This is a genomic window from Halorubrum aquaticum, from assembly GCF_900113615.1.
In the GTDB taxonomy this organism is placed as follows: Archaea; Halobacteriota; Halobacteria; order Halobacteriales; family Haloferacaceae; genus Halorubrum; species Halorubrum aquaticum.
Genome location: NZ_FOPZ01000005.1, coordinates 55,451 through 109,411, shown reverse-complemented (window position 1 = coordinate 109,411; position 53,961 = coordinate 55,451). Strand labels below are relative to the sequence as shown.

60 protein-coding genes (1 of these 60 running past the window's edge) are annotated in these 53,961 nt (G+C 68.5%); 39 read left to right on the top strand and 21 right to left on the bottom strand.

The window, feature by feature from the left end:
* The first annotated feature begins 123 nt into the window (after nt 1-123).
* A complete protein-coding gene (locus F3H10_RS06385; RefSeq protein ID WP_149783965.1) occupies nt 124-756 on the top strand; it encodes a DUF7344 domain-containing protein in 633 nt (210 codons plus the stop codon).
* A 32-nt stretch (nt 757-788) separates the two neighbouring features.
* Here the strand turns inward: F3H10_RS06385 and F3H10_RS06380 are convergent, their stop codons facing one another.
* The gene (locus tag F3H10_RS06380; RefSeq protein WP_149783964.1) at nt 789-1,310 is read right to left on the bottom strand and encodes a DUF7344 domain-containing protein; all 522 of its coding nucleotides are present in this window, start codon (nt 1,308-1,310) and stop codon (nt 789-791) included.
* Nucleotides 1,311-1,587: 277 nt separating this feature from the next.
* Here F3H10_RS06380 and F3H10_RS06375 point away from each other — a divergent pair, with 277 nt between their 5' ends.
* The 4 genes from F3H10_RS06375 to F3H10_RS06360 all read left to right on the top strand — a co-directional run bounded on the left by F3H10_RS06375 (nt 1,588) and on the right by F3H10_RS06360 (nt 5,684).
* Nucleotides 1,588-1,872: a PadR family transcriptional regulator gene (locus tag F3H10_RS06375; protein ID WP_149783963.1), complete on the top strand. Its 285-nt coding sequence runs from the start codon at nt 1,588-1,590 to the stop codon at nt 1,870-1,872.
* 307 nt (nt 1,873-2,179) lie between these two features.
* Nucleotides 2,180-3,283: a glycosyltransferase family 2 protein gene (locus F3H10_RS06370; RefSeq protein WP_149783962.1), complete on the top strand. Its 1,104-nt coding sequence runs from the start codon at nt 2,180-2,182 to the stop codon at nt 3,281-3,283.
* Nucleotides 3,280-4,380: a non-hydrolyzing UDP-N-acetylglucosamine 2-epimerase gene (wecB, locus tag F3H10_RS06365; protein WP_149783961.1), complete on the top strand. Its 1,101-nt coding sequence runs from the start codon at nt 3,280-3,282 to the stop codon at nt 4,378-4,380. The genes F3H10_RS06370 and wecB overlap by 4 nt, the downstream gene beginning before the upstream one ends.
* Entirely contained in the window at nt 4,377-5,684 is a 1,308-nt protein-coding gene (locus tag F3H10_RS06360; RefSeq protein WP_149783960.1) for a nucleotide sugar dehydrogenase, read from the top strand. The genes wecB and F3H10_RS06360 overlap by 4 nt, the downstream gene beginning before the upstream one ends.
* A gap of 99 nt (nt 5,685-5,783) precedes the next feature.
* On the opposite strand, the gene F3H10_RS06355 is transcribed toward F3H10_RS06360, so the two are convergent.
* Complete coding sequence (locus tag F3H10_RS06355) at nt 5,784-6,728, bottom strand: NAD-dependent epimerase/dehydratase family protein (RefSeq protein WP_149783959.1); 945 nt, start codon at nt 6,726-6,728, stop codon at nt 5,784-5,786.
* 243 nt (nt 6,729-6,971) lie between these two features.
* Between F3H10_RS06355 and F3H10_RS06350 the strand changes: the two genes are divergently transcribed.
* Both F3H10_RS06350 and F3H10_RS06345 read left to right on the top strand, forming a co-directional pair.
* Nucleotides 6,972-7,226, top strand: a complete 255-nt coding sequence (locus F3H10_RS06350; protein WP_149783958.1) for a HalOD1 output domain-containing protein — start codon at nt 6,972-6,974, stop codon at nt 7,224-7,226.
* 225 nt (nt 7,227-7,451) lie between these two features.
* Nucleotides 7,452-8,258 carry a YihY/virulence factor BrkB family protein gene (locus tag F3H10_RS06345; protein ID WP_149783957.1) on the top strand — a complete coding sequence of 269 codons (807 nt, stop codon included), beginning with the start codon at nt 7,452-7,454 and terminating at the stop codon, nt 8,256-8,258.
* 12 nt (nt 8,259-8,270) lie between these two features.
* Here the strand turns inward: F3H10_RS06345 and F3H10_RS06340 are convergent, their stop codons facing one another.
* The 3 genes from F3H10_RS06340 to F3H10_RS06330 form a co-directional block, all read right to left on the bottom strand.
* A complete protein-coding gene (locus tag F3H10_RS06340) occupies nt 8,271-8,450 on the bottom strand; it encodes a DUF7511 domain-containing protein (RefSeq protein WP_149783956.1) in 180 nt (59 codons plus the stop codon).
* A gap of 59 nt (nt 8,451-8,509) precedes the next feature.
* Nucleotides 8,510-9,286, bottom strand: a complete 777-nt coding sequence (aglF, locus tag F3H10_RS06335) for a UTP--glucose-1-phosphate uridylyltransferase AglF (RefSeq protein ID WP_149783955.1) — start codon at nt 9,284-9,286, stop codon at nt 8,510-8,512.
* A 101-nt stretch (nt 9,287-9,387) separates the two neighbouring features.
* Nucleotides 9,388-10,203, bottom strand: coding sequence for a TrmB family transcriptional regulator (locus F3H10_RS06330; RefSeq protein WP_188127882.1), 816 nt, complete (start codon nt 10,201-10,203; stop codon nt 9,388-9,390).
* A gap of 393 nt (nt 10,204-10,596) precedes the next feature.
* Between F3H10_RS06330 and F3H10_RS06325 the strand changes: the two genes are divergently transcribed.
* From F3H10_RS06325 to F3H10_RS06310, 4 genes are all read left to right on the top strand, one after another.
* Nucleotides 10,597-11,388 (top strand): TrmB family transcriptional regulator, encoded by a 792-nt coding sequence (locus F3H10_RS06325; RefSeq protein WP_149783954.1) that lies wholly within the window; start codon nt 10,597-10,599, stop codon nt 11,386-11,388.
* 137 nt (nt 11,389-11,525) lie between these two features.
* Nucleotides 11,526-11,846 (top strand): HalOD1 output domain-containing protein, encoded by a 321-nt coding sequence (locus F3H10_RS06320; protein ID WP_149783953.1) that lies wholly within the window; start codon nt 11,526-11,528, stop codon nt 11,844-11,846.
* A gap of 378 nt (nt 11,847-12,224) precedes the next feature.
* The gene (locus F3H10_RS06315; RefSeq protein ID WP_223174229.1) at nt 12,225-13,142 is read left to right on the top strand and encodes a hypothetical protein; all 918 of its coding nucleotides are present in this window, start codon (nt 12,225-12,227) and stop codon (nt 13,140-13,142) included.
* 114 nt (nt 13,143-13,256) lie between these two features.
* Entirely contained in the window at nt 13,257-13,502 is a 246-nt protein-coding gene (locus F3H10_RS06310) for a PRC-barrel domain containing protein (protein ID WP_149783952.1), read from the top strand.
* A gap of 350 nt (nt 13,503-13,852) precedes the next feature.
* Here F3H10_RS06310 and F3H10_RS06305 read toward each other — a convergent pair whose 3' ends face one another.
* From F3H10_RS06305 to F3H10_RS06285, 5 genes are all read right to left on the bottom strand, one after another.
* Nucleotides 13,853-14,785: an NAD-dependent epimerase/dehydratase family protein gene (locus F3H10_RS06305; protein ID WP_149783951.1), complete on the bottom strand. Its 933-nt coding sequence runs from the start codon at nt 14,783-14,785 to the stop codon at nt 13,853-13,855.
* Between the two features lie 252 nt (nt 14,786-15,037).
* The gene (gene glmS, locus F3H10_RS06300; protein ID WP_149783950.1) at nt 15,038-16,849 is read right to left on the bottom strand and encodes a glutamine--fructose-6-phosphate transaminase (isomerizing); all 1,812 of its coding nucleotides are present in this window, start codon (nt 16,847-16,849) and stop codon (nt 15,038-15,040) included.
* Complete coding sequence (locus tag F3H10_RS06295; RefSeq protein ID WP_149783949.1) at nt 16,849-18,027, bottom strand: sugar phosphate nucleotidyltransferase; 1,179 nt, start codon at nt 18,025-18,027, stop codon at nt 16,849-16,851. The genes glmS and F3H10_RS06295 overlap by 1 nt, the downstream gene beginning before the upstream one ends.
* Before the next feature lie 268 nt (nt 18,028-18,295).
* Nucleotides 18,296-18,523, bottom strand: a complete 228-nt coding sequence (locus F3H10_RS06290) for a HalOD1 output domain-containing protein (RefSeq protein ID WP_149783948.1) — start codon at nt 18,521-18,523, stop codon at nt 18,296-18,298.
* Between the two features lie 534 nt (nt 18,524-19,057).
* Nucleotides 19,058-20,236, bottom strand: coding sequence for an alpha-D-ribose 1-methylphosphonate 5-triphosphate diphosphatase (locus F3H10_RS06285; protein ID WP_149783947.1), 1,179 nt, complete (start codon nt 20,234-20,236; stop codon nt 19,058-19,060).
* Nucleotides 20,237-20,655: 419 nt separating this feature from the next.
* On the opposite strand from F3H10_RS06285, the gene F3H10_RS06280 reads away from it, so the two are divergent.
* Entirely contained in the window at nt 20,656-20,979 is a 324-nt protein-coding gene (locus F3H10_RS06280) for a DUF7344 domain-containing protein (RefSeq protein ID WP_149783946.1), read from the top strand.
* Nucleotides 20,980-21,191: 212 nt separating this feature from the next.
* The gene (locus F3H10_RS06275; RefSeq protein WP_149783945.1) at nt 21,192-21,476 is read left to right on the top strand and encodes an amphi-Trp domain-containing protein; all 285 of its coding nucleotides are present in this window, start codon (nt 21,192-21,194) and stop codon (nt 21,474-21,476) included.
* A 30-nt stretch (nt 21,477-21,506) separates the two neighbouring features.
* Here the strand turns inward: F3H10_RS06275 and F3H10_RS06270 are convergent, their stop codons facing one another.
* Nucleotides 21,507-22,103: a response regulator gene (locus tag F3H10_RS06270; RefSeq protein WP_149783944.1), complete on the bottom strand. Its 597-nt coding sequence runs from the start codon at nt 22,101-22,103 to the stop codon at nt 21,507-21,509.
* A gap of 229 nt (nt 22,104-22,332) precedes the next feature.
* Here F3H10_RS06270 and pan2 point away from each other — a divergent pair, with 229 nt between their 5' ends.
* From pan2 to F3H10_RS06225, 9 genes are all read left to right on the top strand, one after another.
* Nucleotides 22,333-23,556, top strand: coding sequence for a proteasome-activating nucleotidase Pan2 (pan2, locus tag F3H10_RS06265; protein WP_149783943.1), 1,224 nt, complete (start codon nt 22,333-22,335; stop codon nt 23,554-23,556).
* 300 nt (nt 23,557-23,856) lie between these two features.
* Entirely contained in the window at nt 23,857-24,402 is a 546-nt protein-coding gene (locus F3H10_RS06260) for a pyruvoyl-dependent arginine decarboxylase (protein WP_149783942.1), read from the top strand.
* A gap of 53 nt (nt 24,403-24,455) precedes the next feature.
* Nucleotides 24,456-25,799: an FAD-dependent oxidoreductase gene (locus F3H10_RS06255; protein ID WP_149783941.1), complete on the top strand. Its 1,344-nt coding sequence runs from the start codon at nt 24,456-24,458 to the stop codon at nt 25,797-25,799.
* A gap of 60 nt (nt 25,800-25,859) precedes the next feature.
* Entirely contained in the window at nt 25,860-26,237 is a 378-nt protein-coding gene (locus tag F3H10_RS06250; protein ID WP_094534549.1) for a DUF5811 family protein, read from the top strand.
* A gap of 125 nt (nt 26,238-26,362) precedes the next feature.
* Nucleotides 26,363-27,478 carry a CNNM domain-containing protein gene (locus F3H10_RS06245; protein ID WP_149783940.1) on the top strand — a complete coding sequence of 372 codons (1,116 nt, stop codon included), beginning with the start codon at nt 26,363-26,365 and terminating at the stop codon, nt 27,476-27,478.
* A 230-nt stretch (nt 27,479-27,708) separates the two neighbouring features.
* On the top strand, nt 27,709-27,975 hold the full coding sequence (locus F3H10_RS06240; RefSeq protein WP_149783939.1) for an AbrB/MazE/SpoVT family DNA-binding domain-containing protein: 267 nt from the start codon (nt 27,709-27,711) through the stop codon (nt 27,973-27,975).
* Between the two features lie 3 nt (nt 27,976-27,978).
* The gene (locus tag F3H10_RS06235) at nt 27,979-28,332 is read left to right on the top strand and encodes a type II toxin-antitoxin system PemK/MazF family toxin (RefSeq protein ID WP_149783938.1); all 354 of its coding nucleotides are present in this window, start codon (nt 27,979-27,981) and stop codon (nt 28,330-28,332) included.
* A 126-nt stretch (nt 28,333-28,458) separates the two neighbouring features.
* A complete protein-coding gene (locus F3H10_RS06230; RefSeq protein ID WP_149783937.1) occupies nt 28,459-28,695 on the top strand; it encodes a hypothetical protein in 237 nt (78 codons plus the stop codon).
* Entirely contained in the window at nt 28,688-29,041 is a 354-nt protein-coding gene (locus F3H10_RS06225; RefSeq protein ID WP_149783936.1) for a type II toxin-antitoxin system PemK/MazF family toxin, read from the top strand. Before F3H10_RS06230 ends, F3H10_RS06225 begins: the two co-directional genes overlap by 8 nt.
* A gap of 1 nt (nt 29,042) precedes the next feature.
* On the opposite strand, the gene F3H10_RS06220 is transcribed toward F3H10_RS06225, so the two are convergent.
* Entirely contained in the window at nt 29,043-29,339 is a 297-nt protein-coding gene (locus tag F3H10_RS06220; protein WP_149783935.1) for a chorismate mutase, read from the bottom strand.
* Complete coding sequence (locus F3H10_RS06215) at nt 29,336-30,280, bottom strand: shikimate kinase (protein WP_149783934.1); 945 nt, start codon at nt 30,278-30,280, stop codon at nt 29,336-29,338. The genes F3H10_RS06220 and F3H10_RS06215 overlap by 4 nt, the downstream gene beginning before the upstream one ends.
* 119 nt (nt 30,281-30,399) lie before the next feature.
* Here F3H10_RS06215 and F3H10_RS06210 point away from each other — a divergent pair, with 119 nt between their 5' ends.
* Nucleotides 30,400-30,858, top strand: coding sequence for a DUF5796 family protein (locus F3H10_RS06210; RefSeq protein ID WP_149783933.1), 459 nt, complete (start codon nt 30,400-30,402; stop codon nt 30,856-30,858).
* A gap of 6 nt (nt 30,859-30,864) precedes the next feature.
* On the top strand, nt 30,865-31,104 hold the full coding sequence (locus F3H10_RS06205) for a DUF7508 domain-containing protein (RefSeq protein WP_149783932.1): 240 nt from the start codon (nt 30,865-30,867) through the stop codon (nt 31,102-31,104).
* Nucleotides 31,105-31,113: 9 nt separating this feature from the next.
* Here F3H10_RS06205 and F3H10_RS06200 read toward each other — a convergent pair whose 3' ends face one another.
* Nucleotides 31,114-31,983, bottom strand: a complete 870-nt coding sequence (locus F3H10_RS06200) for a DUF7260 family protein (RefSeq protein WP_223174228.1) — start codon at nt 31,981-31,983, stop codon at nt 31,114-31,116.
* A gap of 245 nt (nt 31,984-32,228) precedes the next feature.
* Here F3H10_RS06200 and F3H10_RS06195 point away from each other — a divergent pair, with 245 nt between their 5' ends.
* The 6 genes from F3H10_RS06195 to F3H10_RS06170 are packed head-to-tail and all read left to right on the top strand — an operon-like array spanning nt 32,229 to nt 38,106.
* On the top strand, nt 32,229-33,257 hold the full coding sequence (locus tag F3H10_RS06195) for a PstS family phosphate ABC transporter substrate-binding protein (protein WP_149783931.1): 1,029 nt from the start codon (nt 32,229-32,231) through the stop codon (nt 33,255-33,257).
* Nucleotides 33,258-33,313: 56 nt separating this feature from the next.
* Nucleotides 33,314-34,288, top strand: coding sequence for a phosphate ABC transporter permease subunit PstC (gene pstC / locus F3H10_RS06190; RefSeq protein WP_149783930.1), 975 nt, complete (start codon nt 33,314-33,316; stop codon nt 34,286-34,288).
* Entirely contained in the window at nt 34,288-36,054 is a 1,767-nt protein-coding gene (gene pstA, locus F3H10_RS06185) for a phosphate ABC transporter permease PstA (protein ID WP_149783929.1), read from the top strand. The genes pstC and pstA overlap by 1 nt, the downstream gene beginning before the upstream one ends.
* A 1-nt stretch (nt 36,055) precedes the next feature.
* Entirely contained in the window at nt 36,056-36,898 is an 843-nt protein-coding gene (gene pstB, locus F3H10_RS06180; protein ID WP_149783928.1) for a phosphate ABC transporter ATP-binding protein PstB, read from the top strand.
* Nucleotides 36,899-37,603 carry a phosphate signaling complex protein PhoU gene (phoU, locus tag F3H10_RS06175; protein ID WP_149783927.1) on the top strand — a complete coding sequence of 235 codons (705 nt, stop codon included), beginning with the start codon at nt 36,899-36,901 and terminating at the stop codon, nt 37,601-37,603.
* A 38-nt stretch (nt 37,604-37,641) separates the two neighbouring features.
* Entirely contained in the window at nt 37,642-38,106 is a 465-nt protein-coding gene (locus F3H10_RS06170; protein WP_188127881.1) for an arsenate-mycothiol transferase ArsC, read from the top strand.
* Nucleotides 38,107-38,151: 45 nt separating this feature from the next.
* On the opposite strand, the gene F3H10_RS06165 is transcribed toward F3H10_RS06170, so the two are convergent.
* From F3H10_RS06165 to gatB, 4 genes are all read right to left on the bottom strand, one after another.
* Nucleotides 38,152-38,577: an RDD family protein gene (locus tag F3H10_RS06165; protein ID WP_149783926.1), complete on the bottom strand. Its 426-nt coding sequence runs from the start codon at nt 38,575-38,577 to the stop codon at nt 38,152-38,154.
* A 145-nt stretch (nt 38,578-38,722) separates the two neighbouring features.
* The gene (locus F3H10_RS06160; RefSeq protein WP_223174227.1) at nt 38,723-39,220 is read right to left on the bottom strand and encodes a GNAT family N-acetyltransferase; all 498 of its coding nucleotides are present in this window, start codon (nt 39,218-39,220) and stop codon (nt 38,723-38,725) included.
* 4 nt (nt 39,221-39,224) lie between these two features.
* Nucleotides 39,225-39,452, bottom strand: coding sequence for a ubiquitin-like small modifier protein SAMP2 (samp2, locus tag F3H10_RS06155; RefSeq protein ID WP_149783925.1), 228 nt, complete (start codon nt 39,450-39,452; stop codon nt 39,225-39,227).
* 29 nt (nt 39,453-39,481) lie between these two features.
* Nucleotides 39,482-40,969 carry an Asp-tRNA(Asn)/Glu-tRNA(Gln) amidotransferase subunit GatB gene (gene gatB / locus F3H10_RS06150; protein WP_149783924.1) on the bottom strand — a complete coding sequence of 496 codons (1,488 nt, stop codon included), beginning with the start codon at nt 40,967-40,969 and terminating at the stop codon, nt 39,482-39,484.
* A gap of 224 nt (nt 40,970-41,193) precedes the next feature.
* On the opposite strand from gatB, the gene F3H10_RS06145 reads away from it, so the two are divergent.
* The 6 genes from F3H10_RS06145 to mtnP all read left to right on the top strand — a co-directional run bounded on the left by F3H10_RS06145 (nt 41,194) and on the right by mtnP (nt 46,426).
* Complete coding sequence (locus F3H10_RS06145; RefSeq protein ID WP_149783923.1) at nt 41,194-41,889, top strand: phosphoribosyltransferase; 696 nt, start codon at nt 41,194-41,196, stop codon at nt 41,887-41,889.
* 3 nt (nt 41,890-41,892) lie between these two features.
* Nucleotides 41,893-42,621: an HD domain-containing protein gene (locus F3H10_RS06140; RefSeq protein WP_149783922.1), complete on the top strand. Its 729-nt coding sequence runs from the start codon at nt 41,893-41,895 to the stop codon at nt 42,619-42,621.
* Nucleotides 42,622-42,672: 51 nt separating this feature from the next.
* Complete coding sequence (locus F3H10_RS06135; protein ID WP_149783921.1) at nt 42,673-44,139, top strand: FAD-dependent oxidoreductase; 1,467 nt, start codon at nt 42,673-42,675, stop codon at nt 44,137-44,139.
* A 93-nt stretch (nt 44,140-44,232) separates the two neighbouring features.
* The gene (locus F3H10_RS06130) at nt 44,233-44,421 is read left to right on the top strand and encodes a hypothetical protein (protein ID WP_149783920.1); all 189 of its coding nucleotides are present in this window, start codon (nt 44,233-44,235) and stop codon (nt 44,419-44,421) included.
* The gene (locus F3H10_RS06125; RefSeq protein WP_149783919.1) at nt 44,421-45,416 is read left to right on the top strand and encodes a YeiH family protein; all 996 of its coding nucleotides are present in this window, start codon (nt 44,421-44,423) and stop codon (nt 45,414-45,416) included. The genes F3H10_RS06130 and F3H10_RS06125 overlap by 1 nt, the downstream gene beginning before the upstream one ends.
* A gap of 113 nt (nt 45,417-45,529) precedes the next feature.
* A complete protein-coding gene (gene mtnP / locus F3H10_RS06120) occupies nt 45,530-46,426 on the top strand; it encodes an S-methyl-5'-thioadenosine phosphorylase (protein ID WP_149783918.1) in 897 nt (298 codons plus the stop codon).
* 48 nt (nt 46,427-46,474) lie between these two features.
* Here the strand turns inward: mtnP and F3H10_RS06115 are convergent, their stop codons facing one another.
* The 3 genes from F3H10_RS06115 to F3H10_RS06105 are packed head-to-tail and all read right to left on the bottom strand — an operon-like array spanning nt 46,475 to nt 51,532.
* A complete protein-coding gene (locus F3H10_RS06115; protein ID WP_149783917.1) occupies nt 46,475-47,470 on the bottom strand; it encodes a segregation and condensation protein A in 996 nt (331 codons plus the stop codon).
* The gene (smc, locus tag F3H10_RS06110; RefSeq protein WP_149783916.1) at nt 47,463-51,053 is read right to left on the bottom strand and encodes a chromosome segregation protein SMC; all 3,591 of its coding nucleotides are present in this window, start codon (nt 51,051-51,053) and stop codon (nt 47,463-47,465) included. Before smc ends, F3H10_RS06115 begins: the two co-directional genes overlap by 8 nt.
* A gap of 20 nt (nt 51,054-51,073) precedes the next feature.
* Nucleotides 51,074-51,532, bottom strand: coding sequence for a DUF7518 family protein (locus tag F3H10_RS06105; RefSeq protein WP_149783915.1), 459 nt, complete (start codon nt 51,530-51,532; stop codon nt 51,074-51,076).
* A gap of 243 nt (nt 51,533-51,775) precedes the next feature.
* Here F3H10_RS06105 and F3H10_RS06100 point away from each other — a divergent pair, with 243 nt between their 5' ends.
* The 3 genes from F3H10_RS06100 to ftsZ all read left to right on the top strand — a co-directional run.
* Entirely contained in the window at nt 51,776-52,369 is a 594-nt protein-coding gene (locus F3H10_RS06100; RefSeq protein WP_149783914.1) for a double zinc ribbon domain-containing protein, read from the top strand.
* 220 nt (nt 52,370-52,589) lie between these two features.
* Entirely contained in the window at nt 52,590-52,769 is a 180-nt protein-coding gene (locus F3H10_RS06095) for a ribbon-helix-helix domain-containing protein (protein WP_066411425.1), read from the top strand.
* 4 nt (nt 52,770-52,773) lie between these two features.
* On the top strand, nt 52,774-53,961 hold the 5' portion of the coding sequence (gene ftsZ / locus F3H10_RS06090; RefSeq protein WP_149783913.1) for a cell division protein FtsZ. Its footprint extends 21 nt past the window's final position; only the first 1,188 of its 1,209 coding nucleotides appear in the window; the start codon lies at nt 52,774-52,776; its stop codon lies off the right edge, out of view.

Here is a 53,961-nt window from a genome sequence, read left to right as displayed (position 1 = left end):
TAGGGGTCGATCGAGCCCCCGATCGGCGGTGGGCCGTGCCGTCGGCCGATTCCGCACGTTCCTGAATTGTTAGAACACGTTAACTTCATTATATCTAAGAGAGTGTACCGTGTGGGACGTTCCATGAGCGCGGGAAATTCGGGGTCGCTTAGCGGGGATCAACTCGGGTCGGATCCCGAGACATCGACTGACGACGTATCGAACCTGGAGGAGATCGGGAAGACGTCCCGGTCGAACGGGTCGAACCTAGAGAAGGGCGAGATCTTCGACCTCCTGAAGAACAGCCGTCGGCGCAGCATCATCCAGTACCTCCGCGCGCACGACGGGTACGCGGAGCTCAACGACGTCGCCGAGCACATCGCGGCGGACGAGAACGACATCACGGTCAGGGAGCTCTCCTCCGACCAGCGGAAGCGGGTGTACATCGGCCTCTACCAGTGTCACCTCCCGAAGATGGACACGCTGGGGGTCGTCGAGTACGACAAGAACCGCGGGACGATCGAGCTACAGGAGTCGGTATCCCAGTTGCTGGTCTACATGGACCCCATCGACGAGGACGACGAGGACGTGGACACCGAGCGGAAAGCGGACCTCGAGCGGACCTGGCTCGTGCCCGCGATCGCCGGCGTCGTCGTCGCCGTCGTCGGAGTCGGGACGCTCGGGATCGGTGCCCTCTCGGCCGTGCCGGCGGTCGCCTGGACGGTACTGTGTGTCGCCGGGATCCTCGCCATCGTCGGGGTCCAATACATGGGATGATCGCGGTCGCCGCTCCCGCCCCGTCGAACCGGTTAGTCGATCACCAACCGTTCGAGAAACGAGTACTCCCCGCGTTTGACGGCCGTCTCGTAGTACTGGAACGCCGCCAGCGACATGACGGCCCCGGCGAAGGCCAGACTCGGAAGCGCCGAGAGCGAACTCAGGAGTTGACCGACGCCGATCGCCACGCCGACCACCGCGAGCACGCCGTAGTAGACCGCCCAGCTGCGGTCCGTTCGGACGTCTTCGTTTAACACGCGAGCGACGTCCTCGACCCGATCGGTGAGCGTGACGGTCTTGTCGTCGCCGTCGTACACCACCAGTCCGACCTGCTCCAGTTTCGGCACGTGCGTCTGGTACAGCGAGATGTAGAACCGCTTTACCACGTCGCTATCGACCGGCTCGTCCGTCTCGTCCGCCGCCGTGTCGCGGGCTAACGAACGGAGGTCCGCACGCCCACCCCGCCGATGGAGGTGATACAGGATCTGTCGACGCCGTGAACTGCTCAATACCTCGAACACCTGGTCTTTCGTGAGTTCCTCCGTCGAGTTCATTGGGTGGTCTCGTGGTCGGACGGCGGCTTTCGCCCCCTCTCGGGGGGACGGGCGGATAGCATAGATCTGACGCCTCACTCAATTTGTTATCACGTCCATATCGGGGGGTAACCGGTCGACGGATCGCCGTGAAAGGAGGTCGTCTCCCGTTTCGTCGGTCGTCGTTTCCGTCGTCGTCCCGGGTGCGGCCATCGCGGCCGCGTTCGATCGCTGTGGACCCCCTTGGCGTTCGTTCACGCGTACATAACGAAACTCTTGGGTGGTCCACTGTCACGACATGACCGATCCCCTTTTCGAGCTGACCAGCTTTCAGCGGGACCTCCTCTACGTGGTCGTGGGAGAAACGGACCCGTCGGGCCAGGAGATCAAAACCGAGCTCGAGACGGAGATGGGCGAGTTCACCCACGGACGGCTGTATCCGAACCTCGACACCCTGGTGAAGAAGGGATACGTCGAGAAGGGCGAGATCGACCGCCGGACCAACCTCTATCGGGTAACCGAGAAGGGGTTCGAGGGAGTCCGGGCGCGTCGGGAGTGGGAGAACCGGTACGTGGACCTATGACCTCCAGTTCGACGAGCGGCTGCCCGAGCGTCGGATCGACGAGCGGCCGCCGCGGCGTCCGTCGGATCGGAACCGAACGCGGAGGGGCCGTCGGGTCGGAACGACGACCGCGTGATGCGGTGTATAACGAAGCCCGTTTCGGACGGGTATCCGACCAGCCACTCCGCGTCGCGTCGGGGCTCGCACGCGGGGGCATCACTCAATCCATGACCGCATTCAACGTCAGAGCCGCCTTCGGACGCCGACGACAGTTCCGGACCCGACGGACCGGGCCGGCCACGATCCGCGACGGGGGGAGGACCTGACGATGTACGACGGACGGAGCGTCGGGGTCGTCGTTCCCGCGTACAACGAGGCGGGACACGTCGGCGAGGTGATCGAGACGATGCCCGAATACGTCGACCGGATATACGCGGTCGACGACGCGTCGACCGACGGGACGTGGACGGAGGTCCGCGAAGCCGCCCGGCGAGTCAACGGTCGCGTCGCCGAGTCGTCGTCCGACCACGGTCTCGGCGCGGCGCGCGTCGTCACGATCCAGCACGAGCGGAACCGCGGCGCGGGGGCGGCGGTCAAGACCGGCTACTCCCGCGCGCTCGAGGACGGAGTCGACGTCATCGCCGTGATGGACGGCGACGGACAGATGGACCCGACCCACCTCGAACGGATCGTCGACCCCGTCGCCGCGGGCGACGTGACCTACGCGAAGGGGAACCGGCTCAGCTCCCGACGGGACTACGAACGGATGTCGCGCTGGCGGCTGTTCGGGAACGTCGTCTTGACCCTCCTGACCCGCATCTCCAGCGGGTACTGGGAGGTCTCGGACCCACAGAACGGCTTCACCGCGATCTCGAACGGCGGACTCCAGCGGGTTCGGTTCGACCGGCTCTACGACGAGTACGGCTTCCTCAACCACCTCCTCTTCGCGCTTAACCTCGACCGCGAGGAGATCGCCGACATCGCTCATCCGTCCGTGTACGGGGACGAAACGAGCACCATCCGGTACTCGACGTTCGTGCCGCGGCTCTCGGCACTTCTGGCCCGAAACTTCGTCGAACGCATCGGACGGTCGTACGTCCTCCGGCGGTTCCATCCGTTGGTCGTCTGCTACGTGCTGGGAGCGACGGTCACGCTCACCGGGATCTTCGGGGGAGCCTACACCCTCGCATCGGCGGGGGTCGACGCGTTCCTCGGCGGCATGATGTCGGTTTCCGTCGGGGCCCTCGGCGGGCTGCTGTTGACCCTAGGGATGTGGTTCGACGTCTCGGAGAACGACGGCCTCGTCCGGTCCGTCCCCGAGCCTCCGGAGCCGGAGATGGGAGCCGACCGAGAGATCGGGAACGAGCGGGGGCTCCCCGTGTTTCAGGACGGCGGTGAGGTTACCCGGCCGACGGAGGGGGAGTCCGAATGACCGACGTGGCCTTCGTCCTCGGAACGCGACCCGAGATCATCAAGCTCGCTCCCGTCGTTCAGGCGTGCGAGCGGGCGGACCTCGAGTACGCCATCGTCCACACCGGACAACACTACTCCGACAGCCTCGATTCGGTGTTCTTCGACCAGCTCGACCTGCCGGACCCCGACTACGACCTGGCCGTCGGCTCCGGGTCCCACGGAAAACAGACCGCGGAGATGCTCGTCGGCGTCGAGCGCGCCGTCACCGAGACCGAACCCGCGGTCGTGTTGGTTCAGGGGGACACCAACAGCGTGCTCGCCGGCGCGCTCGCCGCCAGCAAGATGGACACCGAACTGGGCCACGTCGAGGCGGGTCTCCGGAGCTTCGATCGAGGGATGCCCGAGGAGACGAACCGGGTGCTCGCCGACCACGCCGCGGACTACCACTTCGCGCCGACCGACCGCAGCAAGGGCTACCTCCTCCGCGAGGGGATCTCGAAGTTCCGGATCACCGTCACGGGAAACACCGTGGTCGACGCGATAGAACGGAACCTCGACATCGCCCGCGAGAAGAGCACGGTCCTCGCGGACCTCGGCCTCGACGGCTCGCGATTCTTCCTGATGACGGCCCACAGGGCGGAGAACGTCGACGACGAGGAACGGTTCGAGGGCCTTCTCGCAGGCGCCCAGCGGGCCGGCGACGCCCACGACGTCGACGTGATCTATCCCATGCACCCTCGTTCCCGGAACCGTCTCGAGGAGTTCGGCATCGACCTCCCGCCGCGCGTCCGGGGCGTAGAGCCGCTTGAGTACCTCGACTTCCTCCAGGCGACGGCGTCCGCCGACCTGGTCCTGACCGACTCCGGCGGGGTCCAGGAGGAGGCGTGCATCCTCGGCGTCCCCTGCGTGACGATGCGGGACAACACCGAGCGCCCCGAGACGGTCGACGTGGGGGCGAACCGGCTCAGTTCCTGTGACCCGGCGCGGATCGAGCGGAGCGTCGCGGCGATGATCGGAGCCGGCGGCTGGGAGAACCCGTTCGGCGACGGCGACGCCGCCGACCGGATCCTGCGGGCGCTTCCGTTGGACCCCGAACCGGAGGAGGTGCCCCAATGAGCACCGTCTGCGTCCACGGGCTGGGCTACATCGGGCTGCCGACCGCCGCGATGCTCGCCAACTCCGGGCACGACGTCCGGGGGTACGACGTCGACGACGAGCTCGTCGCGTCCCTCCGAGACGGCGACGTCGGCCTCGACGAGCCGGGGCTCGCGGACTTCGTGGCGCGCGCGCTCGACGACGGCAGCCTGACGATCGTCGACGAGGTCCGGCCCGCCGAGTACCACCTCGTCTGCGTCCCGACGCCCTTCGACGCGGCCGAGCGTCGGGCGGACCTCGCGTACGTCCGAGCCGCGTCGAGGGCGATCCGCCCCGTCCTCCGCGAGGGGGACACGGTCGTCCTCGAGTCGACGGTCCCGCCCGGAGCGACCCGGTCGCAGATGCGGCCGATCCTGGAGGAGTCGGGGCTGAGCGCGGACGGGGACTTCGGCCTGGCCCACTGTCCGGAGACGGTCCTGCCCGGCAACATCATCGCGGAGCTCCGGGCGAACGACCGCATCGTGGGCGGGATGACCGACGCGGCCACGGCGTCGTCGGTGGCGCTGTACGAGTCGTTCGTCGACGGAGAGATACGCGTGACCGACGGGCCGACGACCGCCGAGTTCGTCAAGCTCATCCAGAACACGGCCCGGGACGTGAACGTCGGGCTGGCGAACGAGATCGCTCGGATCGCCCACGACTACGGGATCGACTCCCGCGAGGCGATCGAGATGGCGAACGGCCACCCGCGGGTGGACATCCTCCGGCCCGGACCGGGCGTCGGCGGCCATTGCCTCCCGATCGACCCGTGGTTCCTCGGCGAGGGCTCCGACGCCCTCGACCTGATCTCGACCGCGCGCCGGGTGAACGACGGGATGGTCGGGTTCGTCGTCGAACTCCTCCGCGAGCTGGTGTCCGAACTCCACGGGAAACGGATCGCCGTCCTCGGCGCGGCCTACAAGGGGAACGTCGACGACACCAGGATGAGCCCGGGGCTCGCGCTCGCGCGGGAGCTCCAGCACGGTCCGGAGGCGACGGCGCCGGCCACCGACGGCGGCGTCTCCGAGGCGAAGAACGTCTCCCGGGCGACGAGCGTTGCCGTCCACGACCCGCACGTCGCGGACGCGACGCTCGACCTGCGGGACCTCGGCGACGCGACGCGGGACGCCGACGCGATCGCCGTCGTCACCGACCACGACGAGTTCGCCGACCTCGACCCCGTCGAACTGGCGGGACGGATGGCGGAGCCGAACGTCGTGGACGCGACCGGGATCCTCGAGTTGGACCGGTGGCGGGACGCCGGCTTCTCCGTCCGGCGGGTCTGAGTCGGCTCCGGCGTCCGTCCCTCGAAACCCGTCCGCTCTCCGTCCTCTCGCGTCGTTCGACCGGGTCGTACGGCGATCGGCCGGGGGGCTCGGAAAACGCTACGAGGACGGCGACGATCGCTCGGACGACAGGTACGGCTCACACACCCTGTCGATCCCCGACTCGAAGTCGACGGCGGGCTCCCACTCGGTCGCCTCCCGAAGCTTGGAGGCGTCCGCACAGGTGTCCGAGACGTACACGTGCTCCGGGATCGGGTTCTCGACGTACTCCGGGTCGACGTCGGCGTCGAGCGCGCGGTTCAGGAGGTCGACGACCGTGTTGAACGAGTGGGCCTCCCCGGTCCCCACGTTGTAGACGCCGTCCAGTTCGTGTTCGGCCGCGGCGATCATCGCGGCGACGACGTCGTCGACGTGCGTGAAGTCCCGCGTCTGGGCGCCGTCGCCGTACAGCTTCGGAGGGCGTCCGTGGGCCACGTCGTCGGCGAACTGCGCGATCACGTTGGCGTACTCGCCCTTGTGTTCCTCCGCACCGCCGTACCCCTGGTACACCGAGAAGAACCGCATGCCCGCCATCGAGAGCCCGTAGTGGTTCGAGAAGTACTCCGCGTAGCGTTCCCGCGAGAGCTTGGAGGCCTCGTACCCCGTGTTCACCGTGACCGGCATGTCCTCCGGACACGGCTCCGTCCGGCTGCCGTAGATCGAGGACGTCGACGCGTAGACGACGGTGTCACAGCCCTGCTCGCGCGCCTGTTCGACGGTGTTCACGAACCCGTCGACGTTGATCCGCGCGCCCGCAGTCGGGTCCTCCTCGTGCATCGCGTAGGAGGAGCGCGCCGCGAGGTGGAACACCACGTCGACGTCGGTCGGGAGGTCCGCCTCCAGGACGTCGCGCCGGAGACAGCGAACGCCGGGACCGACGTTCTCCTCGGTGCCGAGATACCCGTTGTCGACCACCGTCACCTCGTTGTCCGCCGCGAGCCGATTCGCCAGGTTCGAGCCGATGAACCCGGTCCCGCCCGTCACTAACACGCGTTTGTTCCGCATGGATCGTCGTTCACCGGACGCGCACTATGGTATACGGCGGTTAACTGGGACAGCACGTCTCGGGGTGTGGAGCGTCCGACGGCGGATCACCGACCGGCCGGGCGGAGCGGCATCGACGGACTCCCTCGGAGGACCGAGAGAGATTCGTCACACCTTTTTTTCTCGATACCCTTCCGCTAGTATCGTGGGACGATACGCGAGACGAGTCATCTTCACTTCGAGCCGGATCGAGTGGTCGCCGACATGAGCGAGGACCACGTCGTCAGCAGGCGATACGACTGGGACGAGGTCGCTCCCGTGGTGGGCGTCGTCGAGGCGCTGAGCGACGCCGACGACGTCGAGCCGGCCGCGGTTCCGACGCTGGCCGAGACGGTCGACCCGGAGTCGCTCAACGACCTCTGTACGAGCGCGTCGACGCCGGTCACGGTCTCGTTCGTCCACGCGGGATACGACGTGACCGTTCAAAGCGACGGGTTCGTCGCCGTCGACGCCGCGTGACGGCGGCGATCCTCGAGACGGACGAGTCGAGTTACAGAACTCCCCGTCGGCGCACGAGTGTCCGGGCTATCGGTTCCGGAAGGAACCGACGTGGGTCGACGGGCACGCGTGATCCGCCCCCGACCGGTTTCGTTATGACTCCGATACCCCGCGGTCCGGAGGCCGTCGACGCGTCCGTTCGGCTACGCCCCGCCTAACGATACCCGTCGCACGCCTCCGACGACCGTGCGACGCCACGCGACTCACGTCATCGAGACCGTTCGGTCGATCGTCGCGCTCGGACGGGAGCGCGAGCTGTCGTTTCTGGCCGGGAGCATCGCCTTCTTCGCGTTCTTCTCCGTCGTTCCCGCCCTCGTCCTCGCGGTCGCGGTCGGGTCCGCGGTCGGGGGCGAACGGTTCGCCGCGGGCGTGCTCGCGCTGTTCGAGTCCTACCTCTCCGAGGAGGGGGCGACGGTCGTCAGCTCGGCGCTCACCGACCGGACCGGGATCGCGGGCGCCACGGCGGTCGGGACCCTCGCGTTCGTCTGGAGCGCGCTCAAGGTGTTTCGGGCGATCGACCTCGCGTTCGACCGGATATACGGCTCGGGCGCGGTGACGCCGCTGGGGAGACAGATCCTCAACGCGACGGCGGTGATGGCGACCATCGGGGTCGGGAGCGTCCTGCTCGTGGCCGCACAGCTGGTCCTCGGTCTCCCGGCCGTCGAACCGTTCGTCCCGTCGAGGGCGGTCGGCGTCGCGGTGCTTTTCGGCGGGCTTCTGGTCGCGTTGTTGCCGGTCTACTACGTCTTACCGCCCCGGCGCGTGTCGCTTCGGGAGGTGCTTCCCGGCACCGTCACCGCCGTCGTCGGGCTGGTCGTTCTGGAGTTCCTGTTTCACCTGTACGCGACGGTCGCCGGCCAGTACCGGGCGTACGGCTTCCTCGGGATCGTGTTGCTGTTCCTCCTGTGGCTCTACTTCGGCGCGCTCGCGGTGCTGTTCGGCGCGGTCGTCAACGTCGTCACCGACGGGTCGAGTGCCGATCGCGCCCCGTGAGCCCCCGGGAGGTCAGCGACAGGACGTGAGCGCGAAGTAGTCCCCGGACTCGGCGGAGATCCACTCCGTCAGCCGGCTGTCCTCGTCGAGGTCCGCCGGATGGAGGGTACACTCGTCGGCGTGGTCGTCGTACCGAACGATCGTCGCCCGGATCGGCGGTTCGTGGTGGTCGGGTTCCCCGGTCGTCGTCATCTGTATCCGTGGGTGCGAGTCGGGTGGGCATCGTAATGCCATTCGTAACCGGAGTCGCCTCAGCCGTCGACCGGCTCCTCGGCATCGTCGACCGCGTCGTCCGCGTCGGACCCGTCGACCGTGACCCGCTCGGCGAGCCGCTCGCCGGCCTCCTCGCGGTCCTTCGGGTAGCCCACGTCGATCCGCCAGCCGTCGAGCCGGACGGCGTCGATGGTGCGGCCGGACTGGATGAGCAGATCGATGGCGTCGGGGAGCTCGTACTCGCCGCGGTCGGAGGGCTGGACGAGGTGACACGCGTGGAAGATCGCGGGCGTGAACGTGTAGAAGCCCGTCATCACGAGGTTGCTCGGCGGGTCGTCGGGCTTCTCGACGACCTCGACGACCTCGCCGTACTCGTTGGTGTCCAACACGCCGTACCGGGACGCCTCCTGCCGGGGGACCTCCTCGACGAGGAACGCGGCGTCGGCGCGGTCCTCCCGCTGGCGGTCGACCACGTCCACGAGGTTCCCGCGGAAGACGTTGTCGCCGAGCATCAGCATGAAGTCGCCGTCGACGTGCGGTTCCGCCTGGAGGATGGCGTGTGCGAGTCCGAGCTGCTCGCGCTGGTGTGCGTAGGTGATCGGCACGTCGCGGTACGCGTCGCCGTAGCGGTCGATGACCTGTTCGGCCTTGTAGCCGACGACGACGACGAGTTCGGTGGCGCCGGCGTCGATCAGGTTGTCGAAGACGTCCTCGATCAGCGGCGTGCCGTCGACCTCGACGAGCACCTTCGGCTTGTCGTCCGTGAGCGGTCGGAGTCTGGTCCCCTTGCCTGCCGCCAGCACGACTGCTTGCATGCGTCCCCGATCGGATCGTCGGGGGAAGGGTATACGCCGCCTAACGCGCGCCGGACCGATCGCGATCCCGCGATCGGGAGCCGGCGCTCACGGGTCCGCCGTCACGGGTCCACGTTCGAGAGGAGCCCGGTGGACATCAGCCGGCGGACGATCGCGACGAGCCCGTTGTCGAACCCGCGCCCGAACACCGCCTGTTCGTGGTCGTGGCCGTCCCCCACGGCCTCGTGGAAGGAGCTCACGAGGATCGTGTTGCGGTCGACGAGGAGGAGCCGGCCGATCACCGTCTCGTCGCCGGTCTCGACGGAACTGCTCAGCCACTCCAATCCGGAGACGAACACCTTCGCGTCCGGGAGATCGCGTTCGACGCGCTCCCGTAGCGACTCCTCCGTGATCCCGATCACGACGCTGACTCCGCGGTCCTCGGCGGCACGCAGGCGTTCCCGTAGCTCCGGCGTGTACGCCGACTCGTCGCCGATCACGAGGATGACCTCGCGGTCCGACTCGTCGACCAGCTGTTGGGTCCGGCTGGTTATCCCCGAGGCCCCGGACAGCGCCCACACCTCGTGGGTGACCTCCGTCTCCTCGGTCGGGATCGCGGGCTCGACCTCCCGGAGCGTCGTCCGGAGCGAATCGGCGCGCTCCTCGTACTCGCGTCTGAGCGTCTCGGCCGCCTCGTCGATGGAGACGGCGCGAAACCGCTGGGGGCTCGCGTGCTGGATCTCGACCAATCCCTTCGTTTCCAGAACTCGGACGGCGTCGTAGACGCGCGTGCGGGGGACCTCGGAGATCTCGCTGATCTCCTTCGCGGTCCCCTGCGGGAGCCGAGTGAGCGCGACGAACGCCTTGGCCTCGTACTCCTTGAGCCCGAGCTCCTGAAGCAATTCGATCGCCCGTTCGTGATTCGATAGATCGTTCATGGGTCCCAACCATTCCGCTACTGACAATTCGGTAGCTACTGCGGGTTTGAGCCCCCACGTGAAAATCACTTCCCCTTCTTCCCCCCTCACCCGTCGACATCGAGCCGCGAGCGGGGAGAACCTCAGACCGCCGTTCGCCTCGAATCAGGCTCCGATTCGGGTATTTGGGGGGGGGGGAACGAGGACCGGTTCCCGATCGACATCGAGGATCGGCTCGGCGAGGTCGTGGAGCCGTCGATCCGACAGCCGTTCACTCGGATAATCACAATAAGAATATATCCCGGGAGCACGGAGTGATCGATGGCACGCGGGGACGGACCGGGTCCCAACCACTCTGTACCCGCGTGCCCGACTACCCTCGGGTAGTTCTCGATCGAGACGACGCCTCCTCAAATGACCCGTAACGACTCGGACGATCCGCGGTCGACCGCCGTCGACCAGCTCGAAGCGTTCGGTCTGAGTACCTACGCGGCCAGAACGTTCGTCGCGCTGGCGAGTCTCGGCGAGGGGACGGCCAAGGACGTGAGCGCGCTGGCCGAGGTCCCCCGCACGCGCGTCTACGACGCCACCGCCGAACTCCGGGAGTACGGCCTCGTCGACGTCCAGCAGTCCACGCCGAAGCGGTTCACCGCGGTGTCGGCGGAGACGACCGGTCGGCGGTTCCGCCGGGAGTACACGCGACGGGCGGACCTGCTGACGAACGCGCTCGACGAGATCGAACCCGCGTCGCCGAACGCGGAACAGCGCGGCGTCTGGACGGTCACGGGGCGGGAGATGGTGTCGGACCGGGTCGTCGAGTTCGTCGGCGGCGCGAGCGAGGAGGTCGTGCTCGTGACGCTCGAAACGCTCCTGACCGACGACGTCCTCGCGGCCGTCCGGGCCGCCATCGACCGGGGCGTCACGGTCCGGGTGTCCGGAATGGACTTCTCGGCGACCGAGGGGGACATCGATCGGCTACCTGACGGGTGCGGATTCGAGTCCTCCCGGGCGTGGAGCGGGGTCCCCGCCGGGCGGCTCCTGATGGTCGACCGGCGTCGGACGCTCGCGAGCGTGCTGGTGGACGGCGACGGAGAGCACCCGCCGGACGCGCGCGACGAGACGGCGATCTGGGGTGCCGGCGAGAACAACAGCCTCGTGGTCGTGCTGAAAGCGATGTTCGCGTGGCTCAACGGCGGCCGCGAGTGAGAGCCACAGTCCGTCACCCGGATCCTCACAAACGTTCTTCCCCGTCGACGATGTAGTGTGACTACAGTGACTGATCACGCCACGACCGGCAACGAGCCGAACGGAGCGTCCGACCGGCCTCAGCACTCGGATAGAGCATGACATTCGATGACACGAACCTGACGGAAGACGCGGGGGCCGGAGAGTCGTCGGAGACCGTTGGGGCCGCCTGGGACGGCTCCGATCTCCCGAGTACGGCCGTCGTCGAGGCGGTCGCGAGCGCGAACGGACGGGAGCCGTTGGAGATGCCTCCCCTGTACGACACCCTCGACGCCGAGGCGCTGGACGGGCTCCTGACCGCCGACCGGGACGGGGCACACGGCAACGTCGGGGTCTCGTTCACGTACGACGGGGCGTACGTCTGGGTCGACAGCGGCGGCACGATAGAGGTCGACCCGGACCCGGCGCGTTCCGAATGATATCGTGGTGAGTCGCCGTTCCCGGATGACGGCCGTGATCCGACCGTAGACGACGTATCCGAACGCCACGAGACGGACCACGACGCGGGCTCGAAGCGGGATACACCTCCATTAACGGCGTCCTAACGGCACCACAGGTACGACCGATCCGCCCGCGAAACGACGGCTCGAGGCCGGTATCGTCGTTCTCCCGTTCGGTTGACGATCCGAACAGTCATCGGATGATGAAAATATAAGCAACGATACACTTATGCCGGTTAGCGGGTGATTACCACCCGCGATGGCACACAAGCTGGCACACGACGGCGGTAGCGACCGGTCCACGGCGACGGGGAAGGAAGTCGGACCGAGTACGGCGGCGGCAACGACGGGAGAAACGTGTTCGTGATCAGCGTCGACCCCGGCGACGACGGCCTCGACGGCTTCATGCTGGGGCACCTGACGCACGACGACGGACTCGGAAGCGTCGAGGGCGACCCGAACGACACGGGCGCGGCCCAGGGGCGAAACCCCGACGCCGGCGCCGAGGGGAACGTCGATATCGACTCCGATCCCCGCGTAACCGGCGAGTACGTGCGTCAGGTGTCGAGTGCCGCCGGAACGCTGACGCTCGTCGGCGTCGTCCACGACCATCCGGCGAGTACGTACCGCGTTCGACGGGTGATCACGGGACTCGATCCGGACGTGCTCGCGCTGGAACTGCCGCCGGTGTCGATCCCCCTGTTCGAGCAGTACGCGAACGCCGATCGATCCCCGCCCGTCTTCGGCGGCGAAATGAGTGCGGCGATCCAGGCCGCCGCCACGGCCACTACCGTCGGCATCGACCGACCGACCGTCGGCTTCTTCCGACGACTGGGACGGGTCCTGCTTCGGGAACGACCGCCGCTACGGACGGTTCGGAACGTGGTCTCGGACGCCGTCGAGACGACGAAACACGCGATCACCTGCCGTGCCGCGGCGGCCGTCGGCGCACGCACCTCGGTCCGACTGGAGGTCGACTCGCCGATCGCGTACGACGTCGGGCCGGCCGACGCAGCCGACGACCAAGCACGCGACGAGCGCACGCAGGTTCGTCGGTCCCGCTCGTTCATGAACGCGTTTCGGACCGCGAGTCGCTCGCAGGCCTCCCGGCTCGAAGACGCGGCCAGGGAGGAGGAGATGGCCGCTCGGCTCGTCCGGCTCCGCGAGGAGGGCGACACCGTCGCCGTGGTCGGTATCGACCATCTCGACTCGATAGTCGAACGGCTGAGTCCGGTCGATGACGCGACCTCGCCCGACGGCGTCCGCGACCGTTAGCCCCGTCCGACCGACGGTTGCGGCATGGAACCGGAGCCAGCATTCACATACCCCGGGAGACGGTTAACTATCGTCCGTATAACGATATACACGCGAGGGAGTCATCGAGATGCCATGGAACGAGACCACGTAACCGATGACGACGAAGGCAAGGCGGTAGTCGACTCCCTCGGGCAGAAGATCGGGATGATCTCGGAGGTCAAATCCGGTACCGCGTACGTGAACGCGGACCCGGGGATCACCGATACCATCCGCTCGAAACTCGGGTGGGCCGACGCCGACCAGGACGACTATCCCCTCGAGAAGAACCGCATCCACACGGTGACCGACGACGAGGTTCGACTCAAGGACGACTTCTAGGTGGACGACCGCTAGGTGGACGATCTCTAGGTGCGGTCCACCCACGAGAGCACGGATTATTTCTCATAAATGAGAGGGTCGACCGGCGTTGAACGGTCGTCCGTAGTACGTAGTTCGACCGACCGGTGTGTGGGTCGGTCCGTATCGATTCACCCGGTCGCGTGTCGTTCGGCGGGCCGCCCTCGGCCGATCCGTTGATCGGTCGAGGGCGGCCGGCCGTCGGTGGATCGAGGCGAGGTGTGGATCGAGGGATGGATCGAGGCGAGGTGTGGATTCGTGGTCGGGGCGATCGCCCGCCCCGATCGGACGCGGCGTGTCACCGTTCCGGCGTACCGCTCTCGAGGGGATCGCTACGGACTCGATGAGCCGTCCGGAAACCCGGCCTCCTCGTTCCGGGCGAGCGTGTCGAGTCCCGCCGCGAGGTCGACGGTCGGCTCGTAGCCGAGTCGCTCTCGCGCACGAGAGACGTCCGCCCGGCTGTGCCGGACGTCGCCCTCGCGGGCGTCGGTGTGGACGATCTCCGAGTCGCTCCCGACGGCCTCCCGCACGCGCTCGGCGAGTTCGGTGATCGTCACCGACTCGCCCGTGCCGACGTTGTACCCCGTCCCCACGGCGTCGGTCTCGGCCGCGAGGCGGTTCGCCCGGACGACGTCGTCGACGTGGACGAAGTCGCGGGTCTGTTCGCCGTCCCCGTGGACGGTCAGGGGGTCGCCGCGTCGCGCCTGTTCGAGGAACGCGTCGATGACGCCGGCGTAGTCGCCGCCGGTCTGGCCGGGGCCGTACACGTTGAAGTACCGGAGCGCGACCGTCTCGACGCCGTATAGCTCGTGATACAGCCGGGCGTAGTGGTCGGACGCGAGCTTCTGGAGCCCGTACGGCGAGGTGGGGTCGAGCGTCGCCGTCTCCGGGACGGGGACGCGGTCGGGGTCGCCGTAGATCGCGGCGCTCGACGCCAGAACGACGCGCGCGTCGTGGGCCCGGGCGGCCTCGAGCACGCGCAGCGTGCCGGTCGCGTTGACGGAGTGGCTCTCCAGGGGACGGGCCACCGAGTCGGCGACGCTCACGAGGGCGGCCTGGTGAAACACCACGTCGACCCCGGCGACCGCCTCGTCGAGGACCTCCCGGTCCCGGACGTCGCCCTCGATGGCCCGAACGTCGTCCGGCACGTCGGTCCCCGTGTCCACGTCGAGCACGCCCACCTCGGCGTCGCCGCGGAGCGAGTCGACGAGCGCGCCGCCGATAAATCCGCCGCCTCCCGTAACGAGCACACGCTGTGCGTCCATGACGGCTCCCGGTTGACCCGACGCTCGGTTTAGTAGGCGGTGCCTTTCGGGGGAGATCGGGAGTTCGACGGAGTCCGCGTCGGGCTCGTCGGCCGCGGCGAGCGGCGTGGCGGCCGCTCGGCGTTCGAAAAGGGACACGGACGCTGCAAAACGCAGGTGCTGGCACACAAACTGGTTTGCGGTTTTGCGACCGGTGTCCCGGAACCACCTTCGCCGGCTAGCGGTATTAACCTACTGGAAGCCGGGATCGACTCACTCGACGGTGACGCTCTTCGCGAGGTTCCGGGGCTTGTCGATCGGCCGGGAGAGCTCGTTCGCGGCGAGATACGAGACGAGCTGGAGTTGGACGTTCGCGAGGACGCCCGCCACGTCGGGGTGCGTGTCCGGGATCCCGAGGACGTGGTCGGCGTACTCCTCGATCCGGGCGGTTCCCTCGGTGGCCACCGCGACCACGGGCGCGCCGCGGGCGCGTATCTCCTTGACGTTGTGTAGCGTCTTGGTGTCGTCCCGTCCGGTGAACACGGCGAACACCGGCGTGTTTCCGGTGACGAGCGCCAACGGACCGTGTTTGAGCTCCGCCGCCGAGAACCCCTCGGCGTGGTCGTAGGTGATCTCCTTGAACTTCAGCGCGCCCTCCATCGACACCGGATGCCCGACTCCCCGGCCGATGAAGAAGTACGAGTCGCTGTCGGCGTACTCGGCGGCGACGGCCTCCGCCGTCGACTCGTCGAGGACGCGCTGGACGTCGTCCGGCAGCACCGAGAGCGCCTCGAGGAGCTCCGCGGTCGCCCGCGGGGTCCCGCCGACGACGTCGTGGCTCAGCCGCTCGCTCAACAGGATCAGCGTCGCGACCTGCGAGGAGAACGACTTGGTCGCCGCCACGCCGATCTCCGGGCCGGCACGGATGTACACCGTGTCCTCGCACTCGCGGGTGATCGTCGATCCGACGACGTTCGTCACCGCCAGCGTGCGCGCGCCAGTCCCCTGAATGCTCCGGACCGCCGAGAGCGTGTCGGCGGTCTCCCCGCTCTGAGTGACCGCGATCACGAGCGTTCGGTCGTCCGTCGGCGGCGGGTTCGACCCGTACTCGCCCGACAGGAACGCCTGCGCGGGGATCCCCCGGTCGGCGAGAAGCGCCTGCGTGTACAGCGCCGCGTGGTACGAGGTGCCCATCGCGACGAGGTGGACCGACTCGATCCCCTCGAAGGTCCCGTCCGGGAGCTCCTCCAGGTCGGCGCGCCCCTCGAGCGGGTCGCTCCGTCCCCGGATCGACTGTCGGAGCGCGGTCGGCTGCTCGTAGATCTCCTTGAGCATGTAGTGGTCGTAGCCGCCCTTCCCCGCGTCGTCGGGGTCCCAGTCGACCGTCTCCACCGAGCGCTCGACGGCGACGCCCTCGGTGTCGGTGACCTCGTAGCCGTCCCGGTCCATGACGACGACGTCGCCGTCCTGGAGGTAGACGACCTCGTCCGTGTACTCCAGAAAGGCCGGAACGTCGCTCGCGAGGTAACAGCCGTCGTCGGACCGGCCGAGCACCAGCGGGGAGCCGGATCGGGTCCCGTACACGGCGTCGCTTCCCTCGAAGACCGCGGCGATCGCGTAGCTCCCGGAGAGCCCGTCGACCGCCCGACGGAACGCCTGCTCCGGCGAGTAGCCGGCCGAGAGGAGCTCCTCGATCAGGTGCGGCACGACCTCGGTGTCCGTGTCGCTCGTGAACTCGTGGCTCGAGAGCTCGTCCTTCAACTCGGAGTAGTTGTCGATGATCCCGTTGTGGACGACCGCGACCCGCTCCGAACAGTCGGTGTGCGGGTGGGCGTTCGCGTCCGTCGGCGGTCCGTGGGTCGACCACCGAGTGTGACCGATCCCGGTCGCGCCGCGGATCGAGGTCGCCTCGACCGCCTCACACAGCGCGTCGATCTCGCCGGAGCGCTTGATCACGTCGAGCCCGTCCGGGGTGACGGTGGCGATCCCGGCGGAGTCGTAGCCGCGGTACTCGAGGTTTCGGAGCCCCGAGAGGAGCTCCTCGACCGCGTCGCCCGTCCCGACGCGGGCGGTGATGCCGCACATCAGCCCATCACCTCCGCGCCCTCGGGAACGTCGTGTCTGAGCGCGACGCCGGACCCGACCGTCGCGCGCGGTCCGACCCGACAGCCGGGCGTGATCGTGACGTTCGCACCCACCGTCGCGCGGTCCGCGACGATGCCGCCGAGCCGGCGGTCGGTGTACTCGACGCCGTCCAGAACGAGCGTCGCCGAGCGGCCGGGCGAGACCGTCCCGTCCCCGATCGTCGCACCGCCGCCGACGATCGTGTCCCGCAGGACCGAGCCCGTGCCGATCCGGGCGTCCGGACCGACGATGGACCCCTCCAGAACGGCGTTCTCCCCGACGGTCGTGCTCGCGTGGAGGCACGTCCCGCTCCGGACGACCGCGCCGGCCGAGACCTTACAGTCGGGGCCGACGAGGACGTGGTCGCCGATCACCGCCGACTCGTGGACCCGCGCGGAGTCGTCCACGGGCCGGTCCGCGGCGACGAGGTCCGGATGGGAGTACAGAAGCGTCTCGTTGGTCTCGAGTAGGTCCCACGGGTACGAGGAATCGAACCAGACGCCGTTCGGCGTGGCCGCGACCACGGGGCCCTCCAGCTCGGCGATCGCCCCGGTGAGCGGTCGCTCGCCGTTCTCGAACTCGGTCCGGTCCAGCGCCCCGAATATCGACTCGTCGAACGCGTACACCCCGGTGTTGACCCGGCCGGACTCGCCGTGATCGCCCTCGTCGACTCGGTCCACGAGGCCGTCGCGGACGCCGACGGTGCCGTACTCCGTCGAGTCGCTCGCCGAGGCCACGGCGAGGGCGGCGGTCGCGTTCGACTCCGTGTATCGCGTCGCGGTTCCGCGCACCATCGCCTCGTCGATGACGTTGTCGCCGTTCACGACGAGGAAGTCGTCGCCCACGTGACCCGCGGCGACCTGGAGCGCGTGGCCGCTCCCCAGTTGGCTCTGTTGGGTCAGATACGTGAGGTCGAGGTCGCGGTAGTCGTCGCCGAAGTGGTTCTGGATCCGCGTCTTCGCGTGGCCGACGACCATCGCGACCTCCTCGACGCCGAACGCCGCGAGGGCGTCGAGCGGGTACTCCAGTATCGGCCGTCCCGCGACGCGGAGCATCGGCTTCGGTTGATACCGGGTCAGCGGCCGGATGCGACTCCCCTCGCCCGCCGCGAGGACGACCGCCTGCTCGAACGAGCTCATGGGCGCGATGCGATCCCCCGGATCGTCCGCGAGCGATCGGCGTCCACGGTACGAACGGATACCCGGTTACGGTGACGGGCTCCGGCATAAGGTCGAACCATGCCCTGCCTGTGACGCCGGCGGCCATTGTAATGCGGAACCTTTCGGTCGACGTACCCCGGATCGGGTCCACGCCGGACCCGGACGGATCCGTTAGGACCGCCCTACCGATCGGATGCGGGGCGACGGGAGAAGTGCGGGAAGACGGCCGCTCGAACCGCGTGCGTCGTCACCGGGCGTCCAGCGTGACCGCGTCGTCGGTGACCGTGACGACGTAGCCACAGTAGTCGAACGAGAGGCTGACGCCGGACCGCCCGACGCGGTCGTCGTCGAACAGGTCGTCGAACGCCTCGGGGTCGATCACGTCGCTCAACAGGGGGAGATCGCCCGGGGACGCGTCCTCGGCCTCGGCGACGGCTCGAACGACCGCGACGGTCGCGGAGGTCTCGGTCTCCACCGGAACCCGGGCAACCCGAGACTCGACGTTCCCGGCCGGCGTGTGTCGACGTTCCGCGTCGGAAGAAGTCATGAGATGGATGTCTTGTAGAGGATAGTGGTTCAGTTTTATAAATAGTGTCGATCCGCCCGCGGGTCGGACCGGCCATCCCCGAGGCTCGTTCCTCGAACCGTCGCGTTCCGGACGGAGCGACGCACGGGACCGACGACCGGAGGTCGGATCGGTCGAGAGCGGGTCGGCCGACGAGGCGTCGGAGCGGCCGCTCGCCGTTCGTTACCTGATAAGTACTACTTAGCGGGTTTAGCAGTCATATACTAAAGTCCTCCCCGGTACGATGGGAGGTCGTACCGCAGTCGGACGTGAACGTCCCTGACCCCGGACGACCCGCCTCCGCTGTGGTACCGGTCCTCGCCCTTCGACGGTACGGTTCAGTTCAGTTCCCTCGAGCACCCGCGCCGGAGAAGCCGACCGGTCGTCGCGATACCGGCGGGCGCGAGCTCGGACGGGACCCGCAGGGCCGCGAGCCGGTCGGGCTCACGAACCGGCGGGCGGCGTTCGGCGCTCGGTCGTCGCGGTGTGGCCGGTCCGGACGGCTTCCCTGCCGGCGACGAACACGCGTTCGACGGTCGGCGTCCCGTCCGGGTCGACCACGATCAGGTCCGCGCGCGCGCCGACCTCGATCCGCCCCCTGTCGTCGAGCCCGGCAGCCGCCGCTGGGTTACGGGTGACGCGGTTAACGCGCGTCGAGAGCGGTTCGTCGGTGTCGACGAACGGAGCCGCGAGCAACGACGGCGGGTGGTAGTCGGCACACAGCACGTCGACGAGCCCGTCGTCGACCGCCTCGCGCGCGCTGAGGTTGTCCCAGAGGCTCCCGCCGCGGACCAGGTTCGGGGCTCCCATCACGGTGACGAGGTCGAGGTCGCTCGCGCGCCGTGCGGCCTCGCGGGTGAGCGGGTACTCGCTGATGTCGGTGCCGTGGTTCGCCATCCGCTCCACGTCGCGCGCGGACTCGTCGTCGTGGGACGCCAGCGGCACGCCGGCGCGACGCGCGAGCTCGGCGATCCGGCGGATGCGGTCGTCGCGGTCCGCCCGGTCCAGCGACTGCCGCGTCTTTACGACGGCGTCGACGGTCTCCGCCGGCCAGTTTCGGTCCTCGACGTAGTGGCGCTCGAACTCCTCGTCGTCGTACTGGCCGTCGCCGGGGGCGTGGTGCATCACCGAGAGGAGGTCGATGCCGAATCGCTCGATGACGCCCTCGACGGCGTCGGCGCTCTCGTCCGCCAGCTCGCACCTGGCGTGTAGCCGGTTGTCGCCGAGGGTGTACTCCTCGCGCCCGATCTCGGCGGCGACCGTCTCGGCGGTCCGGAGGGTTCGACCGTCGTCCGGCGACTCCTCGAACGCGACCGCGTGGAACTTGGTCGTGACGCCGTTGAGCAGGTTCGCGCGGTCGGCGGCCGTGAGGGCGGTTCGGGTGTCGACGCCGGCGTTCGACCGCGGGGAGCGGTGATGCTCGATGTCGTCGCCGTGGAGGTCGACGATCCCGGGCATCACGACGCGGCCGTCGGCGTCGACGGTCGTCGACCTCGAGGAGTCGTTCACGCTCACCCGGTCGATCCGGACGATCCGATCGCCGGCGATCACGACGCGTCCGCCGTCGACGACTCCCGAGGGCGTGACGACCCGAGCGTTTCCGATCTCCGCGATGCCGGTCATGGCTCGGTCACCTCCCTCGTCCCGCCCGTCGGGCGCGTCCCGATCGTCGGAACCCCCGTCGCGTTCGCATCGGTTGAAGGGCACTCCATGACGCTACCGTAATCCGAGTCAAACCTTTGTTAAGCGGTGACAACCGGCTCCCCTCGATGCGGAACGGCCGGGTAGGCACGACCTATCGTCGCGATCGATGGGACTCGGCTCCAGCGGCGAGGGACGAGCGATCCGGAGGGCCGGAGTTCCGCCACGGGACGCGTAACTTCCGATAGCGATGTCGCATTCGAAAAAAAAAACGAAACCGCCAGAGGAAGGAGGTGTGTGACGATCGGAGTAAACGACCCACGTTATCCGTCCACGAGCGAATGATCACGTATCCATGTTCCTTCGAGCGAGTGTCCCGTCCGAACATGGTGGGACAACTAATGCAATCAAACACACAGGCCGTCTCGACCGAAACACTTCTCCGAGTCGTCGCGGACCCGAAGCGTCGAGCGATACTCCGCCACCTGAACCGGACCGATAGCCGCGCAGTCGACGTCGACGCTCTCACGGCGGCACTCGAATCGCACGGACGACCGATCGACGCCGAGGACGACCGGACGGCCATCGAACTGCGCCACACGCATCTGCCGATGCTGGCGGACGCGGACGTGATCGAGTACGACCGGGGGCGCGATTACGTCGCCTACCGCGGCGACGACCGGACCGAAGCGCTTCTGACGTTCGTCTCCGAGCGGCTGGAGTGAGTCGGATCCGCCGGCGGCGCGTCGGCGTACAACGGGTAGGCGACGGGGAGTCCGTCGCCGCTCATCGGCGGCTCGACCGTCCGGATGCTCGTCCGCGACGCCCGCGCCGGCGTCCGGACCGTCGCCGAGGACGGACGGTTCGTGTGTGGGCCCCGCCTCGGCGACCTGACACGGCGCATACGTTTATCCGGCAACGTCGCCTATGGGGAGACATGCCCGAGGAAGTCCTCTTCGAGTCGGAGAGCCGACGGAGCCGCGAGGAGATCGCCGCGTATCTCCGGACCGTCGCGGACTCGCTCGACGCCGGCAACGCGATCACGCTCACCCGCGGCGAGCAGTCGGTGACGATGGCGCCGCCCGCGCGGCCGACCTTCGAGGTGAAAGCCGAGCGGGAGGGGCCGGCCGAGGGTCCCGGCGAGTTGAGCGTCGAGTTCGAACTCGAGTGGGACGAAGGGGACGCCGGTGGCGAGGGAGGGAACGAACTCGAGATCGAGTAGCGTCGGAGAAGGTGCGGTTCGGTCGCTCCGTCAGGGGACGTTCGTCGAGATCTCGGCGAAGGCGTCCTTCGCCGAGAGTCGGTCGAGCGTCTCGTCGACCTCCGCGCGGACGGCCTCCATCCGCTCGACGAGTTCGTCGTACTCCTCGGTGTTCGTCGTTCCCGAGGCCTCCAGTGCGGCCTTCTTCGAGGCGAGCGCGAAGAAGCGCTGGCTCCGCTCGTCGAAGGCGGCGCGCTCCAAGAGCACCTCCACGAGCGCGACGAGGTCGTCGCGGGTGACGGGTTTGGTCTTGTAGTCGTCGAACGGCATGTCGACGATGTCGACGTCGGGCTCGACCGCGGTCAGCATCGCGATCCGGGCGTCGTATCCCGCCGCCCGGATCTCGGAGAGCACCTCGTGGCCGGAGAGGTCCGGCATCCGCCGGTCGAGTAACACCACGTCGACGTCGTCGTCCATCTCCGCGAGCGCCTCCTCGCCGCTCGTGGCGAGTCGGACGTCGTAGCGTCCGTCGAGGTACACGCGATACAGCTCGGCGAGGTCGGGCTCGTCGTCGACGGCGAGGACGGTGGGGACGGTGGGGACGCGTTCGTCGGTGGTGGGCCCGTCGTCGGACGCTCCGTCGGTCATGGTCGAACGGGCGCGTCGAGGCGATCCCGCTCCGTCCCCGTCGACGCGGCGCGCTGTGAAACGGTTCGTCCGCTCATGTCCGCCGATACGAACCAGAGAGACATAAAACCCGCCGGGCTGATATCTTTTCTGATAATTGGACTCGTGGTCGGAAAACCCTCTCGGCGCGGCCGTCGAACCGCCGTGACCCAAAGGCACATTTACGCGCGTACCATATCGGGGACAACGAATGTCTCATAGCCCCTCACTGCCGGACCGCCCCCGTCTCGAGCTCGATCCGGAGATGAGCGAGGCGGAACGGCTCGAGGCGATCCGGCAACACTACCGGCGGATCGTCCACGTGAACGACGAACTCGAGGACCGCCTCGAGGACGCGCAGGGACGCCGGGGCGACCTCAAAGCCGACGTCGACGAGCTGAAACGCGAGAACGAGGTGTTGAAGACCTCCTCTCTGTACATCGCGTCCGTCGAGGAGATCACCGACGAGGGCGTCGTCATCAAACAGCACGGCAACAACCAAGAGGTGTTGACGCAGGCGGCGACCCGGCTGGACGCCGACCTCCGTCCCGGCGACCGCGTCGCGATCAACGACTCCTTCGCGATCCAACAGACCCTCGACGACGAGACCGACTCGCGGGCGCAGGCGATGGAGGTCACGGAGTCGCCCGCGGTCGAGTACGCCGACATCGGCGGGATCGACGAACAGATCCGCGAGGTTCGCGAGGCCGTCGAGGACCCCCTGGAGAACCCCGAGCAGTTCGAGGCGGTCGGCGTCGAACCGCCGAGCGGCGTCCTCCTTCACGGCCCGCCGGGGACCGGCAAGACGATGCTGGCGAAGGCGGTCGCCAACGAGTCGGACGCCACGTTCATCAAGATGGCCGGCTCCGAACTGGTGCGGAAGTTCATCGGCGAGGGCTCGCGGCTCGTCCGCGACCTCTTCGAGCTCGCCGCCGAGCGGGAGCCCGCGGTGATCTTCATCGACGAGATCGACGCGGTCGCATCCAAGCGGACGGACTCGAAGACCTCGGGCGACGCCGAGGTCCAGCGGACGATGATGCAGCTGCTCTCGGAGATGGACGGCTTCGACGAGCGCGGGGAGATCCGCATCATCGCCGCCACCAACCGCTTCGACATGCTCGACGAGGCCATCCTCCGGCCCGGCCGCTTCGACCGGCTCATCGAGGTGCCGGAGCCCGATACCGAGGGCCGGGCCCGCATTCTGGAGATCCACACCCAGGAGATGAACGTCGCCGACGACGTCGACGTGAGCGAGGTCGCGGCGGACCTGGAGGGCTACAGCGGTGCGGACATCGCCTCGATCGCGACCGAAGCCGGGATGTTCGCGATCCGCGACGACCGCACCGAGGTGGTCCAGGCCGACTTCGAGCGAGCCCGCGACAAGCTCCACGACGCCGAGGGTACCGACGAGCAGGTCATCAACTACCAGTACTGAGCGGCGGCCGGTTTTCGGGCGGTCGTTTTTGAGGTACCAACCGTTCGTTCGTGTGGAATTGCTGCCGTTGACGCGGAGAACGCCTCCAAAGCCCCAGCCGCCCCGCATCTCACGCCTCCCCAACCTCGTCACCGGCGCTTCGCGCCGGTTGCCAGAGGCGCGGAGCGCCTCGCTGCCGCTCACGCTTTCCAAGCGTTCGCGGCGTCCCTCGCGGGCTCCTCGCGCCCTCCGGGCACTCGGAGGCGCGCCACCGCGGTCGGTTCGTAACACCTTCCATCGAGCGTCGTCGACTCCACGTCGATGAACACCATCCACGTCGCCGGCGGCGTCGGCGTCGCCGACACGGCGATGGCCTCCTACGACGCCGCGCTGGCGGACGCGAACCTCCACAACTACAACCTCGTCGCCGTCTCCTCGGTGGTCCCCGCGGAGGCGACCGTGAAGCGCGTGGAGAGAGCGCCGGACCTCGGCCCGGCGGGGAACGCCCTCACCGTCGTGGAGGCGCGCCGGACGGTCGGACCGGGCGACGAGGTCGACTTTCGTGAAGGCGGACGGGCGGGCGCGGAGGAGGCCGCCGACAAGCGCGCGCCCCGACGCCGACCGGACGTCGCCGCGGGACTCGGCTGGGCGACCGGACCCGGCCCGGGGATCTTCTACGAGGTGACCGGCGAGGACCCCGAGGCGGTCCGCGACCGGATCCACGCGGGGCTGGACGCCGGGTCGTCGCTTCGCGACTGGGACCTGCCCGACCGCGAGACCCGCGTCGAGACCGCGACGGCCGAGCCCGGCCGGTACACCACGGCGGTCACCGTCGCGGCGTACGGCGAGTCCGAGCCGATCCTCTGAGGCCCACCAAGATTGATTGGCGTCGACCCGGTATCCGACTACGACGAGAATCGATGGTGCTCGAGAAGGTGACGCGGTACGACCGGGATCGGGCGTCGACGCTCGGGAGCCGGGCGGTCGTCCTCGGCGGGAGCGTGGCCGGGTTGTGTGCGGCGCGCGTGCTCGCGGACGCCTTCGAGGAGGTGGTCGTGATCGAGCGGGACCGGATCCCGGAGACCCCGAGTCCCCGCGACGGCGCGCCACAGACGCGTCACCCGCACGCCATGCTGGAGGCCGGCCGGGCGACGATCGAGGACCTGTTTCCCGGCTTCGGCGAGCGCCTCCTCGAGGCGGGCGGGCTGCTTCTCGACGCCTCCCGCGAGATGCGCTACTACGACGGCGGCGACTTCCTCGCGGACCCGCCCGAGCGACTCCCGATGTACTGTGCGAGCCGGGCGCTCTTCGAGCACGCGATCCGTGAGGGGATCGAGCGGCTACCGTCGGTCACGCAGCGCGGGGACCGTGTGTTCACGAGCTACGAGACCGACGACGACGGGAGCGTCGCGGGCGTCGAGTTCCGCGACGATCGAGGAGGGGTGACGACCCTCCCGGCGGACCTCGTCGTCGACGCGACCGGCCGCGCAAGCCGAACCTCCTCGTGGCTCGAGGCGAACGGGTACGAGCCGCCTCCGACCGAGTCGGTCGAGGTCGACGTGACCTACAGCACGATCCGGGTCGAACGCCCCGGATCGGCGCGACACACGCTCGTCGTCCCGCCGGACCCGCCGCGGACGCGCGGGGCCGCCGCGATCCCGATCGAGGGCGGCCGCTGGGAGGTGATCCTCCAGGGCGTCCACGGCGACGACGCGCCGACGGATCCCGAAGCACTCGTCGCCTTCGCCGAGAGCTTCCCCGTCCCGGAGGTCGCCGAACTCGTCCGCGATCGCGAGTGGACCGAGGAGGGGGTCCACCACTACCCGTTCCCCTCGAGCGTGCGCCGCCGGTACGACCGGCTCGATCGGTTCCCCGACGGGCTGGTCGTCACCGGCGACGCGATCGCGAGCTTCAACCCGATCTACGGGCAGGGGATGTCCGTGGCGGCGCTGGACGCGTTGGCGCTTCACCACGCGCTCGCGACCGGCGGGCTCGACGACCTGGCTCCGCGGTTCTTCGACCGCACGGCGGGGATCGTCGAGGCCGTCTGGCGGGTCGCCGTCGGGGCCGACTTCGCGTTCGAGGCGACCGCGGGGCCGAAGCCGACCGGGACCGACGCGTTCAACCGGTACGTCGATCGACTCGTCTCGACGGCACACGACGACGGACGGGTGACGGACGCCTACTACCGCGTGTTCCGGCTCGAACGGGAGCCGACCTCGCTGCTGCGGCCGGGCGTGCTGTGGCGCGTGTTGGCCCCATGAGGGGGGATCGCCGTCGCCGACGCCTTTTTGACTCGGGTCCGCGTACACCGGGTGTCTTCGATGAACGGCAATAACCCGTACGCCGGACCGCCGGGCGTGACCGACGCGGGCGAACCCGCACCGGTCGACCTCTCCCCGGAACAGGAACGGCGACTCAGGCGGACGGTGGCGGGGATCGTCTCCCGCACCGAATCGTATCTCCCGGACGGCTACGCGGTCGGATCGGAGCTCTCGGTCGGAACCGACGGGCCCCAGGCGACCGTCGCCGTCAATCCGCCGGCCGGCCACCCCGTCACCGCGGGGTTCACCCCGGACCTCGACGAGCTCGAGGCCGGGATCGCCGACTCCGACGCCGACGAGGTCGCTCGCGGACTGGCCGCGAGCGCCGCGATCCAGGTCATGGACGCCGTCGGCGACGTGACGCCGACCGCGAAGTGACGCCGTCGGCGACGTGACTCGGTCGACGATGACTCCGACGTAGTCGCGACGCTGCCACGGGACGGGACGGAGCCGGACGAGATCGACGGAAAAGGTCTTGGGACCGCTCGAGAGATCCTCGACGCGTGAACGGACTCGAGATCGGCCTCCGACTGCTCGCCGGGATCCTGCTCATCCTGGCCAACGGCTTCTTCGTCGCGATCGAGTTCGCGCTGACCCGCGTCCGGCAGTACCCCGAGTCGGCGTTCGACACGCCGGGACTGCGACGGGCCTGGGAGATGACCGAGGACCTCGAGATCTACCTCACGAGCTGTCAGGTCGGGATCTCCGCGACGAGCATCGCCGTCGGGATCGTCGCGGAGCCGGCGCTGGCGACGCTGATCGAACCGGTCTTCGAGAACACGCTTCTGGCGTCGATAGGGGCCGGCGGGATCGTCGGCTTCCTCATCATCAACCTGCTCCATTTGACGCACGGCGAGCAGACGCCGACGTACCTCGGCGTGGAGCGGACGAAGTTCGTCGCCCGCTACGGCGCGACGCCGCTGTACTGGTTCGCGAAACTCATCTCCCCGATGATCGCGATCGGCGACGGCGTCGCCAAGTGGACGCTCGGCCTCTTCGGGGTCGAGATGACCGGCGCGTGGCTCGAGGCCGAGTCCGACCGGATCGAGTCGCGGGCGGAGCTCAGACATCGGCTCGGCTCCGTCCTCGATCGAGGTGGCCTCCCGGAGGAGCGAAAGACCGAGATACTCAACGCGCTCACCGTCGGCGAGCGTCCCGTGAGCGAGGTGATGACCCCCCGCGACGAGGTCGTGTTCCTCTCGACGACCGCGTCCGTCGAGGAGAACCTCGACCGGATCGGCGGGAGCCCGCACACGCGGTTCCCGCTGATCGGCGACGACCCGACCGACTTCCGCGGGATCGTCTACGTGCCCGCGGTCGTCGACCGGATCGACGCCCTGCGGGAGGCCACGGCGAGCCTCGAGGACGTCGCCGCGGAACCGATGACGATCCGCGAGGACACGCCGATAAGCGAGGTCGTGGACCGGTTCCAGGAGGAACACCAGGAGCTCGCGCTCGTGTGTGGCGGCGAGGGTAGCGACGAGGGTGACGGCGAGGGCGAGAACGTCGTGGGACTGGTGACCGCGACCGACGCCCTCGAGGCGGTGATGGGCGAGATCGAGGACCCGCTCGACGTCGCGTTGGGTGGGCGACCGAACCGGGAGGGGTCGACTGCGTGACTCTCAGAAGTCGATGCCACTCGGCGCGTGAGCACGCCGAGCGCGACCACACGAGCGTCGGTTACGGAGACCATACGGGTGGATACGGCCGTTCCACTCAAAAGAGTCAGTGGCCGTGAGGGAGTTACATCGCACCCTGAACGAAAGTTACGCATGTCGCCGGAGGCCCGTCCCCTCTCAGCTCATCTCCGAACGAAACGCATATGGATATGAATATGATATGAATAGGTATGGTCCGGAGCGAGGAACGTAAGGTCGGTGAACGGGGGCAAGTCACCCTCCCGAAAGAACTGAGAGAGAAACTGGGTATCCACGGCGGGGACGAGGTACTGGTTCACGAAGAGGACGGGAAGATCACCATCGAAAAACCACTGTCGCGTGAGGAACTCGCTGAGGGGTACCGACGACGCGCAGCAGAATCCGAAACCCTCGCGGAGGAGATGGACGGTGTGTCTCGCGAGGCCGACGAGTACCTCGGTGACGTTCCCGAGTGGTAGTCGATGGACGTTCGCCGCGGAGACATCGTCATCGTCGAGCTTGACCCGACAGAGGGGTCAGAGCAACGAGGAACACGACCGTGTCTAGTCGTGCAAAACGACATCGGGAACGAGAACGCACCGACGACCATCGTCGTCCCGTTCACGACCTCGCGAGGAGACGAACTGTACCCGTTCGAGGTACTCGTCTCGGCTGCCGAGTCTCCGCTCCGAGAGGACTCGGTCGCTCTCTGTAGTCAGGTCCGTACGGTGTCCATCGAGCACCGTATTAACACCAGTCTCGGCTCCGTGCCGGCGTCCCGTATGGAGGAAGTCGACGAGGCACTCGAATACAGCCTCGGTCTGCGAGAACTCTAGCGACTCTCTCTTTGCTCCGCCTTGTTCAGGCAGCTGAAATCCTTAATAAATCCCGTACCCGCTACGGGGAAATCTGTGGGTAATAGTGGGTAACACATATCCGCGGTGGGTCCGTACCGTTCGTCGATGAAAGTCGACGCGACAGACCTCAAAACGAACGAGACGGACGACCGAGGTCGAGTCTACCTCGGCACCGAGTACGCGAACAAGCGCGTGACCGTCGCAGTCGTCGAGGTGGAGTCCGACCGGCCGGACGACGACGAGCTGGCAGCCGCCTATCGAGAGGCCTCCGAGAGCGCGGAGGCACTCGCCGAGGAGTGGAGCGAAGCCTCCGACGAAGCGTGGGAACGCCTCGATGAGTGACGGCACGGACGTGCGACGGGGCGACGTGGTTATCGTTCGATTCGACCCCGCCGAAGGACACGAGATGAAGAAGACGCGCCCGGCCGTGGTCGTTCAAAACGATATCGGAAACCGGAACTCCAGTACGACCATCGTCGCGCCCGTCACGGGGACCTACCGCGAGTATCCGTTCGAGGTGTTCGTCGAGGCGGACGGGTCACCGCTCGAAAAGGATTCGTCGATCCGGCTCGACCAGATTCGAACCGTCTCGGTTCCGGAACGGATCCACTCGGTCGTCGGTTCACTCGACGGACCTACGATGGCTGAAGTCGACGAGGCGTTACAGCTGAGTCTCGGCCTCGACTGAGCTACCGGCTCTCCCGCTGTTCGGCCTTGTTCAACTCGATCAGCAGCCTGAAGATCGCCTTCACGAGGTTCACGTCGACGTCGAACTGCTCGGCGTTCTCGCCGGCGCGGTCCATCACGCGGGCCTCCTGTGACTCGTCGGTGGTCGGGAGGTCCCGCTTCTCTTTCACCTGCGCGACCGTGTCGGCGACGTACGTCCGGCGGGCGATCAGTTCGACGATCTCTTGGTCGATGTCCTCGATCTCCCGGCGGAGTTCGTCGAGGCTCATCTCTTCGGGGTCGGATGTGTCAGTGCTCATGGTGAATCACCGGTGTACGCGCCGTCGTTTCGCGTCGTCGTCCGTCGAAGGGTTCCCGGTCGGTCGCCCCACGGCTCCGCGAGGGCGTCGAGGTCGGCGTCGGGGTCGGCCGCGTCCGCGACGGCGACGACGCTCGGGCCGGTCCCCGAAAGCGACACCCCCGACGCGCGGGGCATCGCCTCGACGGCGGGGTCCGTGTCGAAGCCGAGCGCGGCCGAGAAGGCGAGCCCGTTGACGGTCATCGCCTCCGTGTACCGCCCGTCCGCGGCCAGGTCGTCGACGAGGTCGGCCATCGGCGCGACGGCCGCACAGCGCTCGACGTCGGCGTCGGCGCTGTAGGCCCGCTCGGGAGGCGTCCAGACGAGGACGTCCCAGTCGACCGGGTCGCGGGCGCGGAGGCGGTCCTCGCCGTTGTCGGTGAGACAGACGCCGCCCAGCATCGAGGCGGCCGCGTCGTCGAACGCGCCGGTGACGGTGACGCCGGCCTCGCGGGCCGCGCGCACGCCGAGTCGACAGGCGTCGAGCCGGGTCACGTCGACGGCCGTCCCGCCGGTCTCCGGGTCGGAGGCCGCCGAGTCGGGAGCCGCCGGATCGCCGGCGTCGCCGACCGTCAACCCGAGCGCGTCGCAGGTCGCGAGGACGGTCGCGTTGGCGGCCGCGCTGGAGCTCTTGAGACCCGCCGCCAGCGGCACGTCGCTGTCGGTTCGGACGGTCCCGCCCTCGCCGTCGCCCCATCGCTCGGTCGCGAGCGCGACGCAGCGCTCGATGAGCGCCGTGTCGCCGTCGGGGTCCTCCGCGATGGTTCCCTCGACGGCGTCGGTTCCGGGGTCGAGATCGACGGTCGCGCGCGTCTCGACGTCGAGCCCGAAGGCCGCACCCGTCCCCGTCGCCAGGGCGTTCAACACGGTTCCCGCGCCGAGCGCGGCCGCCCGTCCCTCCATACACGCACTCGCGACGAGGGTCCTCAAAGGGTTAGCGGTCGCGGCGAGCCTGCGAGGGTACCGTCCCGTCGTCCCCCGCGAGCGCGGTCCTTTTCACGTCGGCGGCCGGAGCGACCGACATGTCCGCATCCGCACCCGGCGACGTCCCGCCGACCTCGATCGGCGTCGACCTCCGCGAGGAGGGCGTCGTCGTCGAGTACCTCGACGGTCGAACCACGCTGTACCGCGGCGTCCCCGAGTCCATGGAGGGGACGGTCACCGCCGGACCGGGCAAGGAGACGCACGTGCTCGTCACCGACCCGACCGAGACCGAGGGCGTGATGACGTACGTGAACGACTACAACACCGGCGAGGACATCCTCCGCGACTCCGGCGTCGGCCGCGTCGTGGTCGACTCCGACGAGACTGACGAGGTGTTCCCCGGCGTGATCGTCGGCCGCGAGGGCCAGCGCAACCGGGTGACCGCCGACCCGGAGGTCGCCGGCGGTCGGGTGTTCGTCTTCGTCGAGGACGGCTGGACCGAGGAGAGCTACGAGATCGTCGCGGGCCCCGAGGAGGGCCTCGACGCCCACCGCTGACCGACCGTGAGCCTCGCGAAACCCTGGCGCGACCTCGACCGTTCGACCGTCGGGAGCGCGCCGAACCGATACGGCCTCTACGAGCTCGGCGACGACGGGAAGGAGACCGTCGGGTTCGGGACGGGCGTCCTCCGCGACGAGCTGAAGGAGGCGCTCGCCTACGGCGACGCGACCCGCGTCCGATGGGAGACGGCCGACTCGGAGGCGCACGCCGAGCGGCTCCTCGCCGAACACGTCGAGGAGTGAGCGGCCTCCCTACGACGACTCGGCGTGGATCATCGCTCGCTCGACGTCGAGCCGAACCGACTCGATCCGGCCGCCGACCGCGGCGACGGCCGCGAGGACGGGATACGTGACCGGCAGTTCCCGGTAGAGGTACGCCTGTACGTCCGAGACGATCCCGGCGACGTTCGCCGACCGCTCCCCGTCGATCCGCTCCTCCTGCCGACGGGCCGCGATCTCGTCGCACGTCCCGGCGAGGACGTTCAACCGAGCGCGATACGCGTCGAGCGCGCCGAACCGCTCGGCCTCGAACTCCCGCCGTGAGACGGTCTCGACCTCCTCGACGATCGGGGAGAGGTCCTCGCGGGCGCGGGAGACCGACGACGACTCGGACTCGACGATCCCGACGAGTTCGTCCCGCCGCCGTATCGCCTCCGTCGTCTTCGCCAGAAGCGACGACCGGTACCGCTCGTGTAGCGTCGGCTCTCGGGTGAGCGCGAGCGCGAGCTCCGGGCCGAACTCCTCCGCGAGGCTGCGTTCGTACGTGTCGTTGTACTCCTCGTCGTAGTGGGGTACGGACATCACCGTCTCCTCGTAGGCGTTCCGGATCGCGACGAGTCCCGGACCGGTGGTTCCCGTCGTGCCCCGGAGCCGCGACGGATCCGGGGCCGCGGCGGTCACCGTCCCGGCTTCCGCGGCGGGTCCCGCTCCCGTCGTCGCCGTCGCCTCCGCGGAGATCCCTCGAACGCGCGACCGAAACGCCTCGAAGGCCTCCCGTTCGTCGACGGTCCGCCGGCGCTCGACGCGGAGGGCGTCGCGGGCGGCACACAGAAGGGACTCGGCGCTACGTAGTCGCTCCGCGCCGTCGGGATCGGAGCCGTTCCCGGGATCGATCGTCGCCATGTCTCCCGAGATACGTTGATCGGGCATAATCGATTATATGTGGCGTATATCGTCCGGTATAGAGGGCCATACGGCTATATATGGATCGTCGACTGGACGTCCCGTAGCCGGATCGTCGGCGTTCGGCGCGCCCTGAGTTCGAGATATATAGGTATCATAGTCATATATAGCACTATCGTTCACTACACCCCGTCGTATATTCCTCATAGCATCGTATTTACGTGGTCTTCGTCCACGATCCGGTGATGGCACCCAGCCAGAACCTGGAGGCGGAGGGAATCACGCGACGGAGATCGCTCGCGGCGCTCGCCGGTGCCGGTGCGTTGGCGCTCGCGGGTTGTACACAGAGCTCGGGGGACGGTGGCTCCGGCGGTGACGGTTCCGGCGACGGTTCTGGAGACGGCGGAGATTCGCTCTCCGGTTCGATCAACATCGCCGGATCGAGTACCGTGTTCCCGCTGATGAGCGCGGTCATGGAAGACTTCGCCGAGGAACACCCAGGCATCGACCCCACCATCAGCTCGACCGGCTCCGGCGGGGGCTTCTCCAACTACTTCTGTGTCGGCGAGACGGACTTCAACAACGCGAGTCGACCCATCCAGCCGGAGGAAGAACAGCTCTGTGCGGACAACGGCGTCGAGTACATCGAACTGATCGCGGCGACGGACGCGCTCACGGTCGTCGTCAACCCCGAGGCCGACTGGATCGACTCGCTCACGGTCGAGGAGCTCGCGACGATCTGGGAGTCCGACGCCGTCGAGACGTGGGACGAGGTCCGCAACGAGTTCCCGAACGAGGAGATCGAGCGGTACGGCGCCGCCGACACCTCCGGGACGTACGACTACTTCATCGAGTCCGTCCTCGGCGAGCGCGGTCACACCAGCGACTACCAGGCGACCGAACAGGACAACAACATCGCCACCGGCGTCGCGGGCAGCGAGTACGCGATCGGGTACTTCGGCTTCGCGTACTACTTCCAGAACCCCGACCAGCTCAAGGCGCTCGGGATCGACTCCGGCGACGGGCCCGTCGAGCCGAGCCTCGAAACGGCGTCCAACGGCGAGTACACACCCCTCTCCCGCCCGCTCTTCACCTACCCCTCGATGGAGTCGCTCGGGAACGAACACGTCGCCGAGTTCGCCCGCTACTTCGTCGAGCAGACGACGAACGAGGACCTCGTCGCCGGCGACGTGGGGTACGTCCCGGCGACCGAGGAGACCCAGGAGGAGCAGAGTCAAAAGCTCGAGGACGCGATCGAGCAGGCACAGGGGTAACTCCCCGTGATGAATCGGTGTATTGATTTACGACAGCGTGCGATACCCGACCGGTTGTGACAGATAGTACCGAAAGCCCCGATCTCCAGCGTCGGAGCGGGCTCAGACGGCTGAAGGAAGGAACCTACGGCGGCTTCTTCGCCGCGTGCGCGGCGGTCACCCTGCTCACGACGGTCGCGATCTTCGTGACCCTCCTGTCGGACGCGGTGGTGTTCTTCTCGGAGGTACCGATCGCCGAGTTCCTGACCAGCACCAACTGGAGCCCGAATCCGGCGGGCGGCGGGCAGTCGTTCGGCATCGTCCCCCTCCTGATCGGGACGATCGTGGTTACGGTCACGGCGGCGTTCATCGCGCTGCCGACCGGGACGTTGACCGCGATCTACCTCAGCGAGTACGCGACCCCGAACGCGCGCTCGATCCTCAAGCCGCTTTTGGAGATCCTCGCCGGCATCCCGACGGTCGTGTACGGCTACTTCGCGCTGGTGTACGTCACGCCGGCGCTGAAGGCGACCCTGTTTCCGGAGATAAGCACCTTCAACGCGTTGTCGGCGTCGATCATGGTCGGGATCATGACGATCCCGATGGTGTCGTCCATCTCCGAGGACGCGATGAGCGCAGTCCCCGACGACCTGCGGCAGGCCGGCTACGGCCTCGGCGCGACGAAGTTCGAGGTCTCGACCGGGATCGTCGTCCCCGCGTCGATCTCGGGGATCGCCTCCTCGTACATCCTCGCCGTCTCGCGCGCCATCGGCGAGACGATGATCGTCGTCGTCGCGATGGGCGCACAGGCGCGGATGCCGGCGGTCGGCGAGACGCTCTTCGGGATCCCGTATTTCAACCCGGCGGACGTGCTCTTGGACTCCGGGATGACGATCACCGTCGCGATGGTACAGATCGCGGGCGGCGACCTCACCGGCGGGACGATACCGTACGACTCGATGTTCGCGCTCGGACTCGCGCTGTTCGTGGTGACGCTCGTAATGAACGTACTCAGTGACATCATCGCGGAACGCTACCGGGAGGAGTACTGATGGCGACCGACGACTCGAACGCGGCCGGATTCGGTGAAGTCAGCCGAGTACGGGGGATCGCCTTCGAATACCTCTCGCTCGGCGCGAGCGTGGCGGGACTCGTCGCGCTCGGCGTCCTCTTGGTGTACGTCGCGATCGACGCCTTCGACCTGGCGAACGCGAGTCCCGAGTGGCTGTTGACGTACTTCCTGACCCTCGTCGTTCCGTTCCTCCTCTTCTGTCTGTACAGCGCCGGCGACCCGGCCGTGACCCGGCGGGTCGCCGGCGTGCTCGGCGGCGGCCTCGTCGTCGTCGCCGCGGCCTTCGCCGCCATCGAGGCGTTCGTCGTGACGATCCCGCGACTCAGTTGGCAGCTCGCGTACCTCTTCGTCGTCGTCGCGCCCACCACGGCGTACCTCGCGTACGTCGGCAGTCGGGGTCGCGTCGGGGCGGTCGGCTTCGGCCTGCTCGGTCGGCTCGTCGGCGGGGTCGCGATCGGGCTCGCCGTCGGGACCCTGTTCCTGGTGTTCGACGAACTGGTGTGGTTCCTCGCGTACACGCTCGGCGTCCTTCCGGCCGCGGCCCTGTACGCGTACGGCAGTCGGCGCGCCGCCAACCGGGCGGTGACGGCCGCGATCCCGGTCGGGCTCGTCGGGCTCGTCGCCGCGGTGTTCCTCCGTGGCGTCGTCGGGACGTACCCGTCGGATCTCATCATCTACCTCTGGACGCTCGCGGTCCCGATCGCGGCCGTCGGCGCGTTCCTCGTCGACGCCCGCGGGAGCCGGGTCGGGGCGGCCGTGGTCGGCGGCGTTCCGCTCGCGCTCGCGACCGCCGGCGGGTTCCTCGCCGGGAGCGTCGGGCTCCCCGGTCCGACCACGCTGATCGTGATCGCGTTGACGGGCGTGCCGACGGCGGTCTACGTCCACCGAGTGATCGACGGCGGGGACGGGGTGGTCGGCCTCGGACTCCCGCTCCTGATCGGCGGGGGCGTCCTCGTCGGCGCGCTCGTCGTCGAGGCGTGGGGCGTTCCCGCTCCGGACCCGTGGCTCGACCCGGGCTACGTCACCGAGGCGCCGTCACGGACCGCCGCCGAAGCGGGGCTGTATCCGGCGATCGTCGGCTCGGTGATCATCATCGCGCTCGTGGCGGTGCTGTCGTTCGTGCTCGGCGTCGGCACCTCCGTCTTCCTCGAGGAGTACACCGCCGGGAGCGGCGTCGTCGGGTCGCTGACGCGGCTGCTCCAGATCAACATCGCGAACCTGGCCGCCATCCCGTCGGTCGTCTACGGGCTGCTCGGATTGGGCCTGTTCGCGAACCTGCTCGGGTTCGGATACGGCACGGCGGTGACCGCGTCGTTGACGCTGTCGCTTCTCATCCTCCCGATCACGATCATCTCCGCACAGGAGGCGATCCGGTCGGTGCCGGACGACCTCCGGCGTGGGTCGGACGCGATGGGCGCGACGCGGTGGCAGACGACGAAGAACGTCGTCCTCCCCGAGGCGTTCCCCGGCATCCTGACGGGGACGATCCTCGCGCTCGGGCGGGCGATAGGCGAGACCGCGCCGCTCATCATGATCGGCGCGGCGACGACGGTGTTCAGCGCGCCGACCAGCCTCTTCAGCCGATTCAGCGCCATGCCGATGCAGATCTACGCGTGGGCCGGCTTCCCGCAGGCGGACTTCCGGTACGGCGTCGTCGCGGCCGGCGTGATCACGCTCCTGATCATCCTCGTCGGCATGAACGGAACGGCGATACTGCTTCGGAACCGCGCGGAGCGGGGGAACTAACATGAGTAACACATCATCCAACACGACGGGCGACGAATCGCTCATCACGACGGACGTAGAGACCGGATCGAACGGACGAACCGCGTCGTCCGAGCGGACGGCGGTCGCCGCGCGCGACCTGAACGTCTTCTACGGCGACGAGCAGGCGATAGACGACGTTTCGATCGAGATACCCGAGAAGCGGGTGACCGCGCTCATCGGTCCCTCCGGCTGTGGCAAGTCGACGTTCCTCCGGTGTATCAACCGGATGAACGACATGATCGAGGTCTGTCGGGTCGAGGGCGACGTGGAGTTCGGCGGCAAGAACGTCTACGACCCCGACGTGGACCCGGTCGCGCTCCGCCGGAAGATCGGGATGGTGTTCCAGAAGCCGAACCCCTTCCCGAAGTCGATCCGCGACAACGTCGCGTACGGCCTGAAGATCCAGGGATTCGACGGCGACGTCGACGAGCGCGTCGAGGAGTCGCTGAAGGGAGCCGCGCTGTGGGACGAGGTGAAGGACCAACTGGACTCGTCGGGACTCGACCTCTCGGGCGGCCAACAACAGCGGCTCTGTATCGCGCGGGCGATCGCGCCCGACCCCGAAGTGATCCTGATGGACGAGCCGACCTCGGCGCTCGACCCCGTCGCAGCCTCGAAGATCGAGGACCTGATCGACGACCTCGCCGAGGAGTACACCGTCATCATCGTCACGCACAACATGCAACAGGCCGCTCGCATCTCCGACCGGACCGCGGTGTTCCTCACCGGCGGGCGGCTCGTCGAGTACGACGACACGGCGAAGATCTTCGAGGACCCCGAAGAACAGCGCGTCGAGGACTACATCACGGGGAAGTTCGGATAGATGCCCCGAGAGAACTACCAACAGCGGCTCGAGGACCTCCGCGCGGAGGTCGTCTCGATGGGCGATCTCGTGTTGGAGCGGTACGACGCCGCGGTCGAGGCCGCCGAGACCGGCGACGACGACCTCGCTCGGGAGGTCATCGAGGGCGACTACGAGGTCAACGACCGCTACCTCGAACTCGAGGAGGAGTGTACGGAGCTGCTCGCGCTCCAACAGCCCGTCGCGAGCGACCTCCGGCTGGTGACGGCCTCCTTCAAGGTCATCACCGACCTCGAGCGCGTCGCCGACCTCGCGACCAACCTCGCGGGGTACGGCGGCGACGAGGGCGGGCTCCACCCCGCGGTCGACTTCCGCGAGATCGGCGACGAGGCGGGCGAGATGGTCGCCGACGCGGTGGCCGCCTACGAGGCGGGCGATCCCGACGCCTGCCGGGCGGTCGCCGCCCGGGACGACGACCTCGACGAGCGGTGCCGACAGGCCAGCGAGGCGGTCGTCCGCGACCTGCTCGAGGCCGACCGCGCACGCGTCGAGGCGAACCGGAGCGGCGAGTCGGACCCGGACTCCGAGGAGCTGGCCGGCGCACTCGACGAGGTCTCCCGCGCGCTGCTGGCGGTCCGCGACCTCGAGCGCGTGGGCGACCACGCGGTCAACATCGCGGCCCGCGCGCTGTACATGATCGAGAACGACGACGAGCTGATCTACTGAAAGCCCACCGAGTCGCCGGGAGGCGACTCCGATCCACCATGACGTCCACCGACACCGCGGACGACGGCCCGGAATCGAACGGCGACGGAGCCGAACCGACGACGCTCACGTTCATGTGCGTCCGGAACGCCGGCCGCAGCCAAATGGCGACCGCGTTCGCCGAACGCGAACGGAGCGAGCGCGGACTCGAGGGTCGGGTCGAGATCGTCACGGGCGGGACCGCCCCCGCGGACGCGGTCCACGACGTGGTCGTCGAGGCGCTCGCCGAGGTCGGCCTCGACGTGAACGGGCGTACCCCGCAGCACGTCTCGGAGGCGACGCTCGCGGAGTCCGACTTCGTCGCGACGATGGGGTGTTCGACCCTGGAGCTACCGGGCGTCGACACGGACGACTGGGACCTCGATGACCCCGGCGAGCGCCCGATCGAGGAGGTTCGACCGATCCGCGACGAGATCGAGCGGCGGGTGGTCGCCCTCTTCGACGAGCGGTTCGGGAAGCGGTAGGCGGTCGCGGCCGAGGTTCCCTTTCTCGCGACCGAGACCGATCGGCTACTCCCCGGACCGTACGACCCGCGTCCCCGCGAGGTGGTCGCCGACGCGTCGGTCGCCGTCCGTGAGGAGGACGACGACGGCCCCGACGAGGTAGAAGACCGCGCCGTCGACGACGCGGAGCAGGTTCCGGATGAACGCCGCCCGGATGCCACACGACGACCCGTCGCGTTCGAGGACGACGAGCCCGAGGAGCGCCTTCCCGGGCGTTCGTCCGAACGTTCCCTCGAAGGCGACGTAGTAGCCGAGGTACGCGACCGGGAGGACGAAGCGTCCCGCGAGGAGGGAGGTCCCGATCAGGAGGGAGAACGCGACTGCGGCGAGCCCGAGCAGCGTCGCGACGAGCAGCGCGTCGACGACCAGCGCACCCCCGCGCCGGAGGAGCAGTCCTGCGTTCGTGTCCGTTCCGAATCGGGGGCGTTCCATGGCGATCGGTCCCTCGGCTTGAGATAAAACGGATCGGTACGGGGCGAAACGGATCGCTACGGGGCGAGGTGGGACGAGAGGAGTCGAAACGGATCGCTACGGGACGACGTGGAAGGGTACGAGGCGAAACGGTGCGACCGAACCGTCACCCGCCGTTCGAGTCGGAACCGCCAACCGCCCGCCGGCCGCGGAGCCGACCTCCCTCGACCGGCTCGACCGCGAACCCGAGTTCCGCGTAGAACCCCCTCAGATCCGCGTCGAAGGTCGCGGTGACCGCATCGGCGTCGGGGTCCGCTCGCGCGTCCCGCACCGCACGAGCGACGAGCGCGGACCCGATCCCCCGACCGCGCCGCGCGCGGCGGACCGCGACCGCGTCGACGTGGCGTCGTCCCGGCTCCGGCCGGGTCACGACCAGCGCCCCGACCACGGATCCGGTCCGCTCGAAGCGGGCGACGAGGGCGTCCCCGTCGTCGATCCGGGCGGCGAGGTCGTCGGCGTCGGTCTCCAACATCGCCGCGTCGAGCACGCGGAGGACGTCGAGCCGGTCGCCGGCCGTCGCCCGCTCGATCGCGATCCGCTCCGGGACCGATGCGTGGTCGGCGGAGTTGCGGTCGGGAGCGTCGCGGTCGGCGGGGTCCGCCACGGCGTCACCCCTCGGCTTCGAGGTGGTCGTTCGATCCGCCCTGGATCAGCCGGAGCAGCCGAACGCGGTCGGCGTCGACGGGACGGTCGCCGGGAACGGGCGAGCCGTCGACGAGGACGGACGCCTCCTGCGGGTGAAAGCCCGCGGCGCGGATCAGGTCGGCGTAGGTCGCGCCGTCCTCGAGGACGCACTCGCGTTCCCCGCCGCCGACGACGTCGACGGTCACGTCCATGCGTTCGGTGTGTCGAGCGACTCCATCGACTACCCGTCCAGCCGCTCGCGGAGGAGCCCGTTCACCTGTCCGGGGTCGGCGCTCCCGCCGGTCGCCTGCATCACCTGGCCGACGAGGAAGTTGATCGCGCCCTCGTCGCCGTCATGGTAGTCGGCCACGGCGTCGGGGTTCTCTTCGATGGCGGCCTCGACCGCGGTCTCGACCTCGTCGCTTTCGGCCTTCCCGAGCCCCTCGCGCTCGATGACGCTCTCGGGGTCCTCGCCCTCGTCGAGCATCTCGCGGAGGACCACCTCCTCGGCGTTCTTCACGGTCAACTCCCCGGCGTCGACGAGTTCGACCAGGCGTGTGAACTCGTCGAGCCGGTCGGTCACGTCGGTGATCTCCATCTCGCGGTAGTTGAGCTCGCCGAGTAGGTTGTCGGCGACCCACGTCGCCGCCAGTTCCGGGTCGTACTCGCCGGCGACATCCTCGAAGAAGTCCGCGACCTCCTTCGTCGAGGTCAACTTCGAGGCCGCCTCGTCGTCGAGGCCGTACTCCGTACGGAACCGCTCTCGACGGGCGTCGGGCAGTTCGGGGATCGGGATCCGGTCCTTCCAGTCGGACACCTCCAGGGCGGGCAGGTCGGCCTCCCGGAAGTAGCGGTAGTCCTTCTCGGCCTCCTTCGAGCGCATCGAGACGGTGACGCCGCGGCCCTCGTCCCAGTGACGGGTCTCCTGTTCGATCTCGCGGCCGCGACGGAGCACGTTGCGCTGGCGGGTGATCTCGTAGGCGAGCGCCTTCTCCGCGCCCTTGTGACTCGAGATGTTCTTCACCTCGGCGCGGTTGGCGTCGGCCAGCACCGCCTCGGGGACCGACCCGTCCTCGGTCACCTCGTCGGCGTCGACGAGCGAGACGTTGGCGTCGACCCGCAGGCTGCCGTCCCGCGTCGCGTCGAAGACGCCGAGGTACTCCAGGACCTCCTCGAGCTTCGCGAGGAACGCGCGCGTCTCGGCGGGCGACCGGAAGTCGGGCTCGGTGACGACCTCCATCAGCGGGGTCCCCGCGCGGTTGTAGTTCACGAGCGTGTGCGTCGCCGACTCGATGGAGCCGCCCGCGTGCTGGATGCTCCCGGGGTCCTCCTCCAGGTGCGCGCGGGTGATCCCGATGGTGCGTCGCTCGCCGTCGACGGACACCTCGAGTTCGCCGTCCGCACAGATCGGCGCGTCGTACTGGGTGAGCTGGAAGTTCTTCGGCAGGTCGGGGTAGTAGTAGTTCTTCCGGTGGAACGTCGTCGTCTCGGGGATGTCGGCGTCGAGCGCCTTCCCGATCTTCACCGCGGCCTCGACGGCGGCCTCGTTGAGGACCGGCAGCGCGCCCGGCAGCCCGAGACAGGTCGGGCAGGTGCGCGTGTTCGGCTCCTCGTCGTCGGCCGGCTCCGTCGAACAGCCACAGAAGACCTTGGTGTCGGTCTCGAGCTGGACGTGGACCTCCAGCCCGATCACGACCGCCCGTTCCTCGCTCGCGGTCCGTGTGCTCATTAGCGGGTCGTTGCGGGCGGGCCACCTAAATCGTGTCGGCACGGGCGGACGCGAGGGATCGGCGGCGACGGGACGGATCCGCGGCGACGGGACGGATCCGCGGCGACGGAACGGATCGGCGGTGGCGGAACGGATCGGCTGCGACGGGACGACGCGTGTGGTCGGTGGCCGCGGGCGGCCGCGGTTCCACAAACCCTTATGCTCGCGCGGGCGACTCCCGACGTATGAGCGAGCTCCCGGACGACTTCGACTGCACCGTGACCAACTGGGAGTACATCTACGGGCTCTGTCGGAACGTCTCGAACGCGGTGAAACGCGCCGACTTCGAGCCGGACGTCGTCGTCGCGCTCGCCCGAGGGGGCTGGTTCGCCGGGCGCTGCACCTGCGACTTCCTCGGGCTCGACGACCTCACGAGCCTCAAGATGGAACACTACGTCGGCGCGGCCGACAAGAACGACGAGCCACAGATCCGCTACCCGATGCCGGAGGGCAGCGTCGAGGGCAAGGACGTGTTGATCATCGACGACATCGCCGACACCGGGGGGTCGATCCGCCGCGCCGAGGAGTACGTCGAGGAGCGCGACGCCGCCACGGTCCGCACCGCGACGCTCCAGCTGCTCGAGACCTCCGAGTTCGAGCCCGACTTCGTCGGCGAGCGCCTCGAGACGTGGACCTGGGTCGTCTACCCGTGGAACTTCATCGAGGACATGATCGACATCATCGAGGGCGCGATGGAGCGCGCGGACCCGACGACGTTCGACCGGGAGGCGGTCCGTCACCACCTCGAGGCCGACCACGGGGTCGGCCGCATCGAGATGGAGGTCGCCCAGCCGGGCCGGCTCGACGAGGTGCTCGCGGAGATGGAGCGCCGCGGCGTGGTCGAGGCGGTCGGCGAGGGGACCTGGGCGCTCGCGGAGTGAGCGATGGCCGCGGGGAACCCGGAGGACGCGGAGGACCCTGACGCCGCGGTCGACGCCGTTCTGGAGGCGTACGCGCTCAAGGACGAGGGACGGACCGGCTGGCAGCTCCGCGGCGTCGACGACCCGGAGTCGGTCGCGGCCCACGCGTGGGGGGTCGCGTACCTCGTGCTGGCGCTCGGCGACCGGTTTCGCGAGGACCTGCCCGGCGTCGACCTCGACCGCGCGCTCCGGCTCGCCGTCGTCCACGACGTCGCCGAGGCGGAGACGGGGGACGTGCCGACTCGAGCGGACTCGACGGCGAACCCGGTCGACCGCGGCGAGAAGGAGGCGACCGAACGCGCGGCCATGGCGGGGCTCGCCGGTCCGCTTCCCGACCGCGTCCGGGACGCCTGGGAGGAGTACGAGGCGCGCGAGACGCCGGAGGCGGTCCTCGTGAAGGAGTGTGACCTCCTCGACACCTGCCTCCAGGCGGTCGTCTACGAGCGGGAGGAACGCTACGATCCCGCGGACGGAACGCCGGAGACCTTCACGGAGTACGACGGGCTCGAGGAGTTCTTCGCGACGACGGAACCGCGGCTCCGCACCGACGCCGGACGCGCGCTCTTCGACCGACTCCGGGAGCGGTATCGGGAGGTCAGGACCGACCAGCCCGCGCCGGAGGCGACCGACTCGGAGCGGGTCGATCCCGAGCGAGTCGATTCCGGGGAGGTCGACCCCGACGGCGCGGAATAGGAAGTCAATTAACTCCCAAGACGGTACACTCCCTGAGACGGAGCCTCACGCATGTCCGACCACACCGACCTCATCGTCATCGGCGGGGGAATAAGCGGGGCATCGCTTCTGTACACGGTCTCGAAGTTCACCGACGTCGAGGACGTCACGCTGATCGAGAAGGAGCCCGAGATCGCCGCGGTGAACTCCCACCACACGAACAACTCCCAGACGCTTCACTTCGGCGACATCGAGACGAACTACACGCTCGAGAAGGCCGAGGAGGTCAAGGAGGGCGCGGAGCTGCTCGCGGGGTACCTCGAGAACGTCGACCCCGAGCGCGAGATGCACAGCAAGCGCAGCAAGATGGTGCTCGCGGTCGGCGAGGAGGAGGTCGCGGAGCTGGAGGCGCGCTACCACGACGAGGGCTTCGGCGAGCTCTTTCCCAAACTCGAGCCCATCGGCCGCGAGGAGATCGCCGAGATCGAGCCGAAGGTCGTCGAGGGGCGCGACCCCGACACCGAGCTGCTCGCGCTCCAGACGCCGGACGGCTACGTCCTCGATTACGGCATGATCGCGGAGTCGTTCGTCGAGGCCGCCCGCGGCGAGGAGGGCGTCTCGGTCCACCTCGGAACGACGGTGACGAACGTCGACGAGGGGCGCGACGGCTTCACCGTCGAGACCGACGACGGCGACTTCGCGGCCGACGCGGTCGCCGTCGCCGCCGGGTCACACAGCCTCCAGTTCGCCCAGGAGATGGGGTACGGCGAGGACATGTCGCTTCTGCCCGTCGCGGGGAGCTTCTTCCTCGCCGACGACCTGTTGAACGGCAAGGTGTACACCCTCCAGATGAAGAAGCTGCCCTTCGCGGCGGTCCACGGCGACGCCGACGTCCACGACGACGGCGTCACCCGGTTCGGCCCGACCGCGAAGCTCGTCCCCGCGCTCGAGCGCGGGGAGCTCTCGACGGTGGGCGACTTCGCCGACGTGTTCGGGTTCACGCCGTCGTCGTTCCTGAGCTACGCGAGCATCCTCGCCGACAGGATCCTGTTCCCGTACGTGGTCCGGAACCTGGTGTACGACCTGCCGGTCGTGGGCAAGCGCACGTTCCTCCCGCACGTCCGGAAGGTCGTCCCGAGCGTCGACGTCGAGGACATCGACCGCGCGAAGGGGTACGGCGGGGTCCGACCGCAGATCGTCGACACCGACTCGAAGGAGCTCGACATGGGCGAAGCGAAGATCCACGGCGACGGCATCCTCTTCAACATCACTCCCTCGCCGGGCGCGTCGACCGCGCTGAAGAACGCCATGGTCGACACGCGAACGGTCCTCGAGTTCCTCGATGCCGAGTACTCCTTCGACGAGGAGGCGTTCCGCGCGGAGACGATCGACAACTTCCCGCGACTCGATGACGTCGAGGACGGGAGCGACGGCGACGACGCTGATGGCGACGAGATCGGCGACGGCGAGGTCGACGGTGACGGCGAGGACGCGGCCCCCTCCGAGGACGCCTCGACCGCCGTCGAGGCGGACGACTGATCGGACCCGTTCGACGACGGGTCGGGGACGGGTTCCGGAGATCCTCCCGCTGAGCGACACGCGTAAGACGCCCACGCACGGATCCGGTTCCGTATGACCGACGAGGACGACGACGGCGCGATCGCGGGCGGCGCGGGCGACGACACGGACGACGTCGCTGCCGGGGCCGACGGCGACGAAACGCGTCTCTCCCGGCGCTGGCGGGCCCTCGACCGCGGCTGGCAGGCGCTGTGTCTGGGACTCGCGATCGTCGCGGCCCACCTCGTGATCTATCCGGTCTGATGACGCTTCTCGACGACTTCCGGCCGTACGTCCCCGGACTGGTCCTGCTCGGCGGTGGCGCGCTGTTCGCGACGCTTCTCGGCGGGGCGGTTCCGGGACTCCAGCCGCTCGTCGTCGCGGTCGCCGTGGGCGTCGCCGTGGCGAACACCGTCGGCGTTCCGGCCGTCGCCGAACCGGGGGCGTCCCTCCACAAGCTCGCGTTGGAGACGGGGATCGTCCTCCTCGGCGCGGCGATCGCCCTCGAGGAGCTGGTGGCCGCCGGTCCGACGGTCCTCGGACTCGTGGTCGTCGCCGTCGCCGGCGGGCTCCTGCTCTCGGAGGCGGTGGCGCGCGGGCTCTTTCGGATCGAGGGGACGACCCCGTCGCTTCTGGCGGCGGGCGCGAGCGTCTGTGGCGTCTCCGCCGTCGTCGCCGTCGGCCGGGTGCTGGAGGCGCGCGGGGCGGCGCTCACGTTCGCGGCCGCGACGGTCCTGCTCTTCGACGCGGTCACGCTCGTGGCGTTCCCGCTCGCGGGCGAGTGGCTCGGACTCACCGGCCGCCAGTTCGGCGTGTGGGCGGGGCTGAGCATGTTCTCGACCGGACCGGTCGCGGCCGCGGGATTCGCCCACTCCGTCGAGGCGGGCCAGTGGGCGACCGTCACGAAGCTCGCGCGCAACTCGCTTCTGGGCGGCGTCGCGATCGCCTACTCGGTCGCGTACGCGGCGCGCTCGGCGACGGAGCCGGAGGCCCGCGAGCTGTGGGCGGAGTTCCCGAAGTTCCTGCTCGGCTTCCTGCTCGTCGCCGCGATCGCCAACGCTGGGGTGCTCTCTCCCGCCGCGATCGAGTCCGTCACCGCGGTGTCCGACGGCCTGTTTCTCGTCGCGTTCGTCGGGCTCGGGCTGTCGATCCGGGTGCGCGAGCTGCGGGCGGTCGGCCTCGCGCCGGTCGGCGTGGTGTTGATCCACCTGCTCGTCGTGAGCGCGCTGACGCTGGCGGCGGTACGGGCGCTGCTTTGAGCGGTCGTGATCGCGGGTTCCGGGCCTCAATCCCGAGTCACGGCCCGCCGGCGACGGACCGCGGCGTCGGACCGCTTCAGGTTCTATAAGTAGCGAGCGGCCGGACCTCGGGTATGAGCACCATCGGCTTCATCGGCGGCAGCGGGATCTACGAGGCGCTCCCCCTGAACGACGTGCGCGAGGTCGAGTTCGACACGCCCTACGGCGAGCCCAGCGACGCGGTCACGATCGGCGAGTTCGCCGACACGGGCCGGGAGATCGCGTTCCTCCCGCGACACGGCTCGAACCACGGCGCGTCCCCAACCGACCTCCCGTACCGCGCGAACATGTACGCCTTGAAGCGAGCGGGCGTGACCCACGTCTTCGCGTCGAACGCGGTCGGGAGCCTCAAGGAGGATCTGGAGCCGGGAACCCTCGTCGTCCCCGACCAGATCTACGACCGGACCAAACATCGCGACCTGTCGTTTTACGGCGACGGCGTCGTCGTCCACCAGCCCTTCGCGGACCCGTACAGCCCGGAACTCGTCGATCACCTGACCGAGGCCGCGGAGTCCGCGGTCGGCAGCGAGGGCGACGGCGGCGAGGACGACGACGGCGACACGCAGGTCGTCAAGGGCGGCACCTACGTCTGTATCGAGGGGCCGCAGTACTCCACGCGCGCGGAGTCGGAGTTCTACAAGTCGCAGGGGTGGGACGTCGTCGGCATGACCGCGATCCCCGAGGCGAAACTGGCACGCGAGGCCGAGATCGCCTACGCGACGATCGCGGGCGTCACCGACTACGACGTCTGGAAGGCGGACAGCGAGGTGACGCTCGAGGAGGTCCTCGAGAACGCCGAAAAGAATCAGGAAGCGATCAAGGCCGCCGTCGAGGAGGCGGTCCGGACGCTCCCCGAGGACCACGCTTGCGACGCGCACACCGCGCTCGAAGGAACGGTCAACACGCCGACCGAGGCGATCCCCGAGGAGACCAGAGAACGCGTCGAGCCGCTGCTCGGCGAGTACCTGTAACGACGCGAGCGGGCGTCCGTCGCGCCCGACACCGCGCCCCTCGACGACTCAGTCCGCGATCGCCTCGGTCTCCCCCGTCGCCGCCGCGGGGTCCCGGATCCACAGGTCCCCGAACAGGTCGTCCTGTCGGAGCCTGACGCTCCCGCGGTGGGCCATGAACAACAGCGCGAGGAACGTCATGAACGGGCGGCCGCCCGACGACTCCACCTCGGCGAACAGCACCTCCGCGCGCCCACCCTCGAAGTGCGGGCGGAGGGCGGCTTCCACCTCCGTTATCACCTCCTCGATGTCCTCGTCGTGGGTGCGGTCGGTCGCCTCCCCGGCGGTCGGCTCGCCGTCGCGGCGGAACTCGTCGCCGGCGTGGTAATCCAGCGTCTGGGTCCCCCGACCGTAGCCGGTCGGCGACTCGCTCGTGTCGTACTCGCGGGAGTCCTTCCACCACGAGTCGCGCTCGGCCTCGCGTAGCTCGCGGACCAGCTCGTCCAGCGTCTCCGGTGACCCCCGGGTGTTCTTGCGGTCGAGCCGGCGGTCCATCTCGGCCTCCAGCTTCTCGATCGGGTCGAACTCCGGGTCGGCGGGGTCGGCCGCGCCGCCCTCCATCGCCAGCTCCCACGGCTCCGCCTCGGGCTCGTCGTCCTCGTCGTCGTCGTCCAACATCCCGTCGCTCTTCATCCGGAGCAGGACGCTCGCGTAGAACAGCGCACGCCCCGTCGTCCGGAGGTCGGTCTCGTCGAGCTTCTCGAGGAAGGCGTCGGTCACCCGGACGATGTCGATGTCCCACGGCTCGATCTCCCCCTCCTCGGCGAGCTGGACGAGGAGCTCGACCGGCTCGACCTCGTCCTCGTCGGGGTCGGACGCGGGATCGGCGTCGACGGCGGCCGCGGAGGCGGAAGCGGAGTCGGCGGCGTCGGAGGCGGCGTCGTCATCGCCGTCATCGCCGTCCTCGCCTCCGAACGCCGGGGTCGCGCCGTCGCGCTCGCTCGTCAGGTCCAGGTCGGGCACGCCGCCGCCCGCCCCGGCGTCGGCCGAGCCGTCGTCAGTCATCCGCGGTCACCTCCGGCTCCTCGTCGCCGTCGTCGTCGCCGAACCGCATCCCGGTCACGGCCGAGAGGTTGTCGCCCTGCATCGTGACGCCGATGGCACGGTCCGAACGCTCCAGAAGCGCCGAGCGGTGGCCGACCACGACGAACTGCGCCTCCGCGGCCAACTCCTCTATCATCTCGCCGACCCGCTCGGCGTTGACCGCGTCGAGGAAGGCGTCGATCTCGTCGAGCGCGTAGAACGGGGCGGGGTTGTGCCGCTGGACCGCGAAGATGAACGAGAGGGCGGTCAGCGACTTCTCGCCGCCGCTCATCGCCTCGAGCCGCTGGACCGGCTTGTCCGCCGGCTGTGCCTTCATCGTCAGCCCCTCCTCGAAGGGGTCCTCGGGATTCTCCAGGAGGAGCTCGCCGCTGCCGGCCGACAGCCGCGAGAAGATGTCCCGGAAGTGGTCGTTTATCGACTCGAACGTCTCCATGAACGTCGCCTTCTTCTCGGCCTCGTATCCCTCGATCCGCTCCGTGATCGCGTCGCGCTCCTCCGCGAGCACGTCCCGGCGCTCCTGGAGCGTCTCGAGTTCGGCCTCGACCTCGTCGTACTCGTCGATCGCGAGCATGTTGACCGGCTCCAACGCCTCCATCTCGGACTCCAACTCCTCGATCCGCGACTCGACCTCGTCGATGTCGGGGACCTCCTCCGGGTCGTACTCGCCGACCTGCGACTCCAGCTCGTCGATCTCCCACTCCAAGCGGTCCCGGCGGTCCGTGAGGTCCGAGAGCTCGGACTCCGCGTCGGCGACGAGCGAGCGCTGTTCGTCGCGTTTCCAGGTCGCCTCCCGGATCTCCTCGCGAAGCGCCTCGCGGTCCTCCTTCAGATCCGCGATCTCCGCTTCGAGCTCCGCGATCGACTCGCGTTTGGCCTCCAGCGTCTCCTCCTTCCCGTCGATGGCCTCCTCGTGTTCGGCGATCGCCTCCTCCGCCTCGCTCTTTCGGTTCTGTGCCTCCTCGACGGTGTCGTGGAGGTCGTCGACCGCGTCCTCGGCGTACTCCTTCTCGAGCTCCAGCTCGTTTTTCCGGGCGTCGAGGTCGTCCATCTTCCCCTCCAGCGCGTCGATCTCCTCGCGGATCCCGTCGGCCCTCTCCGAGAGCTCCGGGATCCGCGAGTCGGCGAGCTCCGTCTCGATCTCCTCGACGTCGGCCTCGATCCGGTCAATGTCCGAGTCGAGCGCGTCGAGCGTCCCGTCGATCCCGCTCATCTCCTCGTCGACCGTCTCGCGCTCCGCACGGAGCTCCTCGAGTCTCCCCTCCAACTCCTCGATCCGGTCTTCGGTTCCCGCCAACTCCTCCTCGGCGCGCTCGATGTCGCCCTCCAGCGACCGGACGCGGTCGGCGGCGTCCGCCTTCCGCTCGCGGGCGTCCTCGATGTCGCCGTCGAGGTCGTCGATCTCGGACTCGAGCTCCCGCCGGTCGTCCTCCAGATCGCCGATCTCCGCGGCGAGCCGCTCGAGCTTGCCGCCGCCGGACTTCGTGAACGCGTACCGGGAGCCGCCGCCGGAGCCGCCGGTCATCGCGCCGGACTTCTCCACGAGGTCGCCCTCGAGGGTGACCATCCGGTAGTCGCCCATCAGCTCGCGGGCGGTCGCCATGTCCTCGACGACGAGCGTCGACCCGAGCACGTACGAGAATATCGACTCGTATCGCGAGTCGTACTCGACGAGGTTCCGCGCGAAGTCGACGACGCCGGGAAGCGAGGGCTTCCGCGGGAGGCTCCGGTCGTCCATCTTCGTGATCGGGAGGAACGTCGCCCGACCCGCGTTCCGCTGCTTGAGGTAGTCGATACACGTCGATCCGACGCCGTCGTCGTCGACGACGACGTTCGCCAGACGTCCGCCGGCGGCCGTCTCACACGCCTCGGCGTACTCGGCCTCGACGGAGCCGAGCTCGCCGACCGCGCCGTGAACGCCGTCGATGCCGCCGTTCTTCACCTCGGTGACCGCCCGCGGCCAGGAGGTGTCGCCGCGCTCGCTCGCGGCCGCCTCCAGCTTCGCGTACTCGTTCTGCTTCTCGCGGAGGTCGTCCTCGATCGCCTCCAACTCCTCTTTCCGCTCCGCCTTCTCGGCGAACAGGTCGGCGACGACGTCCTCGATCTTCGATTCGTTCCGCTCGGCCTTGTCGAGCTCGCTGTGGAGCTCCGAGATCCGCGCGTTCAGATCGGGGACCTCCTCGCGGGCCGCCTCGAGGTCCGCACGGGCCTCCTCGACCGCGTTCGATCGCCGGCGTGCCTCGTCGAGCAGCCGGTCCTTCTCGCGCTGGTTTCGGTGTTTCTCCTCGCGGAGCGACTCGAGCCGTTCCTTCTTCTCGCCGAGTTCGGCCTTCAGCTCGTCGAACTCCGTGTCGGCGCCCTCGATCTCGGCCTCCACGTCCGCCAGTTCCGAGCGCTTCGTCGCGAGCTCGGATTTGAGCGACGCCTTCTCGACTTTCGTCTCGCGGATCTCCGACTCGAGGTCGTCTATCGTCTCCTGTTTGCGGTCGATCTGGACGAACGCGTTCCGTCGTTCGGTCTCGGCGTCCGCGGCGCGTTCCTCGGCCGCCTCGATCTTCCCCTCGAGCCGGGATATCTCGCCTTTGATCTCCTCGATCTCCGAGCGGATCGCGATCTGTTCGTCCTCGCCTTTGGTCTCGATCTCGTGATTGAGGTCGGCTAAGTCCTCCTCGAGGCGGGTGAGCGTCCCCTGTCTGGTGTCGAGTTCGACGCGGAGTTCCTCGAGTTCCGCCTCGGCATCGTCGATCTCGCGTTCGACCTCGGCGAACGAGTCGCGTTTGTCCTCCAGTTCCGAGGCCTTCCGGTAGCCTCGATACTGCTCGACCTCCTCGCGGAGCGACTGGTACTCGAGCGCGGTCTCGCGCTCCTCGGAGAGCTGATCGAGCCGCTCCTCCTTCTCCTCGATCCGGAGGTCGGCCTCGCCGATCCGGTCTTTCACCGTGTCCAGCTCCTCGAAGGCGGCCTCCTTCTTCTCGTCGAACTCCGCGACGCCCGCGATCTCGTCGACGATCCCCCGCCGCTGGTAGGGGGTCATGTTGATGATCTCGGTCACGTCGCCCTGCATGACGACGTTGTAGCCCTCGGGCGTGACGCCGGCGGCCGCGAGCAGATCGCGGACGTCGGAGAGGTTCACCGACCGCCCGTTGAGGTAGTAGTACGAGTAGTAGTTGTCCTCGGTCTCCTTGACCCGCCGCTTGATCGTGATCTCCGAGACGTCGCCGACGTTCTCGGAGCCGGCCGCCGAGACGACCTGCGAACGGTCGAGCGTCCCGTCCTCGTTGGACAACACGACCGTGACGGACGCCTCCTTCGGACCGCCGCTCGCCTCGCCGTCGTCGTGGCCGGGGTTGTAGATGAGGTCGGTGAGCTTCTTGGCTCTGATCCCGCGGGTACGAGCGAGCCCGAGCGCGAACAGGACCCCGTCGATGATGTTCGACTTCCCGGAGCCGTTCGGCCCCGTGACGACCGTGAAGTCCTCGTAGAAGGGGATCCTCGTGGTCCGCCCGAAGCTCTTGAAACCGTCCAGGACTACTTCAGTGATGTGCATGGCGGGATACGGACGCCGGCTTACGCGACGATGATGTCGCTGTCGTCGGACTCCCCGTCCTCGGCGTCGTCCCCGTCCGCGTCGGCCGCGGTCGCCTCGGCGTCGGACGTCGCCGTCTCGGGTGCGGGTTCCTCGTCGTCGGGCGAGTCGCCGTTCGCGTCGACGGTTTCGTCGATGGCCGACGTTCCCTCGGTCGACGGTCCGCCGGTCCGCTCGACGACCTCGACGTGGTCGTCGGAGTGCGTCCGGCGTTCGCCGCCGGTCGGCGTGGATGCGTCGGACGCGTCCGACGCGTCGGACGTCGATTCCTCGGGGGAGGCGGCCGCGGCGGCCTCCGCCTCCGCGTCGACCGCCACCTCCTGGGCGTCCTCGAGCTGTCGGACGCGCTCTTTCATCTCCACGAGCTCCTCGGTGAGCCCGTTGACCGCCGCCTGCAGCTCCGCGACCTGCCGTTCGAGGTCCTCGACGCGGTTGCTCATGTACTCACGTATGCCCGCGCGGGGCGTATAAACCTGTGTCAGACACACGTGTGACCACACCGCATGGGGCTCGACGGGAACCGAAGTACGGTCGGACGCTGGAGCCGTCGGGTCGTCCGAGGGACCGACGAACTTCGAGGGAAGGCGAGAACGAGATCCACGGAGGACGGCGGGACGACGCACGTCCGTCGTCCGTCGGACGGGGAGGAAAATACTTGTACCCGCCATCGTAATCGGTAGCCGATGAGCAAGATCACGTTCCGGGCCGACGACGACCTCGTCGAACGGCTGGAAGCGTGTGAGGCCTCCAAAAGCGAGGTGATGCGCGAGGCGCTCCGCGCACACCTCGACGGGGTCACGGAGGCGACCGAGTCCCTTGGCTCGGACGGGAGCGTGGACGCCGCCCTCTCGGAACGGATCGACGACCTGATCGACGACCGGCTCGACGCGGCGTTGGACGATCGCCTCGGAGGCGCGGGTCGACGTCGTCCCGACGACGCGTATACGCCGTCTACGCCGGGCGAGATCAACGTAAACGTCACGCTCGACGCCCCTGGGGCCGCGGACGACGACGTGCGTGTGACACGGGAGACGGAAGCGGGGACGGGGGCGGATACGCGTAAGACACGCCCCGATCGCGGGGTGCAAACGGGCGAAAACGCCTGCGGCGGATGTGGCGAAAACGTCCCGGAAGACCACGTATACTGCCCGAACTGTGGTGAGAAACAGTCCCATCGCGCGTTCTGTGAGTGTGGCGACGAGGTCCGAACGGACTGGGCGTTCTGCCCCGGTTGCGGGCGGCGGACCCCCGCTGCGGACGTGTTGAAGGACCGATAAACGCCGAAAACGTGCGATCCGGCGCCGTATACGTCGCTTCTCGAGTATGTCTTACGACCGTCGTTAATTTTATAAGGGTAGGCTCGGTGACTACAATCGCGTAAGACGACCGTCTTACAGCCGTCGTCCGACGAAGGGACGTCCCCGCAGTCGGGCGATCCGAGGCCGTAAGACGCACGGCGTGTGTCGTGGACGTCGTCTTACCGGGGGAATACAACAAATGGAGCGTGTGACACTACGGATCCCGAAACAGCAGATAGACGAGGTCGAACAGATGGTCGAGACGGGTGAGTTCCCGAACCGGAGCGAGGCGATCCGGTCGGCCGTCCGAGACATGTTGAGCGAACAGGACGGCGAGCGCGAGGAGCGCGGCCGCAACCGCAGCTGGGCCAAGGTGTAGATCGATGCAGGATCTCGTTCAGGACGCCCTCGACAACGCGGAAGCGGAGAAGCGTGAGATGGACGCCAGCATGGACGACGACGAGTTCGGGGACCCCCGTATCGTCATCGTCGGTGCCGGCGGTGCCGGCAACAACACCGTCAACCGCCTGTACAACATCGGCGTCGACGGCGCCGACACCGTCGCGATCAACACGGACAAACAGCACCTCAAGATGATCGAAGCCGACACCAAGATCCTCGTGGGCAAGTCGCTCACGCAGGGGCTCGGTGCCGGCGGCGACCCCAAGATGGGCGAGCGAGCGACCGAGATGGCCCAGGGGACCATAAAGGAGGTGCTCGGCGACGCGGACCTCGTCTTCGTCACCGCGGGGATGGGCGGCGGCACCGGCACCGGCGCGGCCCCGGTGGTCTCGAAGATCGCCAAAGAGCAGGGTGCCATCGTCGTCGGGATGGTCTCGACCCCGTTCAACGTCGAGCGTGCCCGCACGGTGAAAGCCGAGGAGGGCCTCGAGTCGCTCCGCAACGAGGCGGACTCGATCATCGTCCTCGACAACAACCGCCTGCTCGATTACGTCCCGAACCTGCCGATCGGGAAGGCGTTCTCCGTGATGGACCAGATCATCGCGGAGACGGTCAAGGGGATCTCCGAGACGATCACCCAGCCGAGCCTGATCAACCTGGACTACGCCGACATGTCCACCATCATGAACCAGGGCGGCGTGGCCGTCATGCTCGTCGGCGAGACCCAGGACAAGAACAAGACGCAGGAGGTTGTCAACGACGCGATGAACCACCCGCTTCTGGACGTCGACTACCGCGGTGCCTCCGGCGGGCTCGTCCACATCACGGGCGGCCCGGACCTCACGCTGAAGGAGGCCGAGGGCATCGCGAACAACATCACCGAGCGGCTGGAGGCGAGCGCCAACGTGATCTGGGGCGCGCGCATCCAGGACGAATACAAGGGGAAGGTCCGCGTCATGGCGATCATGACGGGCGTCCAGAGCGCGCAGGTGCTCGGCCCGTCCACCCAGAAGCAGGCGGACAAGTCCCGCGCCGCGGTCGACGCCGACGACCTCGGCGACTCCCGTTCGCGGGCGACCGAGGCGACGAACGGCGTTCAGGGATCCGGCGGCTCCGAGCGCGCCGCCTGGGAGTCCGACGGCGGCACCGAGCCCGTCGAGAAGAACAAC

Excerpts from the sequence above, each read along its gene's own strand:
- F3H10_RS06385 (WP_149783965.1), top strand. The coding sequence starts at position 124 with ATGAGCGCGGGAAATTCGGGGTCGCTTAGCGGGGATCAACTCGGGTCG.
- F3H10_RS06380 (WP_149783964.1), bottom strand. The coding sequence starts at position 1,310 with ATGAACTCGACGGAGGAACTCACGAAAGACCAGGTGTTCGAGGTATTG.
- F3H10_RS06375 (WP_149783963.1), top strand. The coding sequence starts at position 1,588 with ATGACCGATCCCCTTTTCGAGCTGACCAGCTTTCAGCGGGACCTCCTC.
- F3H10_RS06370 (WP_149783962.1), top strand. The coding sequence starts at position 2,180 with ATGTACGACGGACGGAGCGTCGGGGTCGTCGTTCCCGCGTACAACGAG.
- wecB (WP_149783961.1), top strand. The coding sequence starts at position 3,280 with ATGACCGACGTGGCCTTCGTCCTCGGAACGCGACCCGAGATCATCAAG.
- F3H10_RS06360 (WP_149783960.1), top strand. The coding sequence starts at position 4,377 with ATGAGCACCGTCTGCGTCCACGGGCTGGGCTACATCGGGCTGCCGACC.
- F3H10_RS06355 (WP_149783959.1), bottom strand. The coding sequence starts at position 6,728 with ATGCGGAACAAACGCGTGTTAGTGACGGGCGGGACCGGGTTCATCGGC.
- F3H10_RS06350 (WP_149783958.1), top strand. The coding sequence starts at position 6,972 with ATGAGCGAGGACCACGTCGTCAGCAGGCGATACGACTGGGACGAGGTC.
- F3H10_RS06340 (WP_149783956.1), bottom strand. The coding sequence starts at position 8,450 with ATGACGACGACCGGGGAACCCGACCACCACGAACCGCCGATCCGGGCG.
- aglF (WP_149783955.1), bottom strand. The coding sequence starts at position 9,286 with ATGCAAGCAGTCGTGCTGGCGGCAGGCAAGGGGACCAGACTCCGACCG.
- F3H10_RS06330 (WP_188127882.1), bottom strand. The coding sequence starts at position 10,203 with ATGAACGATCTATCGAATCACGAACGGGCGATCGAATTGCTTCAGGAG.
- F3H10_RS06325 (WP_149783954.1), top strand. The coding sequence starts at position 10,597 with ATGACCCGTAACGACTCGGACGATCCGCGGTCGACCGCCGTCGACCAG.
- F3H10_RS06320 (WP_149783953.1), top strand. The coding sequence starts at position 11,526 with ATGACATTCGATGACACGAACCTGACGGAAGACGCGGGGGCCGGAGAG.
- F3H10_RS06310 (WP_149783952.1), top strand. The coding sequence starts at position 13,257 with ATGGAACGAGACCACGTAACCGATGACGACGAAGGCAAGGCGGTAGTC.
- F3H10_RS06305 (WP_149783951.1), bottom strand. The coding sequence starts at position 14,785 with ATGGACGCACAGCGTGTGCTCGTTACGGGAGGCGGCGGATTTATCGGC.
- glmS (WP_149783950.1), bottom strand. The coding sequence starts at position 16,849 with ATGTGCGGCATCACCGCCCGCGTCGGGACGGGCGACGCGGTCGAGGAG.
- F3H10_RS06295 (WP_149783949.1), bottom strand. The coding sequence starts at position 18,027 with ATGAGCTCGTTCGAGCAGGCGGTCGTCCTCGCGGCGGGCGAGGGGAGT.
- F3H10_RS06285 (WP_149783947.1), bottom strand. The coding sequence starts at position 20,236 with ATGACCGGCATCGCGGAGATCGGAAACGCTCGGGTCGTCACGCCCTCG.
- F3H10_RS06280 (WP_149783946.1), top strand. The coding sequence starts at position 20,656 with ATGCAATCAAACACACAGGCCGTCTCGACCGAAACACTTCTCCGAGTC.
- F3H10_RS06275 (WP_149783945.1), top strand. The coding sequence starts at position 21,192 with ATGCCCGAGGAAGTCCTCTTCGAGTCGGAGAGCCGACGGAGCCGCGAG.
- F3H10_RS06270 (WP_149783944.1), bottom strand. The coding sequence starts at position 22,103 with ATGACCGACGGAGCGTCCGACGACGGGCCCACCACCGACGAACGCGTC.
- pan2 (WP_149783943.1), top strand. The coding sequence starts at position 22,333 with ATGTCTCATAGCCCCTCACTGCCGGACCGCCCCCGTCTCGAGCTCGAT.
- F3H10_RS06260 (WP_149783942.1), top strand. The coding sequence starts at position 23,857 with ATGAACACCATCCACGTCGCCGGCGGCGTCGGCGTCGCCGACACGGCG.
- F3H10_RS06255 (WP_149783941.1), top strand. The coding sequence starts at position 24,456 with ATGGTGCTCGAGAAGGTGACGCGGTACGACCGGGATCGGGCGTCGACG.
- F3H10_RS06250 (WP_094534549.1), top strand. The coding sequence starts at position 25,860 with ATGAACGGCAATAACCCGTACGCCGGACCGCCGGGCGTGACCGACGCG.
- F3H10_RS06240 (WP_149783939.1), top strand. The coding sequence starts at position 27,709 with ATGGTCCGGAGCGAGGAACGTAAGGTCGGTGAACGGGGGCAAGTCACC.
- F3H10_RS06235 (WP_149783938.1), top strand. The coding sequence starts at position 27,979 with ATGGACGTTCGCCGCGGAGACATCGTCATCGTCGAGCTTGACCCGACA.
- F3H10_RS06230 (WP_149783937.1), top strand. The coding sequence starts at position 28,459 with ATGAAAGTCGACGCGACAGACCTCAAAACGAACGAGACGGACGACCGA.
- F3H10_RS06225 (WP_149783936.1), top strand. The coding sequence starts at position 28,688 with ATGAGTGACGGCACGGACGTGCGACGGGGCGACGTGGTTATCGTTCGA.
- F3H10_RS06220 (WP_149783935.1), bottom strand. The coding sequence starts at position 29,339 with ATGAGCACTGACACATCCGACCCCGAAGAGATGAGCCTCGACGAACTC.
- F3H10_RS06215 (WP_149783934.1), bottom strand. The coding sequence starts at position 30,280 with ATGGAGGGACGGGCGGCCGCGCTCGGCGCGGGAACCGTGTTGAACGCC.
- F3H10_RS06210 (WP_149783933.1), top strand. The coding sequence starts at position 30,400 with ATGTCCGCATCCGCACCCGGCGACGTCCCGCCGACCTCGATCGGCGTC.
- F3H10_RS06200 (WP_223174228.1), bottom strand. The coding sequence starts at position 31,983 with ATGGCGACGATCGATCCCGGGAACGGCTCCGATCCCGACGGCGCGGAG.
- F3H10_RS06195 (WP_149783931.1), top strand. The coding sequence starts at position 32,229 with ATGGCACCCAGCCAGAACCTGGAGGCGGAGGGAATCACGCGACGGAGA.
- pstA (WP_149783929.1), top strand. The coding sequence starts at position 34,288 with ATGGCGACCGACGACTCGAACGCGGCCGGATTCGGTGAAGTCAGCCGA.
- pstB (WP_149783928.1), top strand. The coding sequence starts at position 36,056 with ATGAGTAACACATCATCCAACACGACGGGCGACGAATCGCTCATCACG.
- phoU (WP_149783927.1), top strand. The coding sequence starts at position 36,899 with ATGCCCCGAGAGAACTACCAACAGCGGCTCGAGGACCTCCGCGCGGAG.
- F3H10_RS06170 (WP_188127881.1), top strand. The coding sequence starts at position 37,642 with ATGACGTCCACCGACACCGCGGACGACGGCCCGGAATCGAACGGCGAC.
- F3H10_RS06165 (WP_149783926.1), bottom strand. The coding sequence starts at position 38,577 with ATGGAACGCCCCCGATTCGGAACGGACACGAACGCAGGACTGCTCCTC.
- samp2 (WP_149783925.1), bottom strand. The coding sequence starts at position 39,452 with ATGGACGTGACCGTCGACGTCGTCGGCGGCGGGGAACGCGAGTGCGTC.
- gatB (WP_149783924.1), bottom strand. The coding sequence starts at position 40,969 with ATGAGCACACGGACCGCGAGCGAGGAACGGGCGGTCGTGATCGGGCTG.
- F3H10_RS06145 (WP_149783923.1), top strand. The coding sequence starts at position 41,194 with ATGAGCGAGCTCCCGGACGACTTCGACTGCACCGTGACCAACTGGGAG.
- F3H10_RS06140 (WP_149783922.1), top strand. The coding sequence starts at position 41,893 with ATGGCCGCGGGGAACCCGGAGGACGCGGAGGACCCTGACGCCGCGGTC.
- F3H10_RS06135 (WP_149783921.1), top strand. The coding sequence starts at position 42,673 with ATGTCCGACCACACCGACCTCATCGTCATCGGCGGGGGAATAAGCGGG.
- F3H10_RS06130 (WP_149783920.1), top strand. The coding sequence starts at position 44,233 with ATGACCGACGAGGACGACGACGGCGCGATCGCGGGCGGCGCGGGCGAC.
- F3H10_RS06125 (WP_149783919.1), top strand. The coding sequence starts at position 44,421 with ATGACGCTTCTCGACGACTTCCGGCCGTACGTCCCCGGACTGGTCCTG.
- mtnP (WP_149783918.1), top strand. The coding sequence starts at position 45,530 with ATGAGCACCATCGGCTTCATCGGCGGCAGCGGGATCTACGAGGCGCTC.
- F3H10_RS06115 (WP_149783917.1), bottom strand. The coding sequence starts at position 47,470 with ATGACTGACGACGGCTCGGCCGACGCCGGGGCGGGCGGCGGCGTGCCC.
- smc (WP_149783916.1), bottom strand. The coding sequence starts at position 51,053 with ATGCACATCACTGAAGTAGTCCTGGACGGTTTCAAGAGCTTCGGGCGG.
- F3H10_RS06105 (WP_149783915.1), bottom strand. The coding sequence starts at position 51,532 with ATGAGCAACCGCGTCGAGGACCTCGAACGGCAGGTCGCGGAGCTGCAG.
- F3H10_RS06100 (WP_149783914.1), top strand. The coding sequence starts at position 51,776 with ATGAGCAAGATCACGTTCCGGGCCGACGACGACCTCGTCGAACGGCTG.
- F3H10_RS06095 (WP_066411425.1), top strand. The coding sequence starts at position 52,590 with ATGGAGCGTGTGACACTACGGATCCCGAAACAGCAGATAGACGAGGTC.